The organism is Stutzerimonas stutzeri, assembly GCF_024448985.1.
Classification (GTDB): Bacteria; Pseudomonadota; Gammaproteobacteria; order Pseudomonadales; family Pseudomonadaceae; genus Stutzerimonas; species Stutzerimonas stutzeri_AP.
This window is the reverse complement of the sequence record NZ_JAMOII010000005.1, coordinates 57514-114725: the sequence shown is the minus strand read 5'-3', so window position 1 is coordinate 114725 and position 57212 is coordinate 57514. Positions and strand designations below refer to the sequence as shown.

48 protein-coding genes and 3 pseudogenes (2 of these 51 only partly in view) are annotated in these 57212 nt (G+C 61.1%); 20 read left to right on the top strand and 31 right to left on the bottom strand.

Annotated elements, in window-relative coordinates; genetic code table 11:
- Positions 1 to 137 carry the 5' portion of an STAS domain-containing protein gene (locus NA647_RS09075; RefSeq protein ID WP_256049373.1) on the bottom strand. The gene continues 226 nt to the left of window position 1, outside the view, so 137 of the gene's 363 nt are visible here — the first part of the coding sequence; its start codon is at positions 135 to 137; its stop codon lies beyond the left edge, outside the window.
- Positions 137 to 988 carry an STAS domain-containing protein gene (locus NA647_RS09070; RefSeq protein ID WP_256057390.1) on the bottom strand — a complete coding sequence of 284 codons (852 nt, stop codon included), beginning with the start codon at positions 986 to 988 and terminating at the stop codon, positions 137 to 139. The genes NA647_RS09075 and NA647_RS09070 overlap by 1 nt, the downstream gene beginning before the upstream one ends.
- A 457-nt stretch (positions 989 to 1445) precedes the next feature.
- Here NA647_RS09070 and NA647_RS09065 point away from each other — a divergent pair, with 457 nt between their 5' ends.
- Positions 1446 to 3566 carry a putative bifunctional diguanylate cyclase/phosphodiesterase gene (locus NA647_RS09065; protein WP_256057389.1) on the top strand — a complete coding sequence of 707 codons (2121 nt, stop codon included), beginning with the start codon at positions 1446 to 1448 and terminating at the stop codon, positions 3564 to 3566.
- Positions 3567 to 3618: 52 nt separating this feature from the next.
- On the opposite strand, the gene NA647_RS09060 is transcribed toward NA647_RS09065, so the two are convergent.
- Entirely contained in the window at positions 3619 to 4296 is a 678-nt protein-coding gene (locus NA647_RS09060) for a TIGR04211 family SH3 domain-containing protein (protein ID WP_256057388.1), read from the bottom strand.
- 298 nt (positions 4297 to 4594) lie between these two features.
- Entirely contained in the window at positions 4595 to 4903 is a 309-nt protein-coding gene (locus tag NA647_RS09055; RefSeq protein ID WP_256057387.1) for a hypothetical protein, read from the bottom strand.
- 303 nt (positions 4904 to 5206) lie between these two features.
- On the opposite strand from NA647_RS09055, the gene NA647_RS09050 reads away from it, so the two are divergent.
- Positions 5207 to 5533 carry a hypothetical protein gene (locus NA647_RS09050; RefSeq protein ID WP_256057386.1) on the top strand — a complete coding sequence of 109 codons (327 nt, stop codon included), beginning with the start codon at positions 5207 to 5209 and terminating at the stop codon, positions 5531 to 5533.
- 31 nt (positions 5534 to 5564) lie between these two features.
- On the opposite strand, the gene NA647_RS09045 is transcribed toward NA647_RS09050, so the two are convergent.
- From NA647_RS09045 to nirB, 4 genes are all read right to left on the bottom strand, one after another.
- Positions 5565 to 7286, bottom strand: coding sequence for a bifunctional protein-serine/threonine kinase/phosphatase (locus tag NA647_RS09045; protein ID WP_256057385.1), 1722 nt, complete (start codon positions 7284 to 7286; stop codon positions 5565 to 5567).
- A 42-nt stretch (positions 7287 to 7328) separates the two neighbouring features.
- Entirely contained in the window at positions 7329 to 8141 is an 813-nt protein-coding gene (locus NA647_RS09040) for a formate/nitrite transporter family protein (RefSeq protein WP_256057384.1), read from the bottom strand.
- A gap of 132 nt (positions 8142 to 8273) precedes the next feature.
- Positions 8274 to 8660, bottom strand: a complete 387-nt coding sequence (nirD, locus tag NA647_RS09035; RefSeq protein WP_256057383.1) for a nitrite reductase small subunit NirD — start codon at positions 8658 to 8660, stop codon at positions 8274 to 8276.
- Positions 8660 to 11233: a nitrite reductase large subunit NirB gene (gene nirB / locus NA647_RS09030; protein WP_256057382.1), complete on the bottom strand. Its 2574-nt coding sequence runs from the start codon at positions 11231 to 11233 to the stop codon at positions 8660 to 8662. Before nirB ends, nirD begins: the two co-directional genes overlap by 1 nt.
- Positions 11234 to 11815: 582 nt before the next feature.
- Between nirB and NA647_RS09025 the strand changes: the two genes are divergently transcribed.
- Together NA647_RS09025 and NA647_RS09020 are read left to right on the top strand one after the other, a co-directional pair.
- On the top strand, positions 11816 to 12640 hold the full coding sequence (locus NA647_RS09025; protein WP_336604948.1) for an aldo/keto reductase: 825 nt from the start codon (positions 11816 to 11818) through the stop codon (positions 12638 to 12640).
- A gap of 175 nt (positions 12641 to 12815) precedes the next feature.
- On the top strand, positions 12816 to 14162 hold the full coding sequence (locus NA647_RS09020) for an esterase-like activity of phytase family protein (protein ID WP_256057380.1): 1347 nt from the start codon (positions 12816 to 12818) through the stop codon (positions 14160 to 14162).
- A 192-nt stretch (positions 14163 to 14354) separates the two neighbouring features.
- Here the strand turns inward: NA647_RS09020 and NA647_RS09015 are convergent, their stop codons facing one another.
- Complete coding sequence (locus NA647_RS09015; RefSeq protein ID WP_256057379.1) at positions 14355 to 15389, bottom strand: NADP-dependent oxidoreductase; 1035 nt, start codon at positions 15387 to 15389, stop codon at positions 14355 to 14357.
- 421 nt (positions 15390 to 15810) lie between these two features.
- On the opposite strand from NA647_RS09015, the gene rfbD reads away from it, so the two are divergent.
- Complete coding sequence (rfbD, locus tag NA647_RS09010) at positions 15811 to 17892, top strand: dTDP-4-dehydrorhamnose reductase (RefSeq protein WP_256057378.1); 2082 nt, start codon at positions 15811 to 15813, stop codon at positions 17890 to 17892.
- A gap of 113 nt (positions 17893 to 18005) precedes the next feature.
- Positions 18006 to 19169: an NAD(P)-dependent oxidoreductase gene (locus NA647_RS09005; protein ID WP_256057377.1), complete on the top strand. Its 1164-nt coding sequence runs from the start codon at positions 18006 to 18008 to the stop codon at positions 19167 to 19169.
- Positions 19170 to 19211: 42 nt separating this feature from the next.
- Here the strand turns inward: NA647_RS09005 and NA647_RS09000 are convergent, their stop codons facing one another.
- Both NA647_RS09000 and NA647_RS08995 read right to left on the bottom strand, forming a co-directional pair.
- The gene (locus tag NA647_RS09000; RefSeq protein ID WP_256057376.1) at positions 19212 to 19406 is read right to left on the bottom strand and encodes a hypothetical protein; all 195 of its coding nucleotides are present in this window, start codon (positions 19404 to 19406) and stop codon (positions 19212 to 19214) included.
- Positions 19407 to 19639: 233 nt separating this feature from the next.
- Positions 19640 to 20008 (bottom strand): YgaP-like transmembrane domain, encoded by a 369-nt coding sequence (locus NA647_RS08995; RefSeq protein ID WP_256057375.1) that lies wholly within the window; start codon positions 20006 to 20008, stop codon positions 19640 to 19642.
- A gap of 242 nt (positions 20009 to 20250) precedes the next feature.
- Between NA647_RS08995 and maiA the strand changes: the two genes are divergently transcribed.
- The gene (gene maiA, locus NA647_RS08990) at positions 20251 to 20886 is read left to right on the top strand and encodes a maleylacetoacetate isomerase (protein ID WP_256057374.1); all 636 of its coding nucleotides are present in this window, start codon (positions 20251 to 20253) and stop codon (positions 20884 to 20886) included.
- A gap of 132 nt (positions 20887 to 21018) precedes the next feature.
- On the top strand, positions 21019 to 22098 hold the full coding sequence (gene hppD / locus NA647_RS08985; protein WP_256057373.1) for a 4-hydroxyphenylpyruvate dioxygenase: 1080 nt from the start codon (positions 21019 to 21021) through the stop codon (positions 22096 to 22098).
- Between the two features lie 61 nt (positions 22099 to 22159).
- Here hppD and NA647_RS08980 read toward each other — a convergent pair whose 3' ends face one another.
- Positions 22160 to 23089, bottom strand: a complete 930-nt coding sequence (locus NA647_RS08980; RefSeq protein WP_256049343.1) for a LysR family transcriptional regulator — start codon at positions 23087 to 23089, stop codon at positions 22160 to 22162.
- 144 nt (positions 23090 to 23233) lie between these two features.
- On the opposite strand from NA647_RS08980, the gene NA647_RS08975 reads away from it, so the two are divergent.
- Together NA647_RS08975 and NA647_RS08970 are read left to right on the top strand one after the other, a co-directional pair.
- The gene (locus NA647_RS08975) at positions 23234 to 24283 is read left to right on the top strand and encodes an oxidoreductase (protein WP_256057372.1); all 1050 of its coding nucleotides are present in this window, start codon (positions 23234 to 23236) and stop codon (positions 24281 to 24283) included.
- 57 nt (positions 24284 to 24340) lie between these two features.
- On the top strand, positions 24341 to 25654 hold the full coding sequence (locus tag NA647_RS08970) for an NTP/NDP exchange transporter (protein ID WP_256057371.1): 1314 nt from the start codon (positions 24341 to 24343) through the stop codon (positions 25652 to 25654).
- 100 nt (positions 25655 to 25754) lie between these two features.
- Here NA647_RS08970 and NA647_RS08965 read toward each other — a convergent pair whose 3' ends face one another.
- The 6 genes from NA647_RS08965 to wrbA all read right to left on the bottom strand — a co-directional run bounded on the left by NA647_RS08965 (position 25755) and on the right by wrbA (position 31605).
- Complete coding sequence (locus NA647_RS08965; RefSeq protein WP_256057370.1) at positions 25755 to 26147, bottom strand: GFA family protein; 393 nt, start codon at positions 26145 to 26147, stop codon at positions 25755 to 25757.
- A 233-nt stretch (positions 26148 to 26380) separates the two neighbouring features.
- Positions 26381 to 27163: an alpha/beta fold hydrolase gene (locus tag NA647_RS08960; protein ID WP_256057369.1), complete on the bottom strand. Its 783-nt coding sequence runs from the start codon at positions 27161 to 27163 to the stop codon at positions 26381 to 26383.
- A gap of 166 nt (positions 27164 to 27329) precedes the next feature.
- Positions 27330 to 28961 carry an acyl-CoA synthetase gene (locus NA647_RS08955; RefSeq protein WP_256057368.1) on the bottom strand — a complete coding sequence of 544 codons (1632 nt, stop codon included), beginning with the start codon at positions 28959 to 28961 and terminating at the stop codon, positions 27330 to 27332.
- A gap of 106 nt (positions 28962 to 29067) precedes the next feature.
- Positions 29068 to 29568, bottom strand: a complete 501-nt coding sequence (locus NA647_RS08950) for a MaoC family dehydratase (protein ID WP_256057367.1) — start codon at positions 29566 to 29568, stop codon at positions 29068 to 29070.
- Between the two features lie 202 nt (positions 29569 to 29770).
- The gene (locus tag NA647_RS08945; protein WP_256057366.1) at positions 29771 to 30982 is read right to left on the bottom strand and encodes an MFS transporter; all 1212 of its coding nucleotides are present in this window, start codon (positions 30980 to 30982) and stop codon (positions 29771 to 29773) included.
- Entirely contained in the window at positions 30979 to 31605 is a 627-nt protein-coding gene (wrbA, locus tag NA647_RS08940; RefSeq protein ID WP_256057365.1) for an NAD(P)H:quinone oxidoreductase, read from the bottom strand. The genes NA647_RS08945 and wrbA overlap by 4 nt, the downstream gene beginning before the upstream one ends.
- 100 nt (positions 31606 to 31705) lie before the next feature.
- Between wrbA and NA647_RS08935 the strand changes: the two genes are divergently transcribed.
- Positions 31706 to 32617 (top strand): LysR family transcriptional regulator, encoded by a 912-nt coding sequence (locus NA647_RS08935; RefSeq protein ID WP_256057363.1) that lies wholly within the window; start codon positions 31706 to 31708, stop codon positions 32615 to 32617.
- 25 nt (positions 32618 to 32642) lie between these two features.
- Here NA647_RS08935 and NA647_RS08930 read toward each other — a convergent pair whose 3' ends face one another.
- A complete protein-coding gene (locus tag NA647_RS08930) occupies positions 32643 to 33425 on the bottom strand; it encodes an IclR family transcriptional regulator (protein WP_256057362.1) in 783 nt (260 codons plus the stop codon).
- A 114-nt stretch (positions 33426 to 33539) separates the two neighbouring features.
- Here NA647_RS08930 and hmgA point away from each other — a divergent pair, with 114 nt between their 5' ends.
- On the top strand, positions 33540 to 34835 hold the full coding sequence (gene hmgA / locus NA647_RS08925; protein ID WP_256057361.1) for a homogentisate 1,2-dioxygenase: 1296 nt from the start codon (positions 33540 to 33542) through the stop codon (positions 34833 to 34835).
- Between the two features lies 1 nt (position 34836).
- Positions 34837 to 36144: a fumarylacetoacetase gene (fahA, locus tag NA647_RS08920; protein ID WP_256057360.1), complete on the top strand. Its 1308-nt coding sequence runs from the start codon at positions 34837 to 34839 to the stop codon at positions 36142 to 36144.
- 236 nt (positions 36145 to 36380) lie between these two features.
- Here fahA and NA647_RS08915 read toward each other — a convergent pair whose 3' ends face one another.
- The 11 genes and pseudogenes from NA647_RS08915 to NA647_RS08865 all read right to left on the bottom strand — a co-directional run bounded on the left by NA647_RS08915 (position 36381) and on the right by NA647_RS08865 (position 47799).
- Positions 36381 to 37397 carry a hypothetical protein gene (locus tag NA647_RS08915; RefSeq protein ID WP_256057359.1) on the bottom strand — a complete coding sequence of 339 codons (1017 nt, stop codon included), beginning with the start codon at positions 37395 to 37397 and terminating at the stop codon, positions 36381 to 36383.
- A 3-nt stretch (positions 37398 to 37400) separates the two neighbouring features.
- Positions 37401 to 37649 (bottom strand): acyl carrier protein, encoded by a 249-nt coding sequence (locus NA647_RS08910; protein WP_256057358.1) that lies wholly within the window; start codon positions 37647 to 37649, stop codon positions 37401 to 37403.
- A complete protein-coding gene (locus tag NA647_RS08905) occupies positions 37646 to 39565 on the bottom strand; it encodes an HAD-IIIC family phosphatase (protein ID WP_256057357.1) in 1920 nt (639 codons plus the stop codon). The genes NA647_RS08910 and NA647_RS08905 overlap by 4 nt, the downstream gene beginning before the upstream one ends.
- 37 nt (positions 39566 to 39602) lie before the next feature.
- Positions 39603 to 41141: an MBOAT family O-acyltransferase gene (locus tag NA647_RS08900; RefSeq protein WP_256057356.1), complete on the bottom strand. Its 1539-nt coding sequence runs from the start codon at positions 41139 to 41141 to the stop codon at positions 39603 to 39605.
- Between the two features lie 451 nt (positions 41142 to 41592).
- Positions 41593 to 41766: pseudogene (locus tag NA647_RS08895) on the bottom strand (TIGR00366 family protein); the annotation flags it as partial.
- Between the two features lie 7 nt (positions 41767 to 41773).
- A complete protein-coding gene (locus tag NA647_RS08890) occupies positions 41774 to 42160 on the bottom strand; it encodes a hypothetical protein (RefSeq protein WP_256057355.1) in 387 nt (128 codons plus the stop codon).
- A complete protein-coding gene (locus NA647_RS08885) occupies positions 42161 to 43324 on the bottom strand; it encodes a hypothetical protein (protein WP_256057354.1) in 1164 nt (387 codons plus the stop codon).
- Positions 43325 to 43670: 346 nt separating this feature from the next.
- Positions 43671 to 45011 (bottom strand): short-chain fatty acid transporter, encoded by a 1341-nt coding sequence (locus tag NA647_RS08880; RefSeq protein WP_256057353.1) that lies wholly within the window; start codon positions 45009 to 45011, stop codon positions 43671 to 43673.
- A gap of 133 nt (positions 45012 to 45144) precedes the next feature.
- Positions 45145 to 46326, bottom strand: a complete 1182-nt coding sequence (locus NA647_RS08875) for an acetyl-CoA C-acetyltransferase (RefSeq protein WP_256057352.1) — start codon at positions 46324 to 46326, stop codon at positions 45145 to 45147.
- A gap of 77 nt (positions 46327 to 46403) precedes the next feature.
- Complete coding sequence (locus NA647_RS08870) at positions 46404 to 47063, bottom strand: CoA transferase subunit B (protein WP_256057351.1); 660 nt, start codon at positions 47061 to 47063, stop codon at positions 46404 to 46406.
- Positions 47064 to 47100: 37 nt separating this feature from the next.
- Positions 47101 to 47799, bottom strand: a complete 699-nt coding sequence (locus tag NA647_RS08865; protein ID WP_256057350.1) for a CoA transferase subunit A — start codon at positions 47797 to 47799, stop codon at positions 47101 to 47103.
- Between the two features lie 149 nt (positions 47800 to 47948).
- On the opposite strand from NA647_RS08865, the gene NA647_RS08860 reads away from it, so the two are divergent.
- The 7 genes and pseudogenes from NA647_RS08860 to pcaD all read left to right on the top strand — a co-directional run bounded on the left by NA647_RS08860 (position 47949) and on the right by pcaD (position 56374).
- A complete protein-coding gene (locus NA647_RS08860; protein WP_256057349.1) occupies positions 47949 to 48845 on the top strand; it encodes a LysR family transcriptional regulator in 897 nt (298 codons plus the stop codon).
- A gap of 203 nt (positions 48846 to 49048) precedes the next feature.
- Positions 49049 to 50002: an AraC family transcriptional regulator gene (locus NA647_RS08855; RefSeq protein ID WP_256057348.1), complete on the top strand. Its 954-nt coding sequence runs from the start codon at positions 49049 to 49051 to the stop codon at positions 50000 to 50002.
- Between the two features lie 117 nt (positions 50003 to 50119).
- Positions 50120 to 52050, top strand: a pseudogene (locus tag NA647_RS08850) (PAS domain S-box protein).
- Between the two features lie 228 nt (positions 52051 to 52278).
- A pseudogene (locus NA647_RS08845) lies at positions 52279 to 53319 on the top strand (Rieske 2Fe-2S domain-containing protein); the annotation flags it as partial.
- Between the two features lie 16 nt (positions 53320 to 53335).
- Entirely contained in the window at positions 53336 to 54094 is a 759-nt protein-coding gene (locus NA647_RS08840; protein ID WP_256057347.1) for a CoA-transferase subunit beta, read from the top strand.
- Positions 54091 to 55296 (top strand): 3-oxoadipyl-CoA thiolase, encoded by a 1206-nt coding sequence (gene pcaF / locus NA647_RS08835; protein ID WP_256057346.1) that lies wholly within the window; start codon positions 54091 to 54093, stop codon positions 55294 to 55296. The genes NA647_RS08840 and pcaF overlap by 4 nt, the downstream gene beginning before the upstream one ends.
- A 289-nt stretch (positions 55297 to 55585) precedes the next feature.
- Positions 55586 to 56374, top strand: coding sequence for a 3-oxoadipate enol-lactonase (gene pcaD, locus NA647_RS08830; protein ID WP_256057345.1), 789 nt, complete (start codon positions 55586 to 55588; stop codon positions 56372 to 56374).
- A 619-nt stretch (positions 56375 to 56993) separates the two neighbouring features.
- Here the strand turns inward: pcaD and NA647_RS08825 are convergent.
- Positions 56994 to 57212 carry the 3' portion of an OprD family porin gene (locus NA647_RS08825; protein WP_256057343.1) on the bottom strand. It continues 1041 nt past the right edge of the window, so 219 of the gene's 1260 nt are visible here — the last part of the coding sequence; its start codon lies beyond the right edge, outside the window — the gene reads right to left on this strand; the stop codon is at positions 56994 to 56996.

Below are 57212 nucleotides of genomic sequence, written 5' to 3'. Positions count from 1 at the left end.
AGTACGGCACGGGCCGAGGTCGCGCTGATGCGCTCGGCGAGGTCGTCTTGCAGGGTCATGGCCAGCTGGTCGTGCATGTCGACTTGAATGGTGACGAGCAGAAAGTCACCCATTCGCAATATAGGGATGCGTTCCATCACACCGCCTTGGTTACAGTCAGGCCGGAGCGGCGCAACGCTAATGCCAGTGCGTCGGCGAGGGATGCCTTAGTGACGATGCCTTGCAGATCCAGGCCGAGATGAACGATGGTTTGGGCAATCTGCGGACGTACGCCGCTGATGATGCAGTCAGCACCCATCAGGCGGATGGCCGTGACGGTCTTGAGCAGATGTTGCGCCACCAGCGTATCGACGGTAGGTACGCCGGTAATGTCGATGATGGCGATTTCCGAACCTGTGTCGACGATGCGCTGCAGCAACGATTCCATTACCACCTGAGTCCGCTGCGAATCCAGCGTGCCGATCATGGGCAGCGCCAGTACGCCATCCCACAGTTTGACCACCGGCGTGGACAACTCGAGCAGCTCTTCCTGCTGACGCTTGATCACCGCCTCGCGGGACTTCTGGAAAGTACGCACGGTATACAGACCGAGGTCGTCGATCAGTTCGGACAAGGCCCAGAGCTGCTCGGCCAGCAGCGCCGGCTCGTCGGCATATTCGCACTGCAACAACGGCATCAGCGGGCGTTTGAGCGAAAAAATGAAGCCTGCGGTCTGCTGTGAATCGAAACCTAGCTGCACCCGGCTATGGGACAGCTTTTCCAGGTACTGACGCATCTCGTCCCAGCTGGCTGCCTTGACGTCACCCGACTCGGTTCTGCTGGCACCGGCGATCAGCAGACGGATGAATTCTTCGGTTTGCTGGCGAAAATCTTCGGTCTTGATAGTGCGGTACAGACCGCTGGATTCCAGTTCTGCAGTCCATTTGTTGAGCAGCTCTGACTGATTGCTGGCGATGACGTTGAACGTGCGTTGTTGCAATAGAGCCATTGGCGCTGATTCCTGAGTAGACGCATGCTGGGACGGCTGGGCATGCGGATATGATTCGAATGGATTGCTGGCGTTCCGGGCAGCGCGAGGAGTTCTGCCTCAGCGCTCGAACCACAGCGAGCCTTAGTCTGAAGGACCCTTCGAAACGCCGAATAGCCCGCATTTCGCCTCAAGTTGTGCACTGGGTCAAGGAATTTACACCCCTGATCTTGAGCGGAAGGCAGGGTGTGTTTGTGCCAAGCGCAAATGGGGGCTCGAGGTTTGTACCGAGGCCTATCAGATCGCCGGAGAATGTCGATTGGCCTAACAACCGCAGCAGCAGGGCTTGCATCGGTCTGACCGAGGCTATCCGTTCGGCGGATATGTGTTGTCCGCTCTTTAGAAAACGTCCCAGCGAGCGATGAACTGGCATAGCGACAAAGTCAGTACAACGCAGCCCTTCGCAGGAACCCAAACCATGCTGGTTGGTAGCTATAACGAAATTCTAGTGTTCTTCTCGTTCCTCGTTGCTGTGCTTGCGTCCTACACCGCACTCGACATGGCGGGGCGCGTTGCGACCGCTCAAGGTCGTGCGGCGCGCCTATGGTGGTTCGGTGGCTCGTTTTCCATGGGGCTAGGCATCTGGTCGATGCACTTTGTCGGCATGCTGGCCTTCAGTTTGCCGATTCCGCTTGGCTACGACCCCTTGATCACCACGGCCTCGTTGGTCATCGCAATCGCTGCGTCTGCCTTGGCGCTCTGGCTGGTGTGCCAGCAGACGCTGCCCTGGCTGCGGCTCGCACATGGCGCGGTTCTGATCGGCTGCGGTATCGCGGTCATGCACTACAGCGGCATGGCGGCGCTGCGAATGCAGCCGGGCATCGTGTATGACATGGGATGGTTGAGCGCTTCGGTGGCCATCGCCATCCTGGCCTCGGCCGCTGCGCTCTGGCTCGCATTTCGCCTGCGCGCGAACGTTTGTCGCGTACGGTTATGGCGGGGTGTCGCCGCACTGATCATGGGGCTGGCGATCGCCGGCATGCATTACACCGGCATGGCAGCGGCGAGCTTTCCGGACGGGAGCTTCTGCGGCGCGTCCAATACCGGTCTGGATACCAACTGGCTGGCTCTGTTGGTGATCATGCTGACGCTGGCGGTCCTGGCGATCGCACTGATTGTCTCGATACTGGACGGCCGCATGCAGAGCCGTACCTCGTTGCTGGCCAGTTCGCTGGAAAAGGCCAACAGTGAGCTGATCCAGCTCGCCCTGCATGACAACCTAACCAGATTGCCCAACCGTCTGTTGCTCGAAGATCGGCTAAGTCAGGCGCTCAAGGTTGCCCAGCGGGAGTCGTCCACGTTCGCCGTGATGTTCATGGACCTGGATGGCTTCAAGGCGGTGAACGACGCCTTCGGTCACCATATCGGTGACGAATTGTTGATGAGCGTTACCGAGCGGCTGCGCTCGTGCATTCGGGCCCAGGACACGCTGGCGCGGTTGGGTGGGGATGAGTTCGTGCTTCTAGCCGTCATCAGCGGGCCCGATGATGCCGCGACGCTGGCCGACAAGCTGGTGCAATGTATTGACGAGCCCTTTGCGCTGCCCCGTTATGAACTGCGGGTGTCGCTCAGCGTCGGCATTGCGGTGTACCCCAGCGATGGTGAAACCGAGCGCGACCTGCTGCTGCATGCTGATGCCGCTATGTACCACACCAAGAGTGCCGGCCGGAACGGCTACAGCTTCTTCGAAGCCTCGATGAACGCGAATGCGGCCGAGCAACTGCAATTGCTTCACGATCTGCGTATGGCCGAAGAGCGGAATGAGCTGCGCCTGCTTTACCAGCCGAAATTCGAAGTGCCGACCGGGGATGTGCAAGGCTTTGAGGCGTTGCTGCGGTGGCAGCATCCGACGCGTGGCTTGCTCTCGCCCGACGTTTTTCTGCCGCTGGCCGAGAAAACCGGCTTGATCATACCCATTGGGAATTGGGTGCTGGCCGAGGCGTGCCGGCAATTACGCGAATGGCATTTGCAGGGGTTCAGCCATTGGAGCATCGCGGTCAATCTTTCAGCCGTGCAGTTCGAGCAACCGGGCCTGCTGGAAGTGGTGGCCGAGGCGATCGACCGCCATTGCATCCCCGCAGCGAATCTGACGCTCGAAATCACTGAAACCGTAGCCATGCGCAACGCGGAGGCAACCATCGAAACCTTGAGGAGCCTTACCGAATTCGGCGTGAAAGCCTCCATTGATGACTTCGGTACGGGATATTCGAGCTTGCTTTATCTGAAGAGACTTCCAGCTAGCGAGCTGAAAATTGACCGTGCGTTCGTCAAGGAAATGAGCGTTGGCAATGAAGACTCGGTGATCGTTTCGGCAATCATTGCGTTGGGTAAAGCGCTGGGCCTGGAGATTGTCGCGGAGGGTGTGGAAACAGCGGAGCAGCGAGCGTTTCTCACCGAGCTCGGCTGTGAAACGCTCCAGGGCTTTCTGCTCGACAGACCTATGGCGCCTGAACAAGTCCTCGAGCGCATGACGCAGGCAAGACCGGGTTGGTCATCGTCCGTAGCAGGCGCCACGAAGCGGATATCCGAACCCGGTTAGGTTTGGGCTAGGGTCTGTTACCGTTTCGGTCGCTACGAAAAGCCGACAGGCCTTAGAACCACCGGTCGTTGCGCTTGCGACCGCGCGTCATGGCCGGAATGATCAGTCCGGCCAGCAAGCCCGCGCCAGCGATGCTGCCGCCGTAAACCATGTAGCGCATCAGTACCTGATTGTTCTCGTCACCCAACCGAGCCTGGGCGTCGCGCAGTTCCGATTCAGTGGCCGTAAGTGCTTCGTCGAGCGCTTTGCGGCGCGCTTCCAGTTCGTCGATTAATGCCTTGCGCGAGTCTAGAGTCTCTTGCATGCCCTGAACTCGGGCCTTCCAGTTGTCATCGATTGTCTTCAGTTCTTCACTGAGCTCGGCAACCTGCTGTTCGAGCTGCGGTAAACGCTCGGCCTGGCCGGGAATTTCCTGCAGATCACTGCTGCGAATCCAGACGCGATCGCCGTTCTCGCCGCGAACCTGGCTGTAGTCGCCCTGCGTATCGAGTAATTCGACTTGCTGCCCGGACGTAAGGCTACCGACGATGCGATAGCCGTCGGTTGGACCGCTTCGCACGTAGGTGCTTAATGTATCGCTGACCCAGCGATCATTGGTCGCTTGCTGGGCATGGGCCGGTGCGATGACGGCCAGCAAGGTGCCGAACAGACCGGTACGAACGGCGCGGCGCTGAGAGGTTAACCAGGTAAAACGGGATAGAAGAGCGAGACGATGGCGAGATAAGGACATTGGTGGTCTTCGCGTGAAAAATGGAGGCCCTGGTGAACGAGCCGAAAATGAACCACCCGGCGCTGGCGGGTTGGCCAATGCCGGGATGGGCGAACAGCAGGCGTACGGATATGCCGATTGGGAGAATGTCTTATCCCAGGGGTGAACACGTGACCCCCTGTAGGGCTGCAGACTGGACTGACAGCGGGACGCGCTGAAGGTTCATTAAATCTTCATCAGTTCGTGCGCAGCCTGGAGCGACCCGGCATGACGTTCGACTCTGACTTTAACCAAGCGGTGAGGAGGAAGCTAACCACCGTTATAGCCGCTCGACCGGATGCGCCTGAATCAACACCTGCTCCTGACGGAAGCGGGTTTCCAGAGAAGTTCGGTACTCGCTCCACCAGGCGCGATTAAGCTCGGACGCCAGCACTTCGTAAATGATCAGGTCGTCGCGCACGGCTGAGTTGTCATCCTCGCGCCACAATCCGTTGACTGGCGCGCGGGTGTGAGCGGTCAGGCCGCCGAACTGCTGCATGAGTTCGTCACGCACCTCGGCGAACAGCAATTTAGGCAAGGCTTGCCCGTCATTGTCGTAAAGCGGGAGCAGTAGCTGGATCAGGTGCATGGCGCAAATTCCACTGCGTAAGGGGATTATCGTGCACCGCCGGGGAGGGATCGGGCCTCGCCGTCATAGTGACCGGAACGGATCAAGCAGCCAGACGCAAACCCAGCGCTGTTCATCCTCTGGCAGCCCATCTTGCATGGACGTTCCGGCCAGGAGCCGAACGGCGGTGGTCTTATAGGTTCGATGGCTTGGAACGGTCGTCAAATGCCCCGCCAGCGGCGCTGCGGTCTGATAGGCGGAGACGAATTCGCCGGCGCAGCCGGACTCCAAGCTAGACAAGAATTCGCTGGAGGAGCCTAAAAAATGGAATCGTCTAACCCCTCGGTAACCGCCTTGCAACAGGCTCAGGACATCACATCGCGCTGGTCGGACGGGGAGTTGGGAGCCGAAGAAGCGCAGCAAGCCCTCAAAGTCGTATTCGATAATTGGCAAGCCGGTGAGCCTACGACGCAGGCTGAGCACGTTACGGAAGCGGCTTTGTCGGGCGCGCGGATTGCTTTCCAGGATTGGTTGCAGCGCGGCGAAAACTGTGAGGAGCTGGTCACCCAACTGCGCTGGATTCTCGACCCGTCGAAAGACGGCGTCACCGATCCCGAGCTCAACGTCTACGCGCCGCAGCGCTTCGAGTGAGGCGTCGCAACGGACTGAAAGTATGCAGGCCTCAACGCACCATCAGCACGACCACCGTAATGGCCAGCACTAGCGAAACGCTTTTCCAGAACAGCACTGGGTTGCGTTCCATTAGCGGTGGTCTGGACTTGTTGAGAAAGGCCTGGTTGGGCTGGCGCAGCTCGAACACGAACTCGGACAGGTCCTCGTAGCGCTTGTAAGGGTTGATGTGTAGCGCCTTGCGCAAGACCTCATCGACCCATGCCGGTACCGCGCGGTCATGCTCGCGGATCGGTCGATAGCTGAGCGCGTTCAGCGCCGCACGGGTACGGCAGCGTGCCACTTGCGTGCCGTAAGGCAACTGGCTGGTAAGCATCTGATAAGTGACGACCGCCAGCGAGAACAGGTCCGAGCGGGGCGTGCCGCCTTCTCCCAGAAAATATTCCGGCGCGGTGTATTGCGCAGTACCGAGCAACTCACTGCGCTCGATGGGCGAAGCGATTTCCATGAGGCCGGCGACGCGGGTGGAACCGAAATCGATGATTTTCACCGTGCCGGTGGTGTCGATCATGATGTTTTCCGGGCGCAGATCCTGGTGCAACATTTCCAGCCGGTGGAAGGCACGAAGGCCTTTGGCGATCTGCTCGACGATGCCGCGAACCGTCTCCAGGTCCGGCCTGGGGTGGTCGATCATCCATTGGGTCAGCGTCTGGCCCTCGATGAACTCGGTAAGGCTGTACAGATAGTTGCGCTTGCGCGTCTGCGGGCAAGGCTTGGCCACGTGGGCGCTGTCGATGCGCCGCGCGACCCATTCCTCGGTGAGAAAGCGCTCGAGGTATTGGGCGTCTCGCTGCAGATCGAGCGATGGCGTTTTGATGATTACCCGCGTCTGGCTGTCATCGTCGAGTGCCAGATAGACGTGGCTGCGGCTGCTGGCATGCACTTCGCGAACGATGGTGTAGCCATCGAACCGGGCGCGTGGTTCCAGTATGGGCGGGAAGGGCAGCTCGGTGAGTTGCCGGTAGAACTCGTCCGCTGCCTGCGCCGGCAATTCATTAATGCGCAGGATCTGCACCGTGAGGTTGTCGTCGCTGCCCTGTTCCAGCGCCCGGGCGATGATTTCCCGAGCGGCCGCATTCAGATCGTCCGGGTTGCGAGCGATCGCGTCGAGCATCGACGAGTCGTCGAGGTATTCATGAGCGCCGTCGGTCGTGAGGATGAAGGTATCACCCACTTCGACCGGCTCGGCGCGGTAGTCCAGATCCAGCTGCGGATGAATGCCCAGGGCCCGGCTCAGGTAACTCTTTTGCTCCGAAACCCTCATCCGATGGTCATTGGTCAGCTGTTCCAGTGCGTTGCCTTGGACGCGATAGATACGCGAGTCGCCGGCGTGGAAGAAGTGCGCGGTAGTCGACTTGATGACCATGGCACTGAAGGTACAGACGTAGCCGCGATCCTTGTCGTACCGGTACTGACTTTGCTGGCTTTGCGCATGCAGCCAGGAGTTGGTCGCCATCAGGACCCGTTGCGCCGAGGTCTTGACCGACCAGGCATCGGATGTGCAGTAGTAATCGGCGAAAAAGCCGGTGACTGCCGATTCGCTGGCGATATGGCTGACGGCGCTGCTACTGATGCCGTCGGCCACAGCGATGGCGATCCCCTTGTTGCTCAGTTGCGGTTCTTTGGGAATGTAAATGCCATGGAAATCCTGGTTGCTTTCCTTGCGCCCCTTGTCGGTGTATTGGCCCACCGAAACCTTGAGTTGGCTTCTCATAGAATGCCGCGAACTCCAGACGGGCCGGAGTTCGCAAAGTCTTCAGCGCAGCGCGCGTTTCGGCGCAGTTTTGACATGGGTGGTGTAGAGCGTCAGGCCGGTAAAGGCCAAACCGCCCACCAGATTGCCCAGCGCGGTGGGGATTTCATTCCAGATCATGTAATCCATGATTGAGAAGTCACCGCCCATGATCATCCCTGCAGGGAACAGGAACATGTTCACCACCGAATGCTCGAAGCCCATGTAGAAGAACAACATGATCGGCATCCACATGGCGATGACCTTGCCGCTCACCGAGGTGGAAATCATCGCGCCGACCACACCCATCGACACCATCCAGTTGCACAGCATGCCGCGCAGGAAGATGGTCAACCAGCCAGCCAGGCCGAACTCGGCGTAGCCCAGGGTACGGTCCTCACCCACATGGGAAATCTTTTCGCCTACCGGGCCCGGATCGGTGGAAAATCCCATGGTGAAGACGAACGCCATCATGAGCGCAACCGTCAACGCACCTCCGAAATTTCCGAGAAAGACCAGTCCCCAGTTGCGCAGAACTCCGTCGACGGTCACTCCTGGACGCCGGTCGAGCAGCGCCAGCGGCGTCAGGACGAAGACGCCGGTGAGCAGGTCGAAACCCATCAGGTACAACATGACGAAGCCGACGGGAAACAGCATGGCACCCACCAGCGGCGAGCCTGTTTGCACCGTGATGGTGATAGCGAAGACTGCCGCGAGCGCAAGGATCGCACCGGCCATGAAGGCCCGGATCAGGGTATCCCGCGTAGACATGAAGATTTTGGACTCACCGGCGTCGACCATCTTGGTGACGAATTCCGAAGGGACGATGTAGGACATATTCGATTCTCAGTGCGTGTTGGCTGTTGGCCGATGATTTCGGCCTTGCAAATCCGAGTGAGCGCTTCCGTAGGGCCGAACTTGTTCGGCCGTCTGCCGCTCAGTTGGCCGAATGAATTCGGCCCTACAAATTCATGCCCCGCCCGTTGAAGCGATTTCCACCGCATCGCCGTTGAGCCGCACTGGCCAGACCTGCAAGTGTTGCTCGGGATATTCCAGGCAGGTGCCGTCTTCCAGGCGGAAGTGCTGCTTGTACAGCGGCGAGGCGATCACCAGATCGCCCTTCAACTGCCCAACGAGGCCGCGGCCGATGACGTTGGCGCCCGATTTCGGGTCGCGGTTTTCAATGGCGAACAGCTTTTCGCCTTCCTCTGTCTCCGGCAGGTGGAAGAGGGCGACTTGCGCGCCGTCCAGCCAGGCAACCACACCGGAATTGGCCACCAGATCGCGGCGGCTACACAGTGCGCGCCAACCGGCGGGTTGAACGGAATCGACACGTACGGCGTTGGACTGGCTCATCAGAGCACCTCCTCGGTTACGGGAATCAGGTGAAGTTCGTGTGCATGCACCGGACGGCGCTGGCCGCGTTCCTTGACGAAGTGAATGTCTGGATCGCCGCGCTGGTCGTTGACGAAGGTGCGGAAGCGCTTGAGTTTTTCCGGGTCCTTGATGGCATTCGCCCACTCGCATTCGTAGCGATCGACCACCAACTGCATCTGCGCCTCCAGCTCGGCAGCCAGATTGAGGCTGTCACCGATGATGACGTCCTTGAGGTAATCGAGGCCGCCTTCGAGGGATTCGCGCCACACCGAGGTGCGCTGCAGCTTGTCCGCGGTGCGGATGTAGAACATCAGGAAGCGGTCGATGTAGCGAATCAGCGTTTCGTCATCGAGATCGGTGGCAAACAGTTCGGCATGACGCGGACGCATGCCGCCGTTGCCCGAGACGTAAAGATTCCAGCCGTTCTCGGTGGCGATCACGCCGATGTCTTTGCTCTGTGCCTCGGCGCATTCACGGGTGCAGCCAGAAACACCGAACTTGATCTTGTGCGGCGAGCGCAGGCCCTTGTAGCGATCCTCCAGGCGCAGCGCCATGCCAACGCTGTCCTGCACTCCGTAGCGGCACCAGGTGCTGCCGACACAGGATTTCACTGTGCGCAACGACTTGCCGTAGGCATGGCCGGTCTCGAAACCGGCTTCGATCAGCTCGCCCCAGATGTCTGGCAGCTCATGCAGCTCGGCGCCGAACAGGTCGATGCGCTGGCCGCCGGTGATTTTGGTGTAGAGGTCGTATTTCTTGGCGACGGCTCCGAGGGCGATCAGCTTGTCCGGAGTGATTTCGCCGCCGGCTATGCGCGGCACCACCGAGTAGGTGCCGTTCTTCTGCATGTTCGCCATGAAGGTATCGTTGGTGTCCTGCAATGGAATCAGCCCAGGATCGGTGATCGGCTGGTTCCAGCAGGAGGCGAGAATCGAGCCCACCGCAGGCTTGCAGATATCGCAGCCAGTGTGGCCGCGTCCATGTTTGGCCAGCAGTTCGTCGAAGCTGATGATGCTTTCGACGCGCACAATGCCGTACAGCTCCTGCCGGGTATGGGCGAAGTGCTCGCAAAGACTCTTGTCGACCTCGACGCCGCGGGCCGTCAGCTCATGCTCGAATACTTGCTTGAGCAACGCGCTGCATCCCCCGCAGCCGGTACCCGCTTTGGTTGCGGCTTTCAGCTCGCCGAGGTCGGTGATGCCCGCGTCGACCTGGCAGCACACCGCGCCTTTGGTGACGTTGTGGCAGGAGCAGAGGGTCGCGGTGTCGGGCAGGGCGTCCGCGCCTAATGTCGGTGCGCCATCGGACAGCGGCAAGATCAGGGAGGACGGGTCGGCCGGCAGCTTGATGCCGTTCTGCGCATACTGCAGCAGGGTGTCGTAGTAGCTATTGTCGCCAATCAGCACGGCACCGATGACGCGCTTGCCATCTTCAGACAGCACCAGGCGGCGGTAGCTGGCATTGGCTTCGTCGATAAAGCGATAACTCTTGGCGCCGGGCGTGGCCGCGTGTGCATCGCCGATGGAGCCGACATCGACGCCGAGCAGCTTGAGCTTGGTTGACATGTCCGCGCCGCTGAAGGGCTGGTGTGGCTCGCCGCAGAGCAGCGCGGCGACGTTACGCGCCATGGTGTAGCCGGGTGCTACCAGACCGAAGACCATACCGTTCCAGGACGCGCATTCGCCGATGGCGAAGATCGAGGGGTCGCTGGTGCGGTAGTCCGCGTCTATCACCACACCGCCGCGCGGAGCGATCTCCAGTTCGGCGTTGCGCCCGAGCGCATCCTGGGGACGGATGCCGGCTGAGAAGACGATCAGATCGGTTTCCAGATACTCACATCTACCATCAGCGCCATCGTTGAAGTTCATTCGGTAGGCATATTCCTCACCGATGACAATTTCCTGCGTCGCGCGGGACAGGTGCACACCGACACCCAGCGCCTCGATACGGGCCTTGAGTGCCTTGCCGCCTTCGTCGTCCAACTGCACCGGCATCAGACGGGGAGCGAACTCCACGACATGGGCTTCCAGGCCGAGCGACTTAAGGGCGTTGGCTGCTTCCAGACCCAAAAGTCCACCGCCCACCACCACACCACGCTTGGCGTTGCTGGCAGCGGCACGAATGGCGTCCAGGTCATCAAGGGTGCGGTAGACCAGCCGGGAGTTGCCCTCGGCGCCTGGAATAGGCGGTACGAACGGGTATGAACCGGTCGCTAGAATAAGTTTGTCGTAAGCCTGGCGGCCCTCGCTGGTGACCACTTCCTTGCGCTGCCGGTCGATCTCCAACACCTGCACGCCGAGGTGAACATGCACGCCATGGGTGGCGTAGTAATCGGCGTCGCACATCGCCAGGGAGTCGGCATCGCGGCCGCCGAAGTATTCGGACAGATGCACCCGGTCATAGGCTCTCTGACGCTCCTCGCCGTAAACATGCAGCTGGTACTGAGCCAGGGCACCGCGCTCGATCAGCTGCTCAATGCAGTGATGTCCCACCATCCCGTTGCCGATAATGACCAGCGTTTCGCTCTTGATCGGGGTGACGATTGCGTTCATGACCGGTTCCTCCGTCGATGCCGTTTGCGGTTGCATCGCACAAAAACAAAAAGGCGCCTGGAGCTGTCGGGCAGCTCCAGGCGCCTTTGCCTGGTATTCATAAGTTGTGGAGGTGACTGTTCGAGCCTCGTTGCCCGTTGCACCTGTCCCGCGCCGTTTGCGGCTGATGGTCTTCGCTGACCGCGGGAGGCTCTGCCGAATCGCTCGGCAGGCGTTGCTTAGGCCATAGCAGGTTGCGTGCCAGCGACCTTGAAGGAGGGCGTGAGGGCGGAGCTGCGCGGGGTTGGTGGGCTGAAGCCCACCCTACGGAACGAGGCTTTTGTAGGGTGGGCTTCAGCCCACCGTCAAAGTTGAACCACAAAGGTGCGGTATTCGCGAAAAGCTCCCTTTTTTGGGGCGATATGCCGAGTGACTTCATCGGTAATCGCCTGGCGCAGCTATACGGAGCCGAACCTTGCGCGTTGGGCTCGGTCAGTACACGACCTTCCGGTCCCGGCATGGCTATGATTGCCGCTGACCTCAATCCTGACGAATCGCGGAGATCACTTGAACAAGGTCGTCGAACAACCTTTGCTGCTGGGCATGATGCGTCTGATGCAATACCCAGAGTTGGCGCAGCCGCAGGCACTGCTGAGCTTTCTGGATCGCTGTGTCGAGCGTGGCGTGAGTGCTTTCGACCACGCTGACATTTATGGCGCTGGAGAATGCGAGACGCATTTTGGCGCCGCGCTGAAACTGCAGCCGGCGCTGCGTCAGCAGATCCAACTGATTGGTAAGGCTGACATCGTGCCAGCTTCGCAAGATCGCTCTCGCTGGCAGGTCAAGCATTACAACACCCAAGCGGCGTACCTTACCGAGGCGGTCGACGGCTCTCTGAAGCGGCTCGGCGTGGAGCGCCTGGACGGCTTCCTGCTGCATCGGCCAGACCCTTTGCTGCAGGTTGATGAGGTTGTCCGAGCGCTGAACGATCTGGTCGCAAGCGGCAAGATCGGCTGGCTTGGCGTATCCAACGCCGAGCTGCCGCATTGCCAAACACTGGCGCGCGAGTTGCCGCTGCGCTGCAACCAGATCGAGCTGTCGCTGCACGCCCAGGAAACGGTATGGGATGGGCGCCTGCATGCCATGGAAAGTGAGGGCCTGCATGTGTTGGCTTGGTCACCGCTGGCGGGTGGCCGTTTCAGCCCGGTGCTACAACAAGCGCTTGAGGAAGTCGGTGCGGCGCTTGACGCTTCGGCCAATCAGGTCGCCCTGGCCTGGCTGCGCAAGTTGCCTGGCAAGCCAGTCCCCATCCTGGGCAGCCTGCGTTGGGAGCGGATCGAGGAAGCGCTGCAGGGCGCCGAACTGCGGCTCGATACGCAGGCGTGGTTCTATCTGGCACAGGCCGCACGCGGCCACGAGGTCGAGTGAGTCCAGACTGAGGCCGGGTTGCATAGCGTAATCGAGTGGTCTAGCGTCATCTGGCCGACGCTGCGTCAGTTTTAGCCATATTCCTGACACAGTCACTTCCTAAGGTTGTTCTCCGACGCCAGAGCGCTGCGCATGTCGCGCGGTGCTGGCTCCGACCGGATGGAGACACTGACTCATGCGAATCCTGAAGCCGCTGGTCGTAGCGCTTGCCGCTGCGATTTCCGCCCCTGCGATGGCCGCGAGCAATACCTTGGTAGGTTGGGCGTTGATGCCAGCCGACACCTTCTCCGATGGCCCGACGTCTGGGCAGATGGCCAATGCCAACCCCTACGGCACCTTTGCGCCACCTTATGAAAACCGTCAGCCGGTGCAGGGTTTTTCAGCAGTGCTGCCGGGAGCGGATGAAAACAGCTTCATATTCATGACCGACAACGGCTTCGGCGGTCAGACAAATTCTGCAGATACGCTGTTGCGGCTTTACAGCGTTCGCCCTGATTTCCGTACGGCCAGCGGCGGGAGCGGGAAGGTCAGTGCGAGTGACTATCTCAGCGGTGCGCCGCTGGCTCGCTTCACCCACACGTCGCGCCTCACCCTCAACGACATCAATCAGAAGCTCGAGCTGCCAATCCAGGCCGACTACCGTTTTTATTACAACGACGGCTCCAAGCCACGCGTCGACAGCACTATCGAGTTCGGCCGTCTGCTGACGGGCGCCGACCTGGACATCGAGTCGGTGCGCCGAGACAAGAATTGTGCGAGGTGGTTTGGTGACGAGTTCGGGCCATATCTGATCAAGACCGATGCGTCGGGCACCGTCACTCGCAGCGCGATTTCTTTGCCAGGTGTTTATGCGCCGCAGCATGTCGATGTAGTGGCGGGACGAGCAACCGCGAACCTGGGCGGCTCGGGTGGTTTCGAAGGCATGGCGATTAACCCACGCGGGGACAGGCTCTATACCTTGCTGGAAAAAACCGTCAACGGCGATCCGGCCGGTACCTTGCGTATCAACGAGTTTGATATCGATCAAGAGCGTTACACCGGTAAGGCGTTCTTCTATCGCCTGCAAGCGCCAGAGAACGCCATTGGTGACATGACTGCGATCGATGAGACGCGCTTCCTGGTCATTGAGCGCAATAACGCAACCGCCACCAACGGCACCCCTTTCAAGAAAATCTACCTGATCGAAACCCGCGGTGTCGCCAGTGGCGGGGAAGTGCGCAAGACCGAAGTTGTCGACCTCATGCAACTGGCCGATCCCGATGATCTGAACGGCGACGGGCAACGGACATTCACCTTTCCCTACGTGACCATTGAAAGCGTGTTGCCGCTGGATTCCCGCACCTTGCTGGTGACCAACGACAACAACTTCCCGGGCGGCGGCGGGCGAGCACTGGCGGCGGACGTCACCGAGTTTCTGAAGATCCGTCTGGCTAATCCGATTCCTGGCGTCCGTCCGCCGCACCAGCAGCAGGCCAGAGATGCACGCCGTTGTGAAGTATCGACCGGGCTGAGCCAAAGCTGACTATCGACCAAAGTCTGTGCGAGCCAGGAGGGACGTCAGGCGTTGCTGGCGAACGGCACAGTTAGGCGGGCAGTCGAAGGCCGTGTGGGCCTCGCTTCGCCAGCAAGCTGGCTCCTACAAGAGCGTAGATCGCGCACCGTCCGTAGGAGCGAGCTTGCTCGCGAATCATGCTGTCGATGCCACACCCAACCTTCAGGCATCGCCCACCTGCACCACCAGCTTGCCGAAGTTCTTGCCTTCAAGCAGCCCGATGAGCGCCTCGGGTGCATTTTCCAGCCCTTGCACGATCTGCTCGCGGTACTTGATCTTGCCCTCGGCATACCAGGCGCCCATGTCGCGGGCGAACTCGTCATAGCGGTGGCCGTAGTCGTTGAAGATGATGAAGCCCTGCATGCGCATGCGCTTCTTCAACAGAGTGTCGAGCAGCAATGGCAACCGATCCGGCCCATCCGGCAGGCCGGTGCTGTTGTACTGGGCGACCACACCACAGACCGGCACCCGCGCGCTGGTGTTGAACAATGGCAGCACCGCATCAAACACCTTGCCGCCGACGTTCTCGAAATACACGTCGATGCCATCTGGGCATTGCTCGGCCAATTGCTGAGGGAAGTCCTCGGCGCGGTGATCGATGCAGGCATCGAAGCCGAGGGTTTCGACCGCATGACGGCATTTGTCTGGACCACCAGCGATGCCCACCACACGACAACCCTTGAGCTTGCCGATCTGGCCGACCGTGGCGCCCACCGGCCCGGTGGCCGCCGCAACCACCAGCGTTTCCCCAGCTTTGGGCTGGCCGATATCCAGCAGACCCATATAAGCCGTGAATCCCGGCATGCCCAGCACGCCCAGTGCGTGGGACGGATTCTTCATGTCGCGGCTGAGCTTGAGCAGCCCTTCGCCGCTAGAAAGGGCATAGTCCTGCCAGCCATTACCGCTGAGCACCCAGTCACCTTCCTGATAGTCCGAATGACGGGACTTGACGACCCGACAGACCGTACCGCCGACCATCACATCGCCGACCTCCATCGGCGGCGCGTAGGACGGCCCGGCGCTCATCCGGCCGCGCATGTAAGGATCCAGCGAGAGATAGACAGTGCGCAGCAGCAGCTGACCGTCTTCGGGTTTCGGTACCGGGCCGGTTTCCAGGCGGAAGTTTTCTGGCGTCGGGGCGCCGTGCGGGCGGGAGGCGAGGTGAATGCTGCGGTTGTGTTGCGTGTCCTGTGTCATCGAGCGGGTCTCCCATGTCGTGGTAGCTATGCCTGATTGAGGTGAGGCGGCGCATCGGTGCGCCGCCAGAGCGGATCGGATGAAGCCACTCAGCATGTGAACCGGGCTGCCATGGGGAGTTCGGAGGGGCTTTAAAGGCGGAGTCGCGACATGAGGGTCAGTCACCGCTAGAACTCTACGCGGCCCTTTCAATTCCTTTCTGCAAGCTCGACGCAACGACTGCCATTCGGGCATGTCAATAAATCACGTCGACTTTTTGCGACATAACATTGCAGTGCACTGAACCTCGTTCATCTTCCTCGGTCGGAGCTGAGCGCCGTGCTCACCGCCAGAAAAGTGCCGCAGCGGCGCCCGACAAGACGCCTACGAATATCGTCAGGCTGGATGTCACCTATCTTCCCGATTAGAGACCAAGCGACCCATGGATCAGATATTCGCCGTCGTACTCTCGTACAAGCGCAAGGATTTGCTAGCGCGTTGCCTGGATGGGATCAATGCCCAGACCCGACCCTGCGACGGCATCATCGTCGTCGATAATGCCAGCAACGACGGGACCGAGGAGATGCTGCTCCAGACGGGGCTGGCGAACCTCAAGGTGTATGTCCTCTCGCACAACACCGGGGCATCGGGAGGCTTCAGTGCCGGATTCCGTCTCGCCTATCAGCAGGGCGCCGACTTCGTCTGGATGATGGATGACGATGTGATTCCCGAGCCGGACGCCTTGCAGAAGCTGCTTGAGGCCGATGAGCAATTGCGCGCTCAAAACAAGCCGCACTCGTTTCTGGTGTCTAAAGCGCATACCAGCGAAGGGCTGCTGACCAACGTGCCGCGCATCGACGAACGGACCAATGAAATCGACTATGAAAACTGGCCGGAACTGCTCGATATCGGTGTGGTTCCGGTTCGTCCCGCAACCTTCGTCTCGATCCTGGTGCCCAGAGCATCGCTGCAACGCCACGGCTTGCCCATCGCGTCCATGTTCATGTGGGGCGACGATACCGAATTCACCATGCGTATCAGTCAGGACGTACCCGGTTACCTGGTGGCTGCGAGCAAGGTGCTGCATATGCGACGGGTCAGCGGCGCCATCGATATTCTTCGGGAAACCGACCCGAATCGGATCGCGTTGCATCGGCATCTGGTGCGCAACGAGTTGTTCGTGGCGCGTAAATACTTTCGCAAGCGTCGCGTCCTGGGCTTGTTGTTTTCCCGCCTGGGGCAGGTGGCTCGCATGCTTCAGCGCGGTCAGTTCGCCAAGGCGAAGATCGTGGCGAAAGGCCTACTCGAAAGCCTCCACTTCGCACCAGAGCCGGAAGCTGCCGATTCGCCGGTGGAAACGCTTGGCGTCAGCGTACGTGAGCTGATCCCAACGCCGACGACCGCTACGCCGCAGGTCGGCGATACTCCGCCGCTTCCGGCCATTGAATCAGCCGAGGCTGATTGTGGCGCAATGCAATCAACCGATGCTGAATCAAGACAGCCTCGTTCCCTCAGACCGAACATGCGCGTGCTGGTATGCGGCGCAGGTGGACAGGTGGGGCGCTGTCTGGTCAATCAGGCGCCAAGTTTCGGGCTGGAAGCCATCGGCCTGCTGCATAAAGACGTCGACATCACATCTTCTGAGGAAATTGCCCAGGCGATCGAGCGCTACCGGCCGGCGCTGATCATCAACGCGGCGGCTTATACCAATCTAGATCATGCTGAGGCGGAGGTCGCGCATGCCGAAGCGGTGAATCGCGACGGCGCGGGCAATCTGGCACAGGCCGCCAAGCGGTTCGGCATTCCGCTGTTTCACCTGTCCAGTGAATACGTCTTTTCGGGCGATGGCTCGCAGCCTTATCGAGAGACCGACCTGGCCCTGCCGATCTGCGTCTATGGCAAAACGCGGCGGGCGGGGGAGATCGTCATCAGCGAAACCCTGGATCGCTATCTGATACTGCGCACCAGCTGGATCTATGGCGAACATGGCAACAACTTCGTGCAGACGATGCTTAATCTCAGCCGCAAAACGAACGAAATCTCTGTCGTAAGCGATCAGGTCGGCTGCCCGACTCGCTCACGAAGTGTCGCCAGGGTGCTGATCGAACTCGCGCTGCGCTATTGCCGCGATGGTGATCTCGAGTGGGGGCTGTACCACTACAGTGGATTGTCGTCGTGCTCGTGGGCCGAGTTCGCCGTCGAGATTTTCCGTGAAGCGGAACGGGTCGGCTTGATAGACAAAGCGCCGCAGGTGCTGCCGGTGACGAGCGGAAGCCTGCCGCGCGCCGCGGCCCGTCCGGCCTGGTCTGTACTCGACTGCAGCCTGATCGAGAATGTCTTCGGCATCAGGCCCAAACCATGGCGCGACGAGCTGCGGCATGTGATCAGGCACATGAGTGACATCCCAGCGACACCTTTCGGGCCGGCTCCAAGTCGCGTGCCGTTCCGGACTCACACACAAAACGAAGGAGCTGGGCCATGCCTGACTCGCTTCGAGTGCGCGCAAGGAGCAAGCCAGCGGTGAAACCATCCATTTAAACTTTTTCCAAATGTAACAGTCTGAGCTTCACGCAAACCAAAGGGACTTACGTTATGGGCGAATCAGCAATTAAACGAGTGGGTGTTTCAGGCACAGGGATGATTTCGCATTGCTTCGTCCGGCTGATCATGCAGCACTACAAGGATCTGCAGATCAGTCGGGTTCTGACTCGCAGGAACATCGGAACGCTGAGCGACTTCCCGCTGCGAGATGCGTTAACCAACTCCGTTGATGAGCTCATCTCGAACTCGGACATCATCGTCGAGTGTACGGGCGACGTGTTCTTCGGAACGGAAGTCATCGAGCGTGCATTCGAAGCCGGGCTTCCGGTGGTCACGGTCAATGCTGAACTTCAGGTCACCACCGGTTCCTATCTATCAGGCAAGGGCTTGCTGACCGAAGCCGAAGGTGATCAGCCGGGCTCTCTCGCGGCGTTGCGAGAGGACGCCTTGCAGATGGGCTTTAAGCCGCTCGTCTACGGCAACATGAAGGGCTATCTGAACCACAACCCGACACCCGAAGACATGGGCTACTGGGCCAAACGGCAGGGCATCAGCGTCGAGCAGACCACATCCTTCACCGATGGCACCAAGGTGCAGATCGAGCAGGCGGTGGTCGGTAATGGTTTCGGCGCGACCATTTCTCGCCAGGGGCTGGAAGGCGTGGCCTCAACCGACCTGAATCTCAGCGCAAACGTCCTCGGCCTGATTGCGGACGGCATAGGGCAGCCCATCGTCGATTACGTCGTACCTAGCGGTTATCCGGCTGGTGGGGTGTTTCTGGTATGTCGCCACGATGAGGTTCAGGCACCTGCGATCGAGTATTTCAAACTGGGCCCCGGTCCGTATTACGTACTGACACGTCCTTTCCATCTCTGCTCGCTCGAGGTCGGAAAAACAGTCCGTCGCGTGCTGGCCGGAGGGGGTGTGCTACTGAACAATGCGGCCGAGCCGACCCTGGGCGTCGCGGCGATAGCCAAGCGGGTGATGAAGTCGGGCGACGTGATCGGTCGGGGTATTGGAGGCTTCGATGTGCGCGGTGAAGCGGTGCGGCTCGCCGATGAGCCTAACCATGTCCCCATCGGTTTGCTCCGCAACACGGTGCTCAAAAGAGCCGTCGAGCCTGGGCAGTTGATCACCTTTGACGACATCGACATTCAGCCCAGCCGCGTGTTGGATATCGTGCTTCAGCAGCGCGATAAAGTGGCCCAGCGGACCGAGATATCGCCCATGGTAGATGACATTCAGCAAGCGCTCAGCTGAGTGGAATGGAGGGCGGAGCGCGTCGACCTATCAGCAGGTCGGTTAGCTCGGCGCAGTTGCGTGGGCCGCGCAAAGCGCGGTCCAGACACTTAGCGCGATCTGAACGACCGCGCCGCCAAAGCAAGCGGCTTCGTTCTGAGCATCTTGCTCGTTATCGAACAACGCCAGTACGCTGCCATAGGAATAAACCACTCCCCAGTGTCCGGCTTCTTCGCCGTCGAGCTTTATAGCGTCCATCAGTGTTATCCTGAGAGTTTTGCGAAATGTGACGAAATCACGTCACATAAATACCATGCCGCCAAAATGTCGACAATTGCCGTTCGGCGGCGCTCTCAAACGCACATGGCGCGAAGCGGATTGCTGTGGCTTTCAGTAGTACCGCACCTCCAAGTCGAGGACCCATCTTGCGACAGCAAACCTGTCCATCAACTTGAGCGGCGGTGAACAACGAGCGACCTGCCTGCGCCTTTTTAGCTGGTGCGTTGCTCGCCCGGGTGGGTTTCATGCCCCATCGGAGTAGTGTCCGGTAGCTTCACTTTGGGCTCTGCGAAGTCGGGGCTGTGCACTTCAGAGTCGAGCGGCATGTGGCTATAACGCTGCTTGTTAGCCAGGTCTTGAGTGCGATGCGGCTGTTCGGTCTCGGTCAGTATGCGCTTGGCCTCGCAGCGTCCGCTAATGCCACGTGCCAGCGCCATGCCGCCCATTGCGAGCTGCAGCAAACCGCTGATGCCGCCGCGACGCAGCCCTTTGCCCAACAGCATCAAGCCGCCCGCCACCGACGCGGTGCGCTCCCAACCATGCACGTTTTGCGGAGCGGTCTTGTCGAAAAGCCGATTCATGGTGTTCTCCTTTGCTCGCTTTCTCGTTGTGCTTTCGGCAACGCCACCCTGCGATTCGTTCTAGGCGGCGGATGAAAGGCTCGAGCGTTCGTATCGTTGGCGGCGAAGCTGTTTCGGCAAGATAGGGAGGCTTGACAGTTAGAGACGGCTGACGCAGATTCCACTAAACGTAATTTGATTACGCAAAAACAATAATTCGCTCTGAAAATGAAGCGCGACCTTGCAAACAGCGTGGCCTCGAAATGGAACTACACACCTACTACCGCTCTACGTCGTCCTACCGGGTGCGCATTGCGCTTGCGCTGAAGGGCCTGGATTACCGCGCGGTGCCGGTCAACCTGATCCGTGACGGCGGCGAGCATCGCCAGCCGGCCTATCTCGCGTTGAATCCGCAGGGCAGGGTGCCGACGCTCCGCACCGACGAGGGCGAGTCGGTGATCCAGTCGCCAGCGATCCTCGAATACCTGGAAGAACGCTATCCCGAGCCGCCACTGTTGCCCAACGACATCATGGCGCGTGCGCGGCATCGCGCCGTGGCTGCGCTGATCGGTTGCGATATTCATCCGCTGCACAACGTCGCGGTGCTCAATCGCCTGCGCGGATTGCAGATTGCCGAAGAAGATGTGCTGGCGTGGATCGGCCATTGGATAGGCGAGGGCCTCAAGGCGGTCGAAGCTCTGATCGGCGACGAAGGCTACTGCTTCGGCGAGCCCGGTATGGCCGATGTGTATCTGCTGCCGCAGCTGTACGCGGCGCGGCGTTTCAATGTGGAGCTGAGCGACATGCCCCGCATCCTGCGCGTCGAGCGCCTGGCGCTCGCGCATCCGGCCTTCCAGCAGGCTCATCCAGATGCCCAACCGGATACGCCACAAGCATGAAGACGCTTGGCTTTCGACTGACCTTGGGCGACCACCTCGGGCGTAGCGTCCGCGGGATCTCCTGTGCGCCACCGGGCTGACGTGTCTCTCACGTCATCCCTTATCAATGCACAGCCAGTCAAGGAGCCAATCATGGCCGACCTGTTTGAAAATCCCATGGGCCTCATGGGCTTCGAGTTCATCGAGTTCGCCTCGCCCACCCCGAACGTCATCGAGCCAGTGCTGGAAAGCATGGGCTTCTCCCATGTCGCCAACCATCGCTCTAAGGATGTAGCGCTGTATCGACAGGGCGAGATCAACGCCATCGTCAACCGCGAGCCCAAGGGCGTTGCGGCTTATTTCGCTGCCGAGCACGGCCCGTCGGTGTGCGGCATGGCCTTCCGCGTGAAAGATGCGCAAAAGGCCTACTCCCGCGCGCTGGAACTGGGTGCTCAAGCCATCGAATTACCTACCGGGCCGATGGAGCTGCACTTGCCGGCGATCAAGGGCATCGGTGGCGCGCCGCTGTATCTGATCGACCGCTTCGGCGAAGGCAGCTCGATTTATGACATCGACTTCGTGTTCCTGGACGGTGTCGATCGTCATCCGGTCGGTGCCGGCCTGAAGATTATCGATCACCTGACCCACAACGTGTACCGCGGTCGCATGGCTTACTGGGCGGACTTCTACGAGAAGCTGTTCAACTTCCGCGAAATCCGCTACTTCGACATCAAGGGCGAGTACACCGGCCTGACTTCCAAGGCGATGACCGCGCCGGACGGCATGATCCGCATCCCGCTCAATGAGGAGTCGTCGAAGGGCGCAGGGCAGATCGAAGAATTCCTCATGCAGTTCAATGGCGAAGGCATCCAGCATGTGGCCTTTCTAACCGATGACCTCATCCAGACCTGGGACAAGCTCAAAGCCAGCGGCACGGTGTTCATGACCGCACCGCCCGAGACCTATTACGAAATGCTCGAAGGACGGCTGCCGAATCATGGCGAACCGGTCGAGGAGTTGAAGTCGCGCGGCATTCTGCTCGACGGTGCTTCGGAGAATGGCGAGCAGCGCCTGCTGCTGCAGATATTTTCCGGCACGCTGCTGGGCCCGGTGTTCTTCGAGTTCATTCAGCGCAAAGGCGACAGCGGCTTCGGCGAGGGCAACTTCAAGGCGCTGTTCGAATCCATCGAGCGAGATCAGATCCAGCGCGGTGTGCTCAGCACCGCCGAGTGATCGCATTGACGGCAGCCGGCTTCGGCTGCCGTTCGCTTTTCAATCGGCTCGGATGGGGCCGCTACAGTAGCCGGTCGGGCGCGGCGGGTGCGCTTTCGAGCGCCTCCGCCTTGATGAAGTCGACGAAGGCCCGGAGCGGTAAGGGCATATGGCGACGCCCATGGTAGTAGAGGTAGGGGCCGTCGAAGTGCTGCCACCAATCCTCGAGTATGGGCACCAGGCGTCCATCGGCGAGCGGCTCGCGCAGGAAATCCTCAAAGGTGTAGATGATCCCAAGGCCGTTGATGGCCGAGCGGGTCTTCAGATCATGCGATGACGTCAGCAGTTGCCCGCGCGGTGGAATACGCAGGATGCGCCCGTCTTTCTCGAACTCGAATACACCCACCTTTCCGCTTTCGAAGCGATGGCCCAGCAGCTCGTGGCCGTCCAGCTCCTCGGGATGACGGGGCGTGCCGCGCGCCGCCAGATAGGTGGGGGCCGCAGCGGCGACGAAGCGTTGTCGGCGCGGCCCGATGGGCACGGCGATGGTGTCCTTGGCCAGGCTTTCCTCATAACGCACCCCAGCGTCATACCCACCAGCGTTCACGTCGATGAAGGTGTTATCCATCACCACCTCGACACTGACGCCGGGATAGAGCTTGAGGAAGCGTGCCAGCAGGTCAGGCAATAGGAAGCGCGCCACCGGCACCGGCACGTTCAACTTCAACGTTCCGACGGGGCGATGTGCCTCGTCGTCCAGGTCATTGAAAGCGGCGTCGATTTGCTGCAGTGCCGGACGCAGTCGCTCAAGCAGCCGCTCGCCTGCGGCAGTTGGCGTGACGCTGCGTGTGGTGCGGTTCAGCAGGCGCAGGCCTACGTCACTTTCCAGCCGGCGCATGCAGTCGCTCAGCGATGAGGCCGAGAGGCCGCGCTTCTGTGCCGCAGCGCGAAATCCGCCGGCTTCCACCACAGCGGCGAACAGCGCGACATCAGTCAGGTTGGGTTGGCGCATGGCAGCTCCTCAATGTGCCCGAACTGTACGCCAGACCGTACGGGGCATCCATGAATATCCGGCTTATCCTCGGATATCCGTACACCAATAATCCCTTCTCGTCCGGACGCACCGGACATCCAAAGACGAGAAGAGGATTTAGCTATGTGGAACCTATCTACCCATTCGACGAACAAGGCGAGCAGGCCTTACCGTGTTTTACAGATGGCCCGCGCGTTGATCGCAGGCGTCGCGTTGGCAGGGGCTCTTGCCGCAGAGGCCACGAACCGTGCCGCGCCAAAGCCCGACTGGTCGGCCAGCGATATCCCCAGCCAGCAGGGCCGCATCGTTCTGATCACGGGCGGTACCAGCGGTATGGGTTATGAGGATGCGCTGGCGCTTTCACGCGCTGGCGCCGAAGTGATCATCGCCGCGCGCAACCCCGAGCGTGGCCAGGAAGCGATCGCGAGCATCCAGCAGGCGGTACCCGATGCCCGCGTGCAGTTCGAAGCCGTGGATCTGGCTGATCTGGCGTCCGTACGCAGCCTGGCTAGCCGCTTGCAGACACGACTCTCGCGGCTCGACGTGCTGATCAACAACGCCGCCATCATGGCCCCGCCGACTCGCGGCACGTCCGCTGACGGTTATGAGCTGCAGCTGGCGACAAACTATCTCGGGCATTTCGCCCTTACTGGCTTGCTGTTACCCATGCTGCGCGAAAGCGAGGACCCGCGAGTGGTTAGCCTGTCGAGCATCGCCAGCGCGCGGGGCCGCCTGAACTTCGCTGATCTGCAGGCCGAACGGGACTACAACCCTTACGCCACCTACGCGCAGTCCAAGCTGGCCGTGCTCACGTGGGCTCTCGAACTACAGCGGCGCAGCGATGCCGCCGGCTGGGGCATCCGCAGCATCGCCGCGCACCCAGGCGTCGCCGTCACCGAGCTGATCGCACGCGGCCCTGGGCTGAACAGCGAATTCGGCAAGCAATGGGCGCAAGACCGCGACGAGTACCACTCCGCCGCGCAGGGCGCCCTGTCGACGTTGTATGCCGCTACAGCCCCTGATGCGCTCGGTGGCGGTTATTACGGGCCTACTGGCGAGGACGAGAAGCGCGGACCGCTGGGTTTCGCCCGGATGCCCCAGGCGGCAGCCGACTCCGATGCGGCCGAGCTGTGGCAGGTATCGGAGCGACTCACTGGCGTGATCTATCCCTGAACGCCGCGGGCACGGGGATGCTCCGTGCCTGCTACCACCGAACTTTCAGGAGCGCCCATGAACGCGTCCTCTTTGATGCACCGTTTAAGCGTCATTCTCAATGCCGAAAATCACGAACTGCGCCCTGCGCTACATGGCTTCCTGCTGTTCGTCTGTCTGTTCGCGGGTTACTTCATGCTGCGCCCGATTCGCGAGTCCATGGGTATCTCGGCCGGGGTGGAGAATCTGCAATGGCTGTTCACTGCCACCTTTTTCGTCATGCTGGCGGCCGTGCCGCTGTTCGCCTGGCTGAGCTCTCACGTGCCACGTTTGCACTTCATCGACTGGGTGTACGGCTTCTTCTGCGTGAACCTGCTGGTCTTCGCGGTGCTGTTTGGCATGCAGGCGGAAAGCCCCTGGATGGCTCGCGTCTTCTACGTGTGGATATCGGTTTACAACCTGTTCGTGGTGTCGGTGGCCTGGAGCCTGATGGCCGATGTATTCGACGGCGATCAAGCCAAGCGCCTGTTCGCCTTCATTGCCGCCGGCGCCAGTGTCGGCGGGCTGGCTGGACCGGCTCTCAGCGCCTTGCTGATCGGGCCGTTGGGCGAGTCCGGGCTGATGCTGCTAGCAGCCGTGCTGCTCGGCATTGCCATGGTGCTCAAGCGTGTGCTGATGCGCTGGCGGGAGGAGGGCGGCGCTGGCCGCCGCGGTGCGGTACCTACCGAAAGCACGCGCCGGCCCTTGCGCGGAAACCCGTTCAGCGGGCTGACCGCCGTAATGAAATCGCCCTATCTGCTCGGCATCGCAGGCTTCGTGGTGCTGTTGGCCACCGTCACCACTTTTCTCTACTTCGAGCAGGCGCGTCTGGTGGCCGAGCACTTTCCGAACCGCGAGGCGCAGGTTCGCGTATTCGGCACCATCGATCTGGTGGTCCAGGCAGGCGCACTGCTGTCTCAGTTGTTCATCACCGGGCGTGTCGCCCAGCGGCTAGGGGTGGGCGTGCTGCTAGCGCTGGTACCGCTACTCGTCTGTGCAGGTTTCATCGGGCTCGCGCTCGCGCCCAGCTTTGGCTTGCTCGTGGCGCTGATGATCGTGCGCCGCATCGGTGAGTACGCATTCGTTCGTCCGGGGCGGGAAATGCTCTTCGCGCCGCTCGACGCCGAGAGCAAGTACAAGGCGAAGAACGTCATCGACACCGTCATCTATCGCGCCGGCGACGCCATCAGTGGTTGGGCCAAAAGTGCATTGGACATGCTCGGTCAGGGTGTGGGCCTGGTTGCGTTGATCGGCGCGCTCTGTGCGCTGCTGTGGGGGTATCTGGGCTGGGAGCTTGGCAAAAGGGCTGACCAACGCAAGCGTGCGCCGGTGGTTGTGCCCGCGGTTACGTGATGGGCATTTTCACAGCAGCGACCGGGGCCACGCTGGAGCGACTCCTTGATGACTATCACAAGGTACGTCTCCGAAGACGGTGGGGTTTGCCGGAGGCCACCTAGTCCTCAAAGCGGCCCGTGGCGTCACGGTCGTGCTCATACCGTCTGGTGAGAGGAAACAACGGCAACCAGGACTCGCGGCGGACCGTCCAGCTCTCGTAGGTGGGCATCAGTTGGTCAGGGGCATCCAGGGATCCAAGGTTCACCTCGATTTCGTCCGCGGTACGCGCGAAAACGGACGAGCCGCAGCGAGGGCAGAAAAACCGCCCAGCGTAATCGCGTGTTTCGCCTTCGATCATCACCGCATCCTGAGGGAACACTGCAGCAGCAAAGAAGACCGCGCCGTGATGCTTGCGGCAATCGAGACAGTGGCAAAGGCCGACCCGGTACGGGCGCCCCGACGCCACGATTCGGACATCCCCGCAAAGGCAACCGCCAGTGAATCGGTCCATGCTGCTTCTCCTCTGAGTCAAAGGTTCGGAATCTTGCGAAGAGTTCCCGTCGGCACCGATGATGCGCCGCTCGTTCGTGCACCTTGCGAATGATCAGTATTGGTGCTTGTGCAAATTCTGCTAAACGACTGCGAGATTTATTGCCGCGTTGGTTGATGAGTCTCCTGCCCGACTGGAGCCGGTGGACCGTCCTTACATGCGAAGGGGCTTGCCCGCCATTGGCGGGCCTTTTTTCATTCAGCTTGAAGAAACCGAACAACCGCCTCGACGACAACTTCCGGCTGCTCGCGGTGCGGGACGTGATGGCAATTATCGAGCAGCAATTTCTGCGCGGGGCCGCGGCCTAGCTCGACGATGCGTTGAGGGTGCGTTTCGGAGCCGTATTCGTCTTCGAGACCATGAATGGCCAGCATCGGGCAGGCGATGCCCGGCGCTATTTCTTCCAGTGTCCAGCCGGCATAGGTCTCGGACAGCCAGGTGTCGATCCAGGCCGAGAGCACCCATGCGGCCTTGTCGCCGTGATATTTACCTAGCCGTTCCAGCTGGCCGGGTTCGGCAAAGGCCGCTTGGGCCTGGCGGATGCCATTCAACGTCCGCGCCTCGACGAAGGCTTGGGCCGACTCGGTGATCAAGGCGCGGCATTGTTGCGGGTAGCGCGCCGCGATGCTGGCCGCCATGGCGCCGCCCACGCTGTGGCCGAAGACGATGAAGTGCTCGATGTCCAGCGCCTGCCATACCGGTGGGAAAAAACGCTCGGCCTCGTCGCGAATGAAGCGGTTCGACCAGCCACCCGGATGCGGCGCAGAACGGCCAAAGCCCAGGCGGTCGTAGGCGATGACGTCGCGTGCGGTGGCCGCCGCGAGCCGCTCGGGAAAGTCGCGCCACAGCTCAACGCAACCGAGCGAGTCGTGCAGCAAGACGATGGGTGTCTTGCGCGAGTGGCTTGTCCGCCAACGGCGGGTGAACACTTCACCGTGTTCGGTCGGCAGGTAGCGATCTTCGGTCGAAACGTTCATGCATGTTCCTTGCTACAAGTGCTGCTCGCCCGATGCGGCCATGCCGGGCTTTACGCCTACGGGGCGAGTGAGACGCCTATTGCCATACAGCTGGAGATGCTGCGGAAGGGGAGCATCTAGCAACCCGTCACGTCACGATGGCCAGCGTCTGCTCCCAACTTCGGCTTCAGCTGGTTACCGCTGGCGATGGCTGTACGGACTTTTCCCGATCACGCAGCAGGAATCGCTGGATCTTGCCGCTCGGGGTTTTAGGCAGTTCGCTGACGAACTCGATCTCGCGCGGGTAGGCGTGGGCGGACAGACGTTGACGTACGTGTTGCTGCAGCTGTTCGGCCAACGCGGCGTCGCCCTCGTGGCCGGCATGCAGCACCACGAATGCCTTTACCAGTTCGGTGCGCTCCGGATCGGGTTTGCCGATGACCGCCGCCTCGATCACCGCCGAATGCTCGACCAGGGCGCTCTCCACATCGAAGGGGCCGACGCGGTAGCCGGATGTGGTGATCACGTCATCGGCACGACCCACGAAACTGATGCTGCCGTCGGCATTCAACTCAACGGTGTCGCCGCTCAGGTAGTAATCGCCGACGAAGGCTTTGGTTTTAGTGCCCACATAGCCTGAGAACCAGAGCAACGGCGAGCGGCGACGGTCCAGCGCCAGCATGCCGGGCGTGCCTGGCTCCAGTTCCCGGCCCTGGTCGTCCAATACCACGACGCGGTGTCCGGGCATGGCGTAGCCCGCCGTTCCGATCCTGACCGGGTGACTCAATGCATGGTGATTGCACAACACCATGCCGAGTTCGGTCTGGCCATAGTGATCATGGATGGTGCAACCGAGGCCGCTGCTGAACCAGCGGATGACCTCCGGCGTGAGCGGTTCGCCGGCACTGCTCACGGCACGCAGACAGCCCTTGATTTGCGTTTCCACCTCGTTGCGGGCTGCCAGTAGCAAGCGGAATGCAGTAGGGGAGCCGGCCAAGTTGGTGATGCCATATTCGCGGACCACGCGGCACGTGCTGTCTACGGTGAACCCGCCTTCATAGAACAGCGTGCTGTGGCCCATGGCGAGCGGGCCCGTGACGGCGTAGTAAAGGCCGTACGCCCAGCCTGGATCAGCGATGTTCCAGAAGTTGTCTTCAGGCCGAAGGTCGACCGCATCCCGCATGTAGGTGACGAATGCCACGATGGCCTTCAGCGGTACATGCAGCTGCTTCGCAGGTCCCGTGGTGCCGGAGGTGAACATCGCGAGAAAGGGCGCATCGGCGTCCAGCAGCACCGGTTCGAACTCGGTCGGCTGACGATTTACCTGGGTCCAGAAGTCATCGGCGCCGTCGCCCACGACAAGCCGGCGCGGCGCCGCTTCGATGGCGTCCAGCTTCTCGCTATTGACCGCGTCGGTGACCACCATTTTTGCGCCGGATTCCTTGATTCGATGTTCGACCGCTTTAGGGCCGAAGGCAGTGAATAGCGGCTGGTAGACGGCGCCGACGCGCCAGGTACCAAGAATGGTGATCAGCAACTCCGGCGTACGCGGCAGCAGACCCGCGACGGTATCGCCCGGCTTGATACCGTGGCTGTCCAGCAGATTGGCGAAGCGGGCGGCGGCTTCCTTGAGCTGCGCGAAGGTCCAGGTGGCGCGCTGGCCATCGCGGCCTTCCCAGACGAGGGCTACCTTGTCCGAGTCTGCGTGGCGGTCGCAGCACTCGACACAGGCATTCATGGCCGAGAGATCACCAGAAAGAATCGCGGCGACCGTTTGGTCGTAATCGAACTCGCTGGCCGCAGTGGCGTAGTCGCGCATGTCTGGCTCCTGGGTTTCTTGTTATTGGTCCCTGGATATTGGCGCTGCCAGGGGGCCTGCAACAATGGCAAAAGCCATCAACCTCGATGAGCGGTTTGGACAAATATCACGGACCCGACGGGGGCCTTAAGCGATCGATCACGCCATTGGTTGAGTCGCCCTCGGCAACCATTGCGGCGAGGCGAGTCCGTTCCGCATCGCCCGGTATGACGCCGGTGGTTTCCGCCTCGAGGACAACTACGTCATCAGGATTGGTGATGGTTACCTGCGCCCTGGCACGACCGCGTTCGTCGATTTCGGTGATGGTCCAGCGGCAGGAGAGGGCTTCGTCAGCATAGACAGGCCGCTTGAAGCGGAACGTCATGCCGGAGGCCAGCCAACCGATTTGCCCGCCGATTTCGGTCAGCAGGCTGGCGGTCAGTAACCCATGGGAAACCGGAGCCCTGAAATTGTGCAAACGGGCGTAGGGCACATCGAGATGGACCGGGTTGTAGTCCCGTGACAGGTGAGCGAACTGCCGAATCTCCTCAGATGTAAACGTTCGGGTCACGACGAACTCGTCACCCACTGCAAGGCCGTCGATGGCTCGTTGTCTGAGTTGTTTCATGCCGTCTCCCGGTTTGTCATCCATGTCTGCTGGACCGAGCGTTGTCGTTCCGATGACGAGCATAGCTGTTTCGGAGAAGCGACTGACGGAGCGGGTGCGGTTGGCCACCTCGACTGGTCTGATGCCCTGGAAATCGATGGTCAGATAAGCATGATCAAGCAACAACCGAAGTCGGTTGAGTGGCGAAGCGAGCTCTGACCCCTCAGTTATCATGATTTGTCAGCCTTCGTCTAAATGACTCGCTGCGTTGGAAGGCCGAACGCAGAACGCACGCGATTGCACAGGCCGCTATCGCCGATACCACCACCACCACGCCGGCCGCGCCCCAACCGAATCTCGCGGTGACGCTACCTACGGCCACCGGGCCAAGCAATTGCCCGAGATTGCTCCCCTGCATGATTAAGCCGACGGCTATCGGCACGAGCGCCGCGTTAGGGGAAAGCAGTGGCGCGGAGGCCAGCAACGTCGCGGGAATCAGCCCGCCAACCGCGGAAAAAACCATGCACAACAGGAACGTCGGAAGTGCCGAAAAGATGCCGAGAAATATGCCGAGCCCGGCTACCCCCATGACGCTACTGGCACAGACGATGAGTGAAGCGCGGCCGACCCCACGCGCCATTAGATAACCGGCCGCAAGATTACCGCTGGCGTTGATGGCGCTTGCCAGTGCGGCCAACAGCCCGGCGCTGTGGTGGGAGACACCCATGCGCTCCATCAGCAGGACCGGCAAAAAGCTGAACAATGCGAAGAACATCAGGCTGTAGAGCGCGAAACAGAGTGCCAACGAAGACGTGCCGCTGGAGGACAGCAAGCGGCGGATGCCCATCACCATGCCTCGCAGCGGTTGGCTACCGGAAGTTGCCCCGCGTGGCACGCAACAAACCACTATCACCGCCGTAGCCGCTGCGAGCCCCGCGCTCGCCCACCAAAATGACTGCCACGAGTGGAACAAAGGCCCGGCCAGCATCGCGATCGCCATCCCGCAAGGCATGAAACAGCTCCATAGCGAAAACGCCATATCACGCTGCGAACCGGTCGTGAGACGCTGCAAGATTGCCGGCCCGGCCACCGTGATCAAGAGAAAACCAAGTCCCTCCAAAAGCCGGGAGGCCAGCAGAATGGAATACGAAGGTGCGATCGCACCAGTCGCGCCTGCGAGGGTCATCACCCCCAGCCCCAGCAGCAACATTCTTCGATCACCGGCAGCCATCACTAAGGCACCGGCCGGCGCTCCGCCAAACAATCCCAGCACAGCGAATATGCCGGTAAGCCAGACGGCCTCGCCGAGGGTCAGATGCAGGTCCGCCTGAAGCATTGGCGTCGCGATGGCGGCCTTGCCTACATGCAAGGCCGCCACGACGCCACAACCCAGAATCAGCCAGACGTTTGCCCTGGTGGACGCCTCGGCGCTCACTGCGGCACTCCAATGGGGGACGCCGCGAGCGCCGCTGCAACTCGGGCGACATGCCATCCCTGGAAACGAGCCCCGTCCAGCTCGTTGTTGCTCGGTTGACGATTGCCACCGTTGCCGTCGTCAGCGAGTGTCGAAGCACCGTATGGCGTGCCTCCGGTAATCGCGTCCATCCGCAGTTGCCCTTTGAAGCTGTAAGGCAGTCCAACCACGACCATGCCCAGATGGAGCAGCACTGTGTGCGTCGCCAGGAGCGTGCTTTCCTGACCGCCGTGCTGACTCCCCGTCGAAGTGAACGCGCTACCGGCTTTGCCGACCAGTTTGTCCTCGAACCACAACCCGCCGCATTGATCGAGAAAGTTCTTCATCTGCGATGCCATGTTGCCGAAGCGCGTGGGCGTACCGATCACAATGGCGTCGTAATCCGGCAGCTCCGACACGGTCGCCACATCGGCAGGCTGGTTCAGCTTGTAGCCGGCCCGTTCAGTGACATGTTCGGGCACCAGCTCAGGGACGCGTTTGATTACCGCCGATGCGCCAGCCTGCCGAGCACCTTCGGCGACCGCATGGGCGAGCGTTTCGATATGGCCATAGGAGGAGTAATAGAGCACCAGTACTTTCGTCATGTCGTCACCTGCTAGCGTTGTGGACTGGGATAAGCCTATCCATTCCCAATGCGCTGCAAGAGTGATAAAAAAACGAACATCTTGATCTACGGAGAAGATCATGCTGAACGGGTTGACGCTGGATCAGATTCGCACCTTCGTTACTGTGGTCGACAGTGGCAGCTTCCGTTCTGGCGCCGCGCGTTTGCTGCGCGTGCAATCGGCAGTCAGCCATGCGATCGCCAACTTGGAGGGCGAGCTGGGCCTGCAACTGTTCGACCGCACCGGCTATCGGCCCGTGCTGACGCCAGAGGGGCAGGCTTTGCTAGCTAATGCGCGCGACCTTCTTCTCAGAGCGGATGCCATGCGGGCGCGTGCCCGCTCGCTCGGTGAGGGGGTTGAATCCGAATTGTCGCTGGTGGTCGACACGCTGTTCCCAATCGCTACGGTGGCGGCGGCGATGACCAGGGTGCGTGAGGGCTATCCTGCGATCACCTTCAGCCTGGAGTCCTTGCCGCTAGGCGGGCCGCTTGCGGCACTAGATGAGAAGCGCTGCACGCTCGCCGTCATTGTGGGAGAGGATTTCCGCAACCCCAGGATTGCCCTGGAAGCGATCGGCTCGGTGGCGCAGATTGCCGTAGTGCATCGCGATCACCCGCTCGCTACCAAATCAGCTGACGGGGCGCCGCTCGGGTTGCCGGATCTCGCCGACCATCAGCAAATCGTGCTGGCCGACCCGTCGCCATTGTCGGGAGACCGAACGTTCGGCGTCCTCTCACCATATACCTGCCGGGTAAACACACAAGAAGCGAAATTCGAGCTGATACGATCAGGGCTCGGCTGGGGCCGGCTGCCAGCGTGGCAGGTGCAGGATGACCTCGCTTCGGGCCGACTGGTGCGCCTGGGCATTTCGGACCTCGGACGAAACAGCCAAGTGACGTATGAGGCCTATCTGGCGCACCGTCTGGACGAGCCTCTCGGACCGGTAGCACAGGCTTTCCGTCGAGCCTTGGCCGAGCACCCAATGTCCTGAAGGGCTTATCTGTAGCCAGACACCCTCATTGAAACGAAGCCCCCATCCGCTCACTGATCGCACGGGCCACTTTCAGCAATCGGTGCGCGGCTTCGCCATCCACATCGGCCATGAAACCGGGCTCGGCGCCGACGATCGTGATGACGCCCGCCAATTGCTGATTGCCATTGAATAGCGGCGCAGAGAGTGCATTAACGCCGGCCATCAGCAGACCGTGCACGTGTTGAATGTGAGTGCGCTGCAGTTCTTTCATGGTCGCGGCCAGCGCTGCGGAGGAGGGCGCCGACGGCCGTTGCAGTTCCTCTTCGCGCAGCTCGGCAGTTTCCGCGTTCGGCATGAAGGCGTTGAACACCAGCCCGGTGGACGAACCCAGCAACGGCAGCACGGAACCCACCTGCGTCACCAGCGTGACGGCCCGCACCGCCTGCTCGACATGCACGACGGCCGGGCCACGGTTACCCCATACGGCGAGAAAGCAGGTTTCGTTGAGTTCGTCACGCAGTTGCGCCAGGTGTGGCGTTGCCAGCTTGACCACGTCCAGCCGACCCAGCGCCGCCAGGCCGACGAACAGGGCGGCGCGACCCAGCCCGTAGTGGTTAGTCAGCGGGTCTTGTTCGGCGAAGCCGCTGGCTATCAAGGCCTGTAGGTAACGATGGACCTTGCTGGCGGGCATGCCGACATGCTCGGCCAGGCGCGACAACGACGTCGCCGGGGCCAGTTCGGCCAGCGCCGTAAGAATGTCCGTGCCCACCTCTGCGGCCTGCACTTTCTGTCGGCGGGGCGCCGTATCCGCGTTGCTGTCTGCCATGAATGCGACTGTCCTTTCATTGCCAGCCTGGAGAAGGCGCTGTTTATAGCTTGACGCCTTGTCGACTTCAAATTACTTTTTGCGTAAACGCATTACGCTAAATGAGAGACGGCTATGCAACCACAACAAGAAACCTCTCGATACCTGTCCGGCTTCGGCAACGAGTTCAGCAGCGAGGCCTTGCCCGGTGCGCTGCCGGTCGGTCAGAACTCGCCGCAGAACGTGCCGTACGGGCTCTATACCGAACTGTTCTCAGGCACCGCATTCACCGTGCCGCGCAGTGAAGCGCGGCGGACCTGGCTATACCGCATCCGTCCTTCTGCCAATCACGGCCAATACCAGCGTCTGGACAGGCAACTCGGCAGCGAGCTGGGGCCGGTCACGCCCAATCGGCTGCGTTGGAGTCCCGAACCGTTCCCCGAGACCGCGACGGATTTTCTTGATGGGCTGATGTGCGTTGCGGCCAATGCCGAACCTGGCCAGCCGGCTGGGGCGAGCATCTACCGCTACGCGGCGAACCAGTCGATGGAACGGGTGTTCTTCGATGCCGACGGCGAGCTGCTGATCGTGCCGCAGCAGGGCGCGCTAAAGTTGGTCACCGAGCTTGGCGTGCTGGATGTCGCGCCGCTGGAGATCGCGGTGATCCCGCGCGGGATGCGCTTCCGTGTCGAGCTGCTGGAAGCGACCGCACGCGGCTACGTTTGCGAGAATCACGGCTGCGCGTTGCGTCTGCCGGACCTCGGGCCGATCGGCAGCAATGGCCTGGCCAATCCGCGCGACTTTCTCGCGCCGGTCGCGCATTTCGAGGAACGCGACGAGCCGGTGCAGCTGGTGCAGAAATTCCTCGGCGAGCTCTGGTCGACCGAGCTGGATCACTCACCGCTGGACGTGGTCGCCTGGCATGGCAACAACGTGCCTTACAAATACGACCTGCGCCGTTTCAACACCATCGGCACGGTCAGCTTCGACCATCCCGACCCGTCGATCTTCACGGTGCTGACCTCGCCAAGTGCCATCCACGGCATGGCCAATATCGACTTCGTGATCTTCCCGCCGCGCTGGATGGTGGCGGACAACACCTTCCGTCCGCCGTGGTTCCACCGCAACCTGATGAACGAATTCATGGGCCTGATCGACGGTGCCTACGATGCCAAGGCCGATGGTTTCTCGCCTGGCGGCGCCTCGCTGCACAACTGCATGAGCGCGCACGGGCCGGATCAGATTTCGACTGAACAGGCGATCAAGGCCGAACTCAAACCGCACAAGATCGAGAACACCATGGCCTTCATGTTCGAGACCGGCCAGGTGCTTCGTCCAACACGCCAGGCGCTGGAAAGCCCGCAGCTGCAGAGCGACTACGACAGCTGCTGGGCCGGCCTGGCCAAGACCTTCGACAAGAATGAGAGATGACATGACCGCACAAACAGAACTTCGCAGCTGGGTCGAGTCGGCCAACGGCCATTCGGACTTCCCCCTCGCCAACCTGCCGCTGGGCGTGTTCAGCCGTGACGGCGGCGAGCCACGTGGTGGCGTCGCCATCGGTGATTTCATCCTTGATCTGGGCGCTGCCTGCGACGCCGGTCTGTTCGACGGCCAGGCGCTGGACGTGGCGAAAGCGGCCAGCGATGGCAGCCTCAATGCTTTTTTTGCACTCGGTGCGTCAGCCCGCAAGGTATTGCGCGGGGCGTTGCACGACCTGCTCAGTGAAGGCAGCGCACAACGCGAGCGTTTGCAAAACATGGGTGAATCGCTGCTGCAGCCGATGACTCGCTGCCAGATGCACCTGCCGGCCAAAGTGGGCGACTACACGGATTTCTACGTCGGCATCCACCACGCCAACAACGTCGGCAAGCTGTTCCGTCCGGACAATCCGCTGCTGCCCAACTACAAGTACGTGCCCATCGGTTATCACGGCCGCGCGTCGACCATCGACGTCTCAGGCGCGACGGTGAAGCGTCCCAACGGCCAGACCCTGCCGCCGGGCGCCAGCGAGCCGAGCTTCGGTCCTAGCAAGCGGCTGGATTATGAGCTGGAGCTGGGTATCTGGATCGGCGAAGGCAACGCGCGCGGCGAGGCGATTGCCATTGGTGAGGCGGGCAGCCATGTCGCGGGCTTCTGCCTGCTGAACGACTGGTCCGCGCGCGATCTGCAGGCCTGGGAATACCAGCCGCTGGGCCCATTTCTGTCGAAAAGTTTCGCCACCAGCGTGTCGCCCTGGGTGGTTACGCCCGAAGCACTGGAGCCGTTCCGCTGCGCCCAGCCGTCGCGCCCCGAAGGCGATCCGCGACCGCTGCCGTATTTGTACGACGAACAGGATCAGCAGCAGGGCGCGCTGGATATTGAACTGGAAGTCCTGCTGCTGACCGCGGCCATGCGCGAACAGGGCCTGCCGGCACAACGAATCGCAGTGAGCAGCACGACGAACATGTACTGGACCGTCGCGCAGATGGTCGCGCACCACAGCGTCAACGGCTGCAGCCTGCAACCGGGCGACCTGTTCGGCTCTGGCACCCTGTCCGGCGCGAGCGCCGACAGCCTTGGCAGCCTGCTGGAGATCACCCAGGGCGGCAAACAGGCGCTGGAACTGCCTAGCGGCGAGACGCGCACCTTCCTTGAGGACGGCGACGAGATCATTCTGAAGGCTCGTTGCCGTCGGGATGGGTTCGCCTCGATCGGCTTTGGCGAGTGTCGCGGTCGGGTGATGCCCGCGTCGCGTTAAGGCCAAAGGGCTCGTCATGATCCGAGCCCTTTAAAAGCTTCGCACCGAGGGGGGCCTACCACGAAGCATCAACGGTGCGCCCTCGCGGCGAATGCTTTCTGGTCGGGATCAGGGCGAGTTGCGGTGGCCGAACAAGTTCGGCCCTACGGCGATATCCGATCCGGCGGGGCGTGCTCCGTTTCCCGTAGGGCCGAATTCATTCGGCTGCGGAGTAGTGATGGCCAAACGAGTTCGGCCTACGGCGTCATCCCGGCTCGGCGTATCTGCTCAGCCAGCGCCTCGGTAAAGGTCTGCGCAGCGGACCAGCGCAGATGCACCGCATCGACGAAGGAGGTCACCGGCGTACTCCAGTCCTTGTCGGCGTTCCAGTAGGTGCCAGTGGAACCCAGCGCTTCGGCGATGCGTATATCGAAGTCGGCAAGGAAAGTGCCGTCCGGGTCAAATTGTGCTTTCCACTGCGGGTGCAGCGGGGTGGAGACGACCATCAAGCTGCGGTCTTCGCGTTGCAGCCGTGCGCTCATCTCGCGCAGCGCATCGAAGCAGTTGTCGTCTAGCGCATCCGGGCGGCCATACATCAGATGACGGGTGTTGCGGGTGACCAACGGCCCATCGCCGAAGTGATTGAACACCAGCGGGTCCCATTCGATCTGGCCGGCGCGCTGCGCCTTGACGGTCAGCGCATTACGCACGAGGGATTTGGGCGCGAAATATCGCATGTAGTAGCCCCAGTGCGATGCGCCTCCATAAACGTAAGGGTCGACGTGCGCACGGTCGAACACTGCCGTTGGCACTTTCCAGCAGCCGGCGAAATCCTGCGGATCGGCGATCATCACCACGCTGCGGATACTCGGCTCACGATCGAGCAGCCAGTGCCCGACATAAACCGATTGGTTGGCAAACAGGCCGCAGAAGGCACCGTTCATGGGGCGTGTTTCCGGCAGCGCCGTGGTCAGGACATTGCCGTCCACATGCCGCCAGGCCACCGATGAGCCGATGATCAGCAGATTGGGTGAACGAATCGGGTTGTTCCGCAGAAAGCTGAGTTTCTCGTCAATGCACAGGTTGTTGGAGAACGCCGGCGGTGGCAGGTTGCCGGTTCTGTCCAGGCCCAGCAGGCTCAGGCAGAACAGCGTCAGGGCACCGAACAGGCCGGCGAACAGCGACAGCAGATACCGCGAACTCACCTGTCCCGGTGCGCTGGCCGTGCTGGCTGCGGTGCTACCGTCCCGGGGAATGTCTGCGGTATGGGACATAGCCTATTTTCCTTCAAGCTTGGTGCTGATGACCTGGGCGAAGTGTCCGACGTTGCGCAGCGACTCCAGCTCCGCCGTGCGGAACTTGATGCCGAAGCGCTGTTCAGCCGCGACCGTGAGCATGACGTGGGTCTGACTGTCCCAGCCCTCGATGTCGTTGGCGGTCAATTCCGGCGAAAGGGCGATGCTGTCGTCGTCGAAGACGTCGTGAAAAACCGGGGTGAGTGCTTTTATTACCTCTGCTTCGGTCATGCCTTTACCTCGATGAAGTGGCGGGGCGTGCGGGTGGATGTGAGTTCGTAGCGCCAGAAAGTGGCCTCGCTGGCGGCGTCCGCCGGGGCCGGATGTTGGACGAAGCCCAGCCGGGGAAAGTGTTCGGCGACCATGCCGTTGCGTTCGGTAGGACGGTATTCGCCGATCAATGCGTCATAGCCCGCGGCGCTGGCCGCCCTGGCGAGCACCTCGAGCACGGCTTCTTCGACCTGCCGACCCAGTACGCGACAGCTCATCAGCCAGCTGTCGATCAGCAACTCATCGTCGGCGATCGCCGCATCCGGTCTGGCCAGCACGACGCTGATCAGGCCGTTGTCGCCGAACTTGTCGGCCAAGCGGATCGCCAGCGCCACCGAGCGTGGATCGCTGGCAATGCGGTCGACTTCCGCTTCGCCGTAGCGGCGCGTGGTGAGGTTGAACTGGTTGGTCTTGTTGATTAGTTGCGTGCTGCGGGCGAGCTCGGCGGCGCCGATCGGCGTCGCGGTCAGCACCATCTCCAGGCCGCGCAAGTAGCCTTCCATGTCGGTGGCCTGGCTCAAGGCCGCTTTGCGCTCGGCATTCAATGCATAGTTGCGACCACGGCTGGCATCGTCCGAGGTAAAGGAAACCGCCTCGAAGTAGCCGGCCGCCGCGACACGCGCTGGATAGTCGGCTACATCCTCGGGCAACTCCGGGACAGCGACTTCGGGTAGCTCACGGCGCACGATGTCGCGCTCGGCCGGGTTGTCATCGACGAAGACCAGGCTGTCCAGACCGATATCCAGCATTGAGGCGATGCGGCGCAGGTTGCCTGCCTTGTCGTCCCAATTCGCGACGAAGGCGGCAATATCGCTGCGTTTGAGCGCCATTTCCGGATGCTCGAACGCCGCTTCGGCGACGCTCGGATCGTTCTTGCTGCACACCGCGAGGATGACGCCGCGGCGGGCCAGCAGCGCCGCGTAGCGCTGAAAAGCGAGGAATGCTTCACCGCTGGCCGAGCCTTGGCCGAGATGAATCCCGTCGACCCCATCATCACCGATCACGCCGCCCCATAGCGTGTTGTCCAGATCCAGCACCAGGCATTTGCGCGACAGGCCGAGGCTTGCGGCGGCGATGCGTGCCAGTTGATCACCATATAAAGGTGCCAGGTTCGGGCTGACCAGTTGCTTGGCCTGGTGCCAGCGCAGCGGTTCGGCCAGGCCGTCGCCGTAGCTGCCACGCGCCGCTTCCCAGGCGAGATCCATCAGCAGCACGCCGTCTTCGCGGGCAGCGGTGCGGATGGCCGCATTCAGTCGATCGATCACGGCATAGGGCGCGGCAGGCACCAATGCCTCGAACGAGCCGAAGATCGGCGGGTCGGCCGGCACGATGGTTTGCTGCACCACCTGGGCGGCATGGCGCTCACGGGCGCGGCGCCAGAGCAGCCGCAGTTCTTCGATGCGTTCGGCCACCGCTGCATCGACTTCCGCTTGCGAAGCCTCCAGCGGCAGCTGCAGCGGCGCGTCACGGGCGTCCAGCGCCAGGATGATCAGCTGCGGGGCAAAGTCGGCCAGTTCCGGATCGTCCATCAGCAGCGCCTGGCGGTACATGCCATAAGGCGCGACGTGAACAGAAAGTGCCAGCCGCCGTTGCAGCCCGGCCACGCGGATTGCTGGCACCAGATGATCCACCGTGTGTGAGGAGAGCAGGGCGATGCGCAGTGGGCGCAGCCCCGACACCGTTGCCTCGCCACGGATCATGGCGCGTAGCCCGTCGGTTGCCAGCCGATCCAGGCGTGCGGTTTGGGTGAAGTCCCGCCGATACCCCGAGAGCCGCGCAGCCGCTGCGAGGCGTGTGAGTGGGTCGGGTTCGCGCTTGGCCTCGCTGATCGCGGCGCTCAGGTCTGGGTGTTCGGCTAGCCAGAGAAGCTGATCCATTAGCCATTAACTCCTTCGAGGGTTGGAACGGGATTGCTCAGAACTGGAAGTAGAGAAACTCAGTAGGGGCGACGGAGAACGCCACGGCAAGGGCGAAGAACCCCAGCACACCGATGGCCACGCCAATCACTGGTGTCGGGCTCCAAGAGGCAATCGGTATCCAGCGCAGCAGCCAGCTTTCGCTCGGCTGCGCATCCAGGGCGGTGCGAAAGCGCGCCATCCACTGCTGCACGTTGGGCATGAACCAGACGAAGGCGAGCAGCAGCGCGACGGCGAGATAGTCCGACTTGTCGAACTTGGTACTCAGTTCGCTCAAGCCGACCATGCCCGACAGTATCGCCATCGCCGCCGAAACGCTCTCGGCGCGGAAGAACACCATCGCCACGACCACGCAGAGAAAGGTCAGCAGCACGGCGCCGCAGTGATGCAAGAGCTTGTCGCTGTCGAGCGGCAGCCCTCGGCGTGCCTTGTAGGCCCGGAAACCATGGGCGACCGCCAGATAAAAGCCATGCAGCAGGCCGAACACCACGAACTGCCAGCCCGCGCCATGCCAGACGCCGGAAATGAACATGGTCAGCACGGTGGGGTAGGCGAGCAGCACGACAAAGGTGCCAAGGCTCATCTTGCCCCGGCGTGGCAGCGGCTTGCCGGTGGCCATCCGCGAGCGCGTGATCCGCATGACGATGGGGTTGTAGATATAGGCTGTGAGAAAGCGCGTCAGAGTCATATGCCAGCGCGACCAGTAGTCGATGAGGTTGTGGGCCTTGAACGGGCTGTTGAAATTCACCGGCAGGCGCAGGCCGAACAGCAGTCCGAGGCCGATGGCCATGTCGCTATAACCGGAGAAGTCGAAATAGATCTGCAGCGTGTAAGTGAGTGCGCCAAACCAGGCGTCGTAGAGCGCTGGTACGGTGCCATCGGCAGCGATGGCGAAGATCGGCGAAGCCTTGGCGCCCAGCGGGTCGGCGATGATCACCTTCTTGAACAAGCCGAGCAGGAACACCGTCAACCCCAGGGACATGTTGTCCAGCCGCGGGCGAAAGGTGTCGCGATCCTTGAACTGCTTTAGCATTTCACTGTGGTGGGTGATCGGGCCGGCGATCAGCTGCGGGAAGAACGTGATGAACAGGCAGTAATTGACGAAGTCGTGCTCGCTCACTTCGCCGTCATGAGCATCGACCAGATAAGCGATCTGCTGGAAGGTGAAAAAGGAAATCGCCAAGGGCAGGACGATGTCGCCCACCGACCAACCCAAGCCGAAGGCATCATCGAGCGTGCCGAACAGAAAACCGGTGTATTTGTAGTAGCCGAGCAACGCCACATTGGCGGCGACACCCAATATCAGCAGCGTGCGTGACGGCCTGCGCAACAGGGCGCCGCCGATCAGGTAGTTGACCACCATACTGCCGACCAACAGCGGCACGTAAGCCGGGTTCCACCAGCCGTAAAACACCAGCGATGCCAGCGTCAGCCAGACGGCTGCAAGGCGTTGTCTACCACTGCCCGCAAGAAGGATGAAACCAAGAAGCACCACCGGTAGAAACCCGGCGATGAATACCGCGGAGTTGAAGAGCATCGTCCTTTTCCCTTTCCCTGAGTCTCCACTGCCGCCCTTCGTATCAGGGCAGCGACTGCACAGTGAGTAACTACACAGCGACTACTCTCGACGCGTTGGTCGAGCGATCCATCCATCTTGAATCCGGTAACAACCTGATATCGGTCATCCTCGCGACCATAAACGCCTGGCCACAATCCGTTAACTGCGACACAAAGTTGTAAGAAAAAGTTGCGCCGGTCAATTGGTCCCAACAGGAAGCGGACGGACGGAAATGCGTGGGGATTTGGAGCGAAACGGCTCTATCTAGCGATTCACGCGTTCTAACGCGTCTATCTCAAGGCGGCGAGAAAAAGCTATGGAACTGAAACGAACACTCGGACCCTAGGGTGGGCTTCAGCCCACCATGACCTGGCTACGGATGCATAAAGCATGAAGGGCAGGAGCCATTGCAGCACCTGCCCCTTTTCCATCAGCCGAGGAAATAGAAGCACCCGGAAATCACCAGGCCCGAGTACACCGGATCAACAGGCAGTAGCCCATCATGTCGCGCGCGCCGAGGCCGACGATGCCGAGGGATCGGCAGCGCCCAGAACGGCTGGATCATGTTGGTCCAGGCATCACCCCAGGCGATGGCCATCGAAGTGCTGCAACTACTCGATCCAGCCCATTACTTTCCCTACTGCCCAAAGCACAATCATGGCCAGTACGGAAGCTGTGCAGATGCTGTACTGAATTTTCAGCCTTTTTTTGAAATGAGGAGGGAAGCGCCTGATGTCTTCGATATCGGCACCTCCGTCTTTCAAATAACTTTTTGGTAATAAAACTATTCCACCAATGGTGCCAAGCAGGAACAAGCGGGCCGCCGGGCCGCCATGCTTCATGGGCAATCTGAAAGTAAGCGCTTTGCAATTGGGTAAATGGGCGGCCATTTCCTCCAAACGGGAATAAGCGGTATGGAGCAGAAGGACAATGGCGATGAACATCCAAACAAATATTGGAATAAAGAAAATGGTGTAAATCTTCTCTGCGTCACTCATTTATCTAGTCGCCTCATATGCCAACTCACTCAGTTTTGTACCGCCGGCACTTCCGAGTGAGCCAGCCGCCGCAGATCCCATTCCTACGACAACTACACCGCAAGCGATACCTCCGACGCCAAGCGTACCGACGCCTATCGCAACGCAGACGGAACCGGCAGCTAGCGACAACGCCCCTCCTGCGCCTATGCCCGCTAATACGCTACCCGTAAAACTCCCTGTCTCGGTGTATTTCATTTTCGTACAGGCTTCGGTATTGCCTGCGGCGCACACGTCCCGGACTTTCATATATGACGCACCGCCGCCCACGGCGGTGCCAATCCAGCCGCCATATTTGATGAACCTGGCTGCCTTGCTCACACCAGCAATATGAGTGGCATAGCCTGGAATCTGGCCGGGGGCGCCGGCTTTGCTCCAATGGTGTACCAGGCTACGGCTGGAGATGCCGAGTGCCGTTTTGATTTTCGGGTGATCATCGAGTCCAACACCTTTCTTCACCAGCGGACTCAAGTGATTATCCAGGTGAGTTAGCAGCCGCTTACGTTCGGCGAAGAAGTCTGGTGATTGAAGTTGGCCGTGCTGTTGAAATGTACGCTGATGCAAATCCTGAATATTCGCCAGCGTGTTTCTTACCCCCTCGAGGTGTTTGCCGAACATCGCCTCGCCGATGCCAATCGCGGCGGATCCTTCCGAAAGGAACGACGAGATCTCGCCATAGTGACGCTTCATGAAATCGGCTTCGTCCGTTGTCAAAGGTTCCAGTGCGGTATTGATCTGGGTGGCCGCCTTCATGAGTTGGGCTTCTTCGTAGGAGCACTGTTTGTTGTTTGGGTCGCCCAGGACGATCATCGTGCCGGCCTTTACCGGGTTTGATAGCGATGGATTCAGTGCGCTGAATTTAACCAGCACAGCAGGAACAGGATCATCGAACAGTAGCGTCAATAGCTTCGCTGGCGGCATGGTTTGCGGCACGATGAAAAACCCCGGTTCGGCCACCGACTGCGGTGCCGCGCCTCGGGCTATTTGGCGAGTTGCCTGTTGATCGAAGTCGCCAGGATCTGGCCGGGCATGGCAGGCGAGTGTAGCTTCACTAGGTCCGCCTGGTTGCACCGGGCGACATACGTGAGGCATCGGGCCGGCTGTTGTTTTCCAGAAATCGTTCATTCAATACGTCCGTGTATGGCTGACAGCAGTAGACGCTACCAGACGAGTAAATGCTTACAAGGACGTAGCGAGCATTTCGCCCTGCTGTGCAGGGCATTTTTTGACGTGATCGAAAAAGTGGCGAGCACGAAAGCGGCAGCTCTATTGCGGGTAACAATGGTTAGGCTGCTGCTATCGGAGTGCTCAAAAGTGTGGGGTGGGTCCGATGGCGCTCAGTCTCGTCCCGCCCGGGCAACAAGAGCAGTCCAGTCGAGGCGGGCGGTGTTCCGCTTCAGCCCACCCTGACCCTGCAGGTTGCATGAAAAATTAAGAGGCAGAAGCCATTGCAGCGCCCGCCCTTTTTCCATCAGCCCAGGAAATAGAAGCAGCCAGAAATAACCACGCCCGAGTACACCAGGATCAACAGGCAATAACCCATGATGTCGCGCGCGCCGAGGCCGACAATGCCGAGGATTGGCAGCGCCCAGAACGGCTGAATCATGTTGGTCCAGGCATCACCCCAGGCGATGGCCATGGCCGTCACCGCCGGCGTCACGCCAAGCGCTTGGCCGGCTGGCAGCATGATCGGACCTTGCACGGCCCACTGGCCGCCACCAGACGGTACGAAAACATTGACCAGGCCGGCGCTGAGGAAGGCCAGCACCGGGAAGGTGTCGGCAGACGACGAGGCGATGAACGACTCGGTGATCTGCTTGCCCAGCGACAGGCCCTCGGCGTTGGCGCCGACCATCATGCCCATGATCCCCGCGTAGAAGGGGAACTGGATGACGATGCCGCTGATCCCGCCGATACCGTCTTGCACCGCACGCATATAGCGCTCGGGCGAGCCGTGCAGCAGCAGGCCGATGAAAAGGAACAGGCCGATGACGATATTGAGCGTCAGGGCGAAGCCGTTCTCGGCGAAGTAGTAAACGAAATACACCGCCCCCAGCGCGACGATAATCAGGTTGAGGACGCGGCTGTCATCCAAGCGCTGAGCCAGCGTCTCGCGTGGCAGCGGCTGATGTTCCGGTTCCAGCAGCAGCGCGGGATCGGCGACTTTCGGCTGCTTGGGATGCATCGCCCAGTTGAGGATCGGCAGGCCGATAACCAGCAGTGCGATGATGGTCAGGTTGAGCGTGGTGAACAGCGTGTCGCCGACGCCGATGGCGCCAGTGATCACGCCACCGGTCATGCGCTCCAGGTCCGCGCCGCCGGTGGCCAGTGACAGCGGAACCGAGCCGGACAGGCCGCCATGCCAGATGAGGAAACCAGAATAGGCAGCGGCCACCAGCAGCGGGTAATCGACGCCTTTCACCTCACGGGCCAGCGCACGAGCGAAGACTGCGCCGATCACCAGGCCGAAGCCCCAGTTGATCCAGGAACCGGCCAGGCCCACCAACGTGACCAGCACGATGGCCCGGCCAGGGGTACGCGCGATGCGGGCCAGGCCTGCGAGTAGGCGATGAATGGCCGGGGCGCTGGCAAGCGCGTGCCCGGTGACGAGAATCAGCGCCATCTGCATGGCGAAGGTGAGCAGATTCCAGAATCCTGTGCCCCAGTGCTTCGCCATGGCCGGCAGGCCCTGACCGGTGACGAGCATGCTGGCGACCAGCACGATTAGACTGAGAAGAATGGCGAAAACGAAGGGTGAGGGTAGGTATCGCTGTACGAGCTTTACGCTCAAAGAGGTAACGGCGCCGAGCATGGTTGTGATCCTGTGTTGTTTTCTTTGTTATGAGCGGCGCGCGTGCGTGGCGCGCGCCGTTGTTTCATTGATGTATTCAGGCGGGCCTCAGGACCGCGTTTGGAATCCTCCTATGTGATCTGGCGAGAGCCGTTCAGTTGCGCTCGATAGCCAGCGCAACACCTTGACCACCGCCAATGCACAGGGTGGCGAGGCCCTTTTGGGCGTCGCGGCGGATCATCTCGTGCAGCAGCGTCACCAGGATTCGGCAGCCCGACGCGCCAATGGGGTGACCCAAAGCGATGGCGCCACCGTTCACATTGACCTTGCTGGCATCCCAGCCCAGCTCCTGGCCGACCGATAGCGCCTGTGCGGCGAAGGCTTCGTTGGCTTCGATCAGGTCGAGCTCATCCAGCGACCAACCGGCTTTGTCCAGGCAGCGGCGTGTTGCAGAAACCGGCGCGATGCCCATGATGGCCGGGTCGACGCCCGCATTGGCGTACGCCTTGATCCGCGCCAGCACCGGCAGGCCAAGCGCCTTGGCCTTGTCCGCGCTCATCAGCAGTACCGCAGCGGCGCCGTCGTTGAGGCTGGAGGCGTTGCCGGCAGTGACCGATCCGTCTTTCTTGAAAGCTGGCCTGAGCTTGGCCAGCGCGTCGGCCGTGGTGCCGGCACGTGGCTGCTCGTCAGTATTGAAGCGCAGCGGCTCGCCCTTGCGCTGGGGAATCTCGATTGGCGTGATCTCGTCCTCGAAGCGGCCCGCCTCAATGGCGGCGACGGCTTTCTGCTGCGATGACGCGGCGAAAGCGTCCTGGGCTTCACGGCTGATGCCGTACTTGTCGACCAGGTTCTCCGCCGTGATGCCCATGTGGAAGTCGTTGAAGGCATCCCACAGGCCGTCGCTGATCATGCTGTCGACCAGTTCGGCATGGCCCATGCGCAAGCCCGTGCGGGCCTTGGGCAGCACGTAGGGCGCCAGGCTCATGTTTTCCTGACCGCCGGCGATGATCACCTCGGCGTCGCCGCAGCGGATCGCCTGTGTAGCCAGGTGTAGCGCCTTGAGGCCGGACCCGCAGACCTTGTTCAGTGTGAATGAGGGCACTTCGTGCGGCAGCCCGGCTTTGACCGAGGCCTGGCGCGCCGGGTTCTGGCCGGCACCAGCAGTCAGCACCTGGCCGAGAATCACTTCATCGACTTCGGCGGGATTCAGCCCGGTCTGTTCGAGCAGCCGCTTGATCACGGCGGCGCCCAGATCCGGCGCGGCGATATTGGCCAGCGCGCCTTGGAAGGCGCCGATGGCGGTACGGGTGGCGGCAACGATGACGACGTCTTGCATGGCGAATCTCCTGGATTCAAAACGGGAAAAGCCCCGCGTGCGACAAGCGCATCACGAGGCTCCGAAACGACTCGGAATCAACCGAACTGCATTTCCGGCACGTGATCAGGAACCACCAATTCACCGGCGGTCTTGGCGACGATTTCCTCGACGCTCACGCCGGGGGCGCGCTCCTTGAGGACGAACGCGCCATTCTCGATTTCAAGATAGGCCAGATCGGTCAGTACGCGCTTGATGCAGCCAGCGCCGGTCAGCGGCAGGGTGCACTTGGGCAGCAGCTTGGACTCGCCGTCCTTCGAGGCATGCGTCATCAGTACGATGATGTTCTCGGCGCCAGCGACCAAATCCATCGCGCCGCCCATGCCCTTGACCAGCTTGCCGGGGATCATCCAGGAGGCGATGTTGCCCTGTACGTCGACTTCGAAAGCTCCGAGTACGGTGAGGTCGATATGGCCGCCGCGGATCATCGCGAAGGATTCGGCGGAGTTGAAAATGGAGGCACCGACGCGTGCGGTGACGGTCTGCTTGCCGGCATTGATCATGTCGGCGTCGAGTTCTTGCTCGGTGGGAAAGGCGCCCATGCCGAGCAGACCGTTTTCCGACTGCAGCATCACTTCCATGCCTTCGGGCACGTAGTTGGCAACCAGTGTCGGGATGCCAATGCCGAGGTTTACGTAGTAGCCGTCCTGCAATTCATGAGCGACGCGCTGGGCCATTTGTTCGCGGGTTAGTGCCATGGTCTTGACCTTTTATTCTTTGAACCAATGAGGAGTTTCAGCTGCGGACGGTGCGCTTCTCGATGCGCTTCTCGAAGGTGCCGCAGATGATGCGGTCGACGTAAATGCCGGGCGTGTGGATCTGGGTGGGATCGATTTCGCCGGGCTCGACGATTTCCTCGACTTCGACCACGGTGATTTTCCCTGCGGCAGCGGCCAACGGATTGAAGTTCTGCGCGGTGTGGCGGTAGATGACGTTGCCGTAGCGATCGGCCTTCCAACCCTTGACGATGGCGAAGTCGCCGGTGATCGCATGTTCCAGAATATGCGGGCGGCCACTGAATTCACGCACGTCCTTGCCTTCGGCGATGGGCGTGCCGTAGCCGGTCGCGGTGTAGAAGGCCGGAATGCCGGCGCCGCCTGCGCGCATCTTCTCCGCCAGCGTGCCTTGAGGTGTCAGCTCGACTTCCAGCTCGCCATCGAGCAGCTGTTTTTCAAACAAGGCGTTCTCGCCCACATAGGAGGCGATCATCTTGCGGATCTGTCGATCTTCCAGCAGCACGCCGAGGCCAAAGCCATCGATGCCGCAGTTGTTGGAAACCACTGTCAGGTCGCGGGTGCCCTTGCGCTTGATCTCGGCGATCAGGTTTTCCGGGATGCCGCACAGACCGAAGCCGCCGGCCAGAACGGTCATGCCGTCCTGCAGCCCTTCGAGGGCTTCGGCATAGGTGCTGACGCGTTTGTCGAAACCAGCCATAAACCATTCCTTCTTGTTGTTGGTTGTTAACCCGAGTGTCTGCGTAGCGGTTAGATTTGTTAAGTTGATTTTTAAGCGCTATTAATTGGCAAAGTTAAACAATCAATGCAGCGAATAGCCGCCGCTGTGGCCCGATCCGGATTCAAACCATGACCATCAAACAGTTGCGTGCCTTTCTCGCCGTGGCGCATACCCTGAGTTTTGCCCAGGCCTGCGAGCGTCTGCATTTGTCGCAATCGGCGCTGAGCCTGACGATCAAATCCCTAGAGGACGGATTGGGCGGGCGGTTGTTCAGCCGCACCACCCGCGCGGTGAGCCTGACGCCGGAAGGTGAAGCCTTGCTGCCGCTGGCGCGTCGATTGCTGGCTGATTGGGATAACGCCGAGGACGAGCTGCGTCAGCGCTTCACCCTGAAGCAGGGGCGCGTGGCGCTGGCTTCGATGCCCTCGTTCGCCGGCAATCTGTTACCGGCCGTGCTCGGCACCTTTCGCCAGCAATATCCTTCGATCAGCGTCACCGTGCATGACGTGATCAACGAGCAGGTGATGGACATGGTTCGCGACCGGCAGGTCGAACTAGGCATCGCCTTCGAGCCTGAACCCACCACGCCGCTGAGTTTCACGCCGTTATATACGGATCGCTTTGTGGCCGTGGTGCCTGCCCACTCGGCGCTGGCGAGCCAGGCCGAAGTGAGTTGGGAGGCGCTGCTGCAGCAACCTTTCATTACTTTGCAGCGGCCTTCTACCGTGCGTTTCATGCTCGAGGATCATCTGCGTCAGCGCGGGCGTAGCCTGCCCGTGCAGCTCGAAAGCCATCAGCTGGCAACGGTTGGGCGCATGGTCGCCAGCGGCTTGGGCGTGAGCGCCGTGCCGGCGCTGTGCCGCGAGCAGATGCTGGAAGTCGGGGCTTGTTGTGTCGCGCTGGGTGATCCGGTGATCGAGAAACCGGTGGGCATACTGACCAAGCCCGGCCACGAGCTCTCGGTCGCCGCCCAGGCCATCGCCGATACCCTGCGTGCCTCTACGAGTTATCCCGGTACGGCTTGAAGCGAGCGCTCCGCTGGTCAGCTAGTGCCGAAAATGTGCGGTTACCGGCCGGTCGGCTGTTGGCCGTTGGTCCAATCACCTATTGTGCCCGGACGCGTTATCGTTGATTTGAATCAAGTCCGGGTGGCAGGGCTGCACCCATGGCTGGACTGGCGACCGGCAATCAATGCCGGCGTAACTATAAAAATAGCGAGTGCCTGAAGATGGATAGTCTGCTCAAAGCAAGAAGCATGATTTTCGATCGCGCCGATCCTCATGCGGTGTCCGAGTACGTCAATCAGCACGTCGGTTCGCACTGCATCCAGCTACCACGCACCGGTAATCCCAAGGCCAGCATGAGCCATTGCAAGTTCGGCAAGCTCGACCTTTGCCAGCTGAGTTATGGCGGCAGCGTGCATGTCACCTCGCCGGCGCTGGAAACCATTTATCACCTGCAATTGCTGCAGCGCGGGCATTGCCTCTGGCGTGGCCGCGGTCAGGAGCATTACTTCACGCCCGGTGAGCTGCTGCTGATCAACCCGGACGATCCGGTCGACCTGACCTATTCAGACGATTGCGAAAAACTCATTGTCAAAGTGCCCGAGTCCTTTCTGGAAAAAGCCTGCACCGAGAATCAGTGGCGTGCGCCGAGCGAGGGCATTCGCTTTGCCACCAACCGCTACGAGCTCAAGCAGCTCGATGGCATCGAAAGCCTGCTCGGACTGATCTGCCAGGAGGCCGAAGCCGAGCACTGCATCCCGCAATTGCAAGAGCAGTACAGCCGCATCATTGCCTCGAAGCTGCTGTGCACGCTGGCCAACAACATCTACCGCGAGCCTCTGAGCGAGAGCTGCCCGTCATTCGGCCGCATTACCGACTATATAGACGAGCATCTGAAGAAAGACATTTCGGTCGAGCAGCTGGCGCAGCTGGCCAATATGAGTCCGCGCTCGCTGTACATGTTGTTCGATCGCAAGGTCGGCACCACGCCGAAGTCCTACATCCGCCAGCGCAAACTGGAGCAGATTCACGGACGGCTGAGCGATCCTTTGGACAAGGTGCGCAATATCACCGAGATCGCGATGGACTATGGTTTCCTGCATCTCGGGCGTTTCTCGGAAACCTACAAGAGCACCTGCGGCGAACTGCCGTCCGACACCCTGCGCAAGCATCACTGAAAGCGACAGCCCAAAGCAGCCGAGCACTTTGGCTCGGCTTCAGAACGTCACGAACCTTTCTTTTCAGTGCTTGGCTAACCATAATCCTGACTAAATCACTCGGGTGTAGGTACTTCAATGCAAGACTCGGCATCTTCGGATGTGTCGATTACGGCGCAGGAGCGTTATCGCCTGCTTATCGATGCAGTGACCGACTACGCCATCTATATGCTTGATGTCGACGGCAATATTGCAAGCTGGAACACCGGTGCGAGACGCTTCAAGGGCTACGAAGAGGCCGAAATAATTGGCCAGCATTTCTCCCGCTTTTATACCGATGATGACCGTGCCGCAGGATTACCTCAGCGCGCGCTGGACATTGCAGCAGCCGATGGTCGCTTCGAAGGGGAGGGCTGGCGTGTGCGCAAGGATGGCACGCGCTTCTGGTGTCACGTGGTGATTGATCCAATCTGGTCGCCCGCTGGCAGTTTGCTCGGCTTTGCCAAGGTCACCCGCGACCTGACCGAGCGCAAGCTGGTCGAAGAATCGCTGAAACAGAGCGAACAGCAGTTTCGCTTGTTGGTGCAGGGCGTCACTGATTACGCCATCTACATGCTTGATCCGGCTGGGCGGGTGACCAACTGGAACATGGGTGCCCAACGCATCAAGGGCTATCTGCCCGACGAGATTATCGGGCAGCACTATTCCGCTTTTTTTACTGAGGAAGACCGAGAGAATGGCGCCCCGCAGCGCGGTCTCGATACCGCTTTGCGCGAAGGACGGTTCGAAAGCCAGGGCTTGCGTGTGCGCAAAGACGGCTCGCGCTTCTGGGCCAATGTGGTCGTCGACCCGATCCGCAGTGAGACGGGCACCCTTATAGGTTTCGCCAAGATTACCCGCGACATCACCGAAGCCGTCGAGGCCCAGCGTGAGCTGGAAGAGGCGCGGGAGGCACTGTTCCAGTCACAGAAATTGGAGTCCTTAGGCCGCTTGACCGGAGGCATCGCTCACGACTTCAACAATCTTCTGATGCCGTGCTGGGCGGGTTGGAGATTGTGCGCCGACGGGTGCCTGACGATCCGCAAATCGTCCCGTTGCTGGACAACGCCATTCGCGGTGCTCAGCGCGGCGTCTCCCTGTCCCAGCGCATGCTGGCCTTTGCTCGGCGCCAGGAACTCAATCTCGAACTGGTCGATGCGCCGGCTCTGGTACGTGATATGGCCGATCTGCTTCAGCAGTCGCTTGGCCCTCGGATTCAGATCGAAACCCGATTCCCCCTCTCGCTCAAACCCATCCTGGCGGATGCCAACCAGGTCGAACTGGCGCTGCTCAACCTGGCGGTAAATGCCCGGGACGCCATGCCCGAGGGCGGCACCGTCACCATCTCGGCGCGTGAGCACCGACTCGACTCAAAGGACGGCGGGCTGGAACCCGGAGACTATCTCTGCCTGGCCTTGGCCGATGAGGGCGAGGGCATGGACGAGGCGACGCTCGAACGTGCAACGGAGCCGTTCTTCACCACCAAAGGCGTCGGCAAGGGCACGGGGCTGGGGCTCTCGATGGTCCATGGCCTTGCCGCGCAGTCTGGTGGCGGTTTGGTGCTAAAAAGCCAGAAGGGGCGCGGCACTACCGCTGAGCTGTGGTTGCCGCTTGCCGCAGGTGCCGGTATGCCGGCTGAAGCTGAACAGTCGCAGGCGTCTGAGTCGCATTGTCCTGTGGCGCTCAGCGTACTGGCGGTGGATGACGACCCCCTTGTATTGATGACGACCGGCGCGATGCTCGAGGAGCTTGGTTGCCATGTGTTCGAGGCTGAGTCAGCGAAGCAGGCGCTGGAAATCCTCGCGCAGAACAGGGTTCAGCTAGTGTTGACCGATCAGGCCATGCCGCAAATGACCGGCACACAACTGGCCGAAGTCATCAGGCAGCGGTATCCAGACCTCCCAGTGATCCTTGTCACTGGTTATGCCGACCAGCCAACCGGGCTGGCAGGCGAACTGCCCAGGCTTGGAAAGCCCTTCACTCAGGATGACCTGGCGCAGAGCATCGCTGCGGTGATGAGCCAACCCTGACGGTCAACCTGAGGGCCAGCCCCGATGGGGTTGGCCAACGCCCCGCTTGCTTCACTCTTTCCGTTTATACCCTCCAGAATTTTTGCCATATCAGCTTCCATGGTCGGATCGCGCCGCCTGTTGTTTTTGCAGAAAACGGATAAAGGTGGTGCAAGAAACGGATATTGATGCCGCTTCATGCGCCGTAGCCTTCATCACGTAGACACAATAACAATGGAGGCCCCGGCTATGGCCCTGGGATTCGACTACCTTGATTCGCTTGTAGAAGACGATAAAGAGAAGGGCATCTTCCGCTGCAAGCGAGAGATGTTCACCGACCCTCGGTTGTTTGAGTTGGAGATGAAGCACATCTTCGAGGGCAACTGGCTTTATCTCGCTCACGAAAGCCAAATCCCCGAGAAGAACGACTATTACACGACCTATATGGGTCGCCAGCCGATCTTCATCGCGCGCAACAAGGATGGCGAGCTCAACGCCTTCATCAATGCCTGCAGCCACCGCGGCGCGATGCTCTGTCGCTTCAAGAGCGGCAACAAGGCCACCTATACCTGCCCATTCCACGGCTGGACGTTCAACAACTCCGGCAAGCTGCTGAAGGTCAAGGATCCGAAGGAAGCCGGATACCCGGACAGTTTTAATTGCGACGGCTCGCATGATCTGAAGAAGATCGCGCGCTTCGAGTCCTACCGGGGTTTTCTGTTCGGCAGCCTGCGTGACGACGTGGCCCCGCTGGGAGAGTTTCTTGGCGAGTCGAAGAAGATCATCGACATGGTGGTCGACCAGTCGCCGGATGGCATCGAGGTGCTGCGTGGCTCCTCCAGCTACGTCTTCGGCGGCAACTGGAAACTGACTGCCGAGAACGGTGCTGACGGCTACCACGTCACCGCCGTGCACTGGAACTACGCCGCCACCCAGAATCAGCGCAAGCTGCGTGAGGCCGGCGAACAGATCCGCACCATGAGCGCCGGCGGCTGGGGCAAGAAGGGCGGCGGTTTCTACTCCTTCGAGAACGGCCACTTGTTGCTCTGGACGCGCTGGGACAACCCCGAAGACCGTCCGCTGTACAGTCGCCGAGACGAGCTGGTCGCCGAAGTCGGCGAGGCCCGTGCCGACTGGATGATCGGCAACTCGCGCAACCTCTGCCTGTACCCGAACCTCTACCTGATGGACCAGTTCGGCTCGCAGCTGCGCATCGCTCGGCCGATCTCGGTCGACGAGACCGAAGTCACCATCTACTGCATCGCGCCCAAGGGCGAGAGTGCCGAGGCCATGACTACAGCACCAAATGATGACCGTTGCTGCCTCGCGCCGACTTGGCAATGGCAGCGTCTGTTTCGTCGGAATCGGCCTGCCGTCCAAGGCGGCGAACCTGGCGCGCCTGACCCATGCGCCGGAAGTCGTGCTGATCTACGAGTCCGGCCCCATTGGCGCCAAGCCCTCGGTATTGCCGCTGTCCATTGGTGACGGCGAGCTGGCCGAAACCGCCGATACCGTGGTGCCTACAGGTGAGATCTTCCGCTACTGGCTGCAGGGCGGGCGCATCGATGTCGGCTTCCTCGGCGCTGCGCAGGTGGATAAGTACGGCAACATCAACACCACGGTGATCGGCGACTATCACCAACCGAAAGTCCGCTTGCCAGGGGCGGGCGGGGCGCCTGAAATTGCGGGATCGGCCAAGCAGGTGCTGATCATTCTCAAGCAATCGCACCGTACCTTCGTCGACAAGCTGGCGTTCATCACATCCGTCGGTTTCGGCGAGGGCGGCGAGCATCGCAAGCAGCTCGGATTGCCGGGCAGCGGGCCGGTGGGAATCATCACCGACCTCTGCATCATGGAGCCTGAAGCAGGGTCCAACGAATTCGTGGTGACCTCGCTGCACCCGGGCGTGACCTGCGAACAGGTGATCGAGAACACTGGCTGGGCGATCCGTTTTGCTGACGAGCTCGGTGAAACTGCGCCACCGACCGACAGCGAACTGGTTGCCCTGCGCGCTTTGGAGGCCCGCACGGCCGCCGCCCATGGACAATCTGGAGGTGACGAGTGACACGCGAAGTCTTTATCTGCGACGCCGTACGTACGCCCATCGGCCGCTTCGGCGGCTCGCTGGCCGCGGTGCGCGCCGACGACCTGGCCGCAACCCCGATCAAAGCGCTGCTGGAGCGCAATCCGCAGCTCGATCCGGCTGCTATCGAAGAAGTCTTTATGGGCAGCGCCAATCAGGCCGGTGAAGACAACCGCAACGTAGCGCGTATGGCCGCGCTGCTGGCCGGGTTGCCGGATACCGTGCCGGGGGTGACCCTCAATCGCCTTTGCGCTTCGGGCATGGATGCAGTGGGTAGCGCCTTCCGCGCCATCGCGTGCGGTGAAATGGAACTGGCCATCGCCGGTGGCGTCGAGTCTATGAGCCGCGCGCCCTATGTGATGGGCAAGGCCGACACCGCGTTTGGCCGTACGCAGAAGATCGAGGACACCACCATCGGCTGGCGTTTCATTAACCCGAAGATGAAGGAAATGTACGGCGTCGATGCCATGCCGCAGACCGCCGACAACGTGGCCGAGGAGCACAAGATCAGCCGCGAGGACCAGGACGCTTTCGCATTGCGCAGCCAGCAACGCACCGGCAAGGCACAGGCCGCGGGCTTCTTCGCCGAGGAAATCGTGCCGGTGGTGATCAAGGGTCGCAAGGGCGATACGGTCGTCGACACCGACGAGCATCCGCGCCCGGACACCACGGCTGAAGCGCTGGCCAAGCTCAAGCCGGTCAACGGCCCCGACAAGACGGTCACCGCCGGCAACGCCTCGGGCGTCAACGACGGTGCGGCTGCGCTAATTCTTGCGAGCGCCGAAGCGGTGCAGAAATATGGCCTCACGCCACGCGCCAAGGTGCTCGGAATGGCCAGCGCCGGTGTTGCGCCTCGTGTGATGGGTTACGGCCCGGTGCCGGCGGTGCGCAAGTTGTGCGAGCGGCTGAACATGGCCGTGGGGGACTTCAACGTGATCGAACTCAACGAGGCCTTTGCCGCGCAGGCATTGGCGGTCACTCGTGATTTGGGGCTGGAAGATGACAGTTCGAAGGTCAACCCGCAGGGCGGTGCGATTGCTCTCGGACATCCGCTGGGCATGAGCGGCGCACGCCTGGTGCTGACCACTGTGCACGCGTTGGAAAAAACTGGCGGCAAGCTCGGTCTGGCGACTATGTGCGTTGGCGTGGGGCAGGGGTTGGCGTTGGCGGTCGAGCGGGTCTGACTTCTTGCGCTGTTGCGGTGGGCTGAAGCCCACCCTACGGCAGTGCTGAGTCTTTACGCTGCTGCGGTGGGCTGAGGCGGAGCGCCGCCCGGCCCGCTCTACGAAGCCAGCACTTTGCGTGAAGGTCCGCTCCCGTAGGGTGGGCTTTAGCCCACCGTTGCCACCGCCATCGCGGCATACACCTTTGATGGCCTTCGCACCACGATGGGTTCCTCATGGCGGCACGCCGCAAGCCCATCTTTTTTGCTCTTTGCGGCTACCTTTAAATCGACTTCCTGGAGAGATTCCCATGCCCACCGTCAAACTCGCCGATGGCGAACTGAATTACCGTCTCGAAGGCCCGGTCGATGCGCCGGTGCTGGTGCTATCCAACTCACTGGGGACCGGTCTGCATATGTGGGATGCGCAGGTCCCGACGTTCAGCGAACATTTCCGCGTACTGCGTTATGACACGCGCGGTCACGGCGAATCGGCTGTCACGGCGGGGCCGTACAGCATCGAACAGCTCGGGCAGGATGTCCTGGAGCTGGTCGACTCCCTTGGCATCGACCGTTTCGCCTTTTGTGGCCTGTCCATGGGCGGGCTGATCGGCCAGTGGCTGGGCATTAATGCCAGCGAGCGGCTGACACGGTTGGTGATCTGTAATACAGGCGCGAAGATCGGCACCGACGAGGTCTGGAACGAGCGCATCGATACCGTGCTCAAGGGCGGCGAACAGGCCATGCGCGACATGCGCGACGCCTCCATCGCGCGCTGGTTCACCCCGGCATTTGCCGAGAATGAGCCCGTCCAGACCAGTCGCATTACCCAGATGATCGCCACCACCTCACCGGCCGGATATGCCGCTAGCTGCGTTGCGGTGCGTGATGCCGATTACCGTGAGCAGTTGGGCGCCATCAAGGTGCCGATGTTGGTCGTCTGCGGCAGCAAGGATCCGGTGACGACGCCCGAGCACGGACGTTTCATACAGGAGCGCGTAGCCGGCGCGAAACTGGTGGAGTTCGAAGCCGCACACCTGTCCAACGTCGAGGTTGGCGACGCCTTCACGCAACGCGTGTTGGATTTTCTTCGCGGTTGATGAAAGACCAGGTTTCATGCAGGGGCTTTCAGGGGGTTGAGCTTGAAGCCGGACTGGCAATTTGTGTGTTCTGATTGGTGTTACAGGTGCATAAGTTGATCGTCGCGTCTCGCTGATGACTTCTGTTTCGTCCTGCTGGGCGAGTTACTTTTTTCCAGACGCCGGATGGCCGGCCCCGGAAAAGTAACCAAAAACGCTTGCCCCGCCATCCGGCCCCGGCTGCGCCGGGGTTCGTTACGCGCTTCGCTTGCCCTTCGGGCCAGCCTGCGGCTGTTACTTCGCTGTGCTCCGTTTCACTCCATCATCGTTCTAGAGGCCTGCCGTGGTGGGCCATCCCTGGCCTATCACGGCTCTCGCAGCGTCCATGCCGCTCAACCTCTTCCACGACGATTCCGCTCATCCTTCAGAAGCGGGCGACAGAGTGCGCGCCTGAACGCTGGCGGTCGTTCAACAAAGAGAGCGAGAGGCCAGGAAATTCCGAAGGCACTGAGGCGGTGTTCATATGCCAAAAATAGGCGAACTCCAAACTTGCTGTTTCTACGCCAGAACCAAAAAAAACCGGGCCATTACAGACCCGGTAAGACCAACGAGGAGAGGAGCGTTCAGTACTGCTGCGCTGTTACCACAGCGCCATGGTGTAGCTCAGGATCAGCCGGGTTTCGTCCAGATCGGCGCCGAAGTTGCTGCGCACCGTGGCGTTACGCACCTTCAGGCCCAGGTTCTTCAAAGGGCCATCCTGTATGACATAGGCAATATCGGTGTCCCGCTCCCACTCCTTTCCTTCACTCAGGCCTGCGCCGCGATCAACGTTATCGCCGGTCACGTAGCGGGTCATCAG

What these genes read in the sequence shown, in the direction of transcription:
- NA647_RS09070 (WP_256057390.1), bottom strand. Translation starts at nt 988, where the DNA reads ATGGCTCTATTGCAACAACGCACGTTCAACGTCATCGCCAGCAATCAG.
- NA647_RS09065 (WP_256057389.1), top strand. Translation starts at nt 1,446, where the DNA reads ATGCTGGTTGGTAGCTATAACGAAATTCTAGTGTTCTTCTCGTTCCTC.
- NA647_RS09060 (WP_256057388.1), bottom strand. Translation starts at nt 4,296, where the DNA reads ATGTCCTTATCTCGCCATCGTCTCGCTCTTCTATCCCGTTTTACCTGG.
- NA647_RS09055 (WP_256057387.1), bottom strand. Translation starts at nt 4,903, where the DNA reads ATGCACCTGATCCAGCTACTGCTCCCGCTTTACGACAATGACGGGCAA.
- NA647_RS09050 (WP_256057386.1), top strand. Translation starts at nt 5,207, where the DNA reads ATGGAATCGTCTAACCCCTCGGTAACCGCCTTGCAACAGGCTCAGGAC.
- NA647_RS09045 (WP_256057385.1), bottom strand. Translation starts at nt 7,286, where the DNA reads ATGAGAAGCCAACTCAAGGTTTCGGTGGGCCAATACACCGACAAGGGG.
- NA647_RS09040 (WP_256057384.1), bottom strand. Translation starts at nt 8,141, where the DNA reads ATGTCCTACATCGTCCCTTCGGAATTCGTCACCAAGATGGTCGACGCC.
- nirD (WP_256057383.1), bottom strand. Translation starts at nt 8,660, where the DNA reads ATGAGCCAGTCCAACGCCGTACGTGTCGATTCCGTTCAACCCGCCGGT.
- nirB (WP_256057382.1), bottom strand. Translation starts at nt 11,233, where the DNA reads ATGAACGCAATCGTCACCCCGATCAAGAGCGAAACGCTGGTCATTATC.
- NA647_RS09025 (WP_336604948.1), top strand. Translation starts at nt 11,816, where the DNA reads ATGATGCGTCTGATGCAATACCCAGAGTTGGCGCAGCCGCAGGCACTG.
- NA647_RS09020 (WP_256057380.1), top strand. Translation starts at nt 12,816, where the DNA reads ATGCGAATCCTGAAGCCGCTGGTCGTAGCGCTTGCCGCTGCGATTTCC.
- NA647_RS09015 (WP_256057379.1), bottom strand. Translation starts at nt 15,389, where the DNA reads ATGACACAGGACACGCAACACAACCGCAGCATTCACCTCGCCTCCCGC.
- rfbD (WP_256057378.1), top strand. Translation starts at nt 15,811, where the DNA reads ATGGATCAGATATTCGCCGTCGTACTCTCGTACAAGCGCAAGGATTTG.
- NA647_RS09005 (WP_256057377.1), top strand. Translation starts at nt 18,006, where the DNA reads ATGATTTCGCATTGCTTCGTCCGGCTGATCATGCAGCACTACAAGGAT.
- NA647_RS09000 (WP_256057376.1), bottom strand. Translation starts at nt 19,406, where the DNA reads ATGGACGCTATAAAGCTCGACGGCGAAGAAGCCGGACACTGGGGAGTG.
- NA647_RS08995 (WP_256057375.1), bottom strand. Translation starts at nt 20,008, where the DNA reads ATGAATCGGCTTTTCGACAAGACCGCTCCGCAAAACGTGCATGGTTGG.
- maiA (WP_256057374.1), top strand. Translation starts at nt 20,251, where the DNA reads ATGGAACTACACACCTACTACCGCTCTACGTCGTCCTACCGGGTGCGC.
- hppD (WP_256057373.1), top strand. Translation starts at nt 21,019, where the DNA reads ATGGCCGACCTGTTTGAAAATCCCATGGGCCTCATGGGCTTCGAGTTC.
- NA647_RS08980 (WP_256049343.1), bottom strand. Translation starts at nt 23,089, where the DNA reads ATGCGCCAACCCAACCTGACTGATGTCGCGCTGTTCGCCGCTGTGGTG.
- NA647_RS08975 (WP_256057372.1), top strand. Translation starts at nt 23,234, where the DNA reads ATGTGGAACCTATCTACCCATTCGACGAACAAGGCGAGCAGGCCTTAC.
- NA647_RS08970 (WP_256057371.1), top strand. Translation starts at nt 24,341, where the DNA reads ATGAACGCGTCCTCTTTGATGCACCGTTTAAGCGTCATTCTCAATGCC.
- NA647_RS08965 (WP_256057370.1), bottom strand. Translation starts at nt 26,147, where the DNA reads ATGGACCGATTCACTGGCGGTTGCCTTTGCGGGGATGTCCGAATCGTG.
- NA647_RS08960 (WP_256057369.1), bottom strand. Translation starts at nt 27,163, where the DNA reads ATGAACGTTTCGACCGAAGATCGCTACCTGCCGACCGAACACGGTGAA.
- NA647_RS08955 (WP_256057368.1), bottom strand. Translation starts at nt 28,961, where the DNA reads ATGCGCGACTACGCCACTGCGGCCAGCGAGTTCGATTACGACCAAACG.
- NA647_RS08950 (WP_256057367.1), bottom strand. Translation starts at nt 29,568, where the DNA reads ATGAAACAACTCAGACAACGAGCCATCGACGGCCTTGCAGTGGGTGAC.
- wrbA (WP_256057365.1), bottom strand. Translation starts at nt 31,605, where the DNA reads ATGACGAAAGTACTGGTGCTCTATTACTCCTCCTATGGCCATATCGAA.
- NA647_RS08935 (WP_256057363.1), top strand. Translation starts at nt 31,706, where the DNA reads ATGCTGAACGGGTTGACGCTGGATCAGATTCGCACCTTCGTTACTGTG.
- NA647_RS08930 (WP_256057362.1), bottom strand. Translation starts at nt 33,425, where the DNA reads ATGGCAGACAGCAACGCGGATACGGCGCCCCGCCGACAGAAAGTGCAG.
- hmgA (WP_256057361.1), top strand. Translation starts at nt 33,540, where the DNA reads ATGCAACCACAACAAGAAACCTCTCGATACCTGTCCGGCTTCGGCAAC.
- fahA (WP_256057360.1), top strand. Translation starts at nt 34,837, where the DNA reads ATGACCGCACAAACAGAACTTCGCAGCTGGGTCGAGTCGGCCAACGGC.
- NA647_RS08915 (WP_256057359.1), bottom strand. Translation starts at nt 37,397, where the DNA reads ATGTCCCATACCGCAGACATTCCCCGGGACGGTAGCACCGCAGCCAGC.
- NA647_RS08910 (WP_256057358.1), bottom strand. Translation starts at nt 37,649, where the DNA reads ATGACCGAAGCAGAGGTAATAAAAGCACTCACCCCGGTTTTTCACGAC.
- NA647_RS08905 (WP_256057357.1), bottom strand. Translation starts at nt 39,565, where the DNA reads ATGGATCAGCTTCTCTGGCTAGCCGAACACCCAGACCTGAGCGCCGCG.
- NA647_RS08900 (WP_256057356.1), bottom strand. Translation starts at nt 41,141, where the DNA reads ATGCTCTTCAACTCCGCGGTATTCATCGCCGGGTTTCTACCGGTGGTG.
- NA647_RS08890 (WP_256057355.1), bottom strand. Translation starts at nt 42,160, where the DNA reads ATGAGTGACGCAGAGAAGATTTACACCATTTTCTTTATTCCAATATTT.
- NA647_RS08885 (WP_256057354.1), bottom strand. Translation starts at nt 43,324, where the DNA reads ATGAACGATTTCTGGAAAACAACAGCCGGCCCGATGCCTCACGTATGT.
- NA647_RS08880 (WP_256057353.1), bottom strand. Translation starts at nt 45,011, where the DNA reads ATGCTCGGCGCCGTTACCTCTTTGAGCGTAAAGCTCGTACAGCGATAC.
- NA647_RS08875 (WP_256057352.1), bottom strand. Translation starts at nt 46,326, where the DNA reads ATGCAAGACGTCGTCATCGTTGCCGCCACCCGTACCGCCATCGGCGCC.
- NA647_RS08870 (WP_256057351.1), bottom strand. Translation starts at nt 47,063, where the DNA reads ATGGCACTAACCCGCGAACAAATGGCCCAGCGCGTCGCTCATGAATTG.
- NA647_RS08865 (WP_256057350.1), bottom strand. Translation starts at nt 47,799, where the DNA reads ATGGCTGGTTTCGACAAACGCGTCAGCACCTATGCCGAAGCCCTCGAA.
- NA647_RS08860 (WP_256057349.1), top strand. Translation starts at nt 47,949, where the DNA reads ATGACCATCAAACAGTTGCGTGCCTTTCTCGCCGTGGCGCATACCCTG.
- NA647_RS08855 (WP_256057348.1), top strand. Translation starts at nt 49,049, where the DNA reads ATGGATAGTCTGCTCAAAGCAAGAAGCATGATTTTCGATCGCGCCGAT.
- NA647_RS08840 (WP_256057347.1), top strand. Translation starts at nt 53,336, where the DNA reads ATGATGACCGTTGCTGCCTCGCGCCGACTTGGCAATGGCAGCGTCTGT.
- pcaD (WP_256057345.1), top strand. Translation starts at nt 55,586, where the DNA reads ATGCCCACCGTCAAACTCGCCGATGGCGAACTGAATTACCGTCTCGAA.